General features: G+C 42.6%; 61 protein-coding genes, 4 pseudogenes and 1 riboswitch (1 of these 66 cut by a window edge). Of the genes and pseudogenes, 43 read left to right on the forward strand and 22 right to left on the reverse strand.

What is annotated here, in order from left to right; genetic code table 11:
* Positions 1-430: 430 nt before the first annotated feature.
* The gene (locus C5470_RS16705; RefSeq protein WP_131818739.1) at positions 431-1,108 is read right to left on the reverse strand and encodes a hypothetical protein; all 678 of its coding nucleotides are present in this window, start codon (positions 1,106-1,108) and stop codon (positions 431-433) included.
* 517 nt (positions 1,109-1,625) lie between these two features.
* Here C5470_RS16705 and C5470_RS16710 point away from each other — a divergent pair.
* From C5470_RS16710 to C5470_RS16725, 4 genes and pseudogenes are all read left to right on the forward strand, one after another.
* Complete coding sequence (locus tag C5470_RS16710) at positions 1,626-1,808, forward strand: type II toxin-antitoxin system HicA family toxin (protein WP_166290803.1); 183 nt, start codon at positions 1,626-1,628, stop codon at positions 1,806-1,808.
* Positions 1,809-1,832: 24 nt separating this feature from the next.
* Positions 1,833-2,261 (forward strand): type II toxin-antitoxin system HicB family antitoxin, encoded by a 429-nt coding sequence (locus tag C5470_RS16715; protein ID WP_036848114.1) that lies wholly within the window; start codon positions 1,833-1,835, stop codon positions 2,259-2,261.
* A 105-nt stretch (positions 2,262-2,366) separates the two neighbouring features.
* Positions 2,367-2,528 (forward strand): annotated as a pseudogene (locus tag C5470_RS16720) (type II toxin-antitoxin system RelE/ParE family toxin); the annotation flags it as partial.
* Positions 2,518-2,802 carry a helix-turn-helix domain-containing protein gene (locus C5470_RS16725; protein ID WP_166290804.1) on the forward strand — a complete coding sequence of 95 codons (285 nt, stop codon included), beginning with the start codon at positions 2,518-2,520 and terminating at the stop codon, positions 2,800-2,802. The pseudogene C5470_RS16720 and the gene C5470_RS16725, both read left to right, overlap by 11 nt.
* Before the next feature lie 49 nt (positions 2,803-2,851).
* Here C5470_RS16725 and C5470_RS16730 read toward each other — a convergent pair whose 3' ends face one another.
* A complete protein-coding gene (locus C5470_RS16730) occupies positions 2,852-3,223 on the reverse strand; it encodes a hypothetical protein (RefSeq protein WP_166290806.1) in 372 nt (123 codons plus the stop codon).
* 316 nt (positions 3,224-3,539) lie between these two features.
* Between C5470_RS16730 and C5470_RS16735 the strand changes: the two genes are divergently transcribed.
* From C5470_RS16735 to C5470_RS16750, 4 genes are all read left to right on the forward strand, one after another.
* Positions 3,540-3,779 (forward strand): helix-turn-helix domain-containing protein, encoded by a 240-nt coding sequence (locus tag C5470_RS16735; protein ID WP_166290871.1) that lies wholly within the window; start codon positions 3,540-3,542, stop codon positions 3,777-3,779.
* A 552-nt stretch (positions 3,780-4,331) separates the two neighbouring features.
* Positions 4,332-5,702 carry a phosphoethanolamine transferase gene (locus C5470_RS16740; protein WP_242688051.1) on the forward strand — a complete coding sequence of 457 codons (1,371 nt, stop codon included), beginning with the start codon at positions 4,332-4,334 and terminating at the stop codon, positions 5,700-5,702.
* Positions 5,703-5,974: 272 nt separating this feature from the next.
* Positions 5,975-7,057, forward strand: a complete 1,083-nt coding sequence (locus C5470_RS16745; protein ID WP_166290808.1) for a glycosyltransferase — start codon at positions 5,975-5,977, stop codon at positions 7,055-7,057.
* A 33-nt stretch (positions 7,058-7,090) separates the two neighbouring features.
* Positions 7,091-8,023 (forward strand): glycosyltransferase family 2 protein, encoded by a 933-nt coding sequence (locus tag C5470_RS16750; RefSeq protein ID WP_166290810.1) that lies wholly within the window; start codon positions 7,091-7,093, stop codon positions 8,021-8,023.
* Between the two features lie 639 nt (positions 8,024-8,662).
* Here C5470_RS16750 and C5470_RS16755 read toward each other — a convergent pair.
* On the reverse strand, positions 8,663-8,902 hold the full coding sequence (locus tag C5470_RS16755; protein WP_036848469.1) for a helix-turn-helix domain-containing protein: 240 nt from the start codon (positions 8,900-8,902) through the stop codon (positions 8,663-8,665).
* A 19-nt stretch (positions 8,903-8,921) separates the two neighbouring features.
* A complete protein-coding gene (locus C5470_RS16760) occupies positions 8,922-9,251 on the reverse strand; it encodes a type II toxin-antitoxin system RelE/ParE family toxin (protein ID WP_166290873.1) in 330 nt (109 codons plus the stop codon).
* Positions 9,252-9,887: 636 nt separating this feature from the next.
* Between C5470_RS16760 and C5470_RS16765 the strand changes: the two genes are divergently transcribed.
* The 3 genes from C5470_RS16765 (at position 9,888) to C5470_RS16775 (ending at position 13,373) form a co-directional block, all read left to right on the forward strand.
* Complete coding sequence (locus tag C5470_RS16765; RefSeq protein ID WP_339916835.1) at positions 9,888-10,694, forward strand: tail fiber protein; 807 nt, start codon at positions 9,888-9,890, stop codon at positions 10,692-10,694.
* On the forward strand, positions 10,694-11,320 hold the full coding sequence (locus tag C5470_RS16770) for a tail fiber assembly protein (protein ID WP_166290812.1): 627 nt from the start codon (positions 10,694-10,696) through the stop codon (positions 11,318-11,320). The genes C5470_RS16765 and C5470_RS16770 overlap by 1 nt, the downstream gene beginning before the upstream one ends.
* Positions 11,321-12,239: 919 nt before the next feature.
* The gene (locus C5470_RS16775; protein WP_166290814.1) at positions 12,240-13,373 is read left to right on the forward strand and encodes a glycosyltransferase; all 1,134 of its coding nucleotides are present in this window, start codon (positions 12,240-12,242) and stop codon (positions 13,371-13,373) included.
* 10 nt (positions 13,374-13,383) lie between these two features.
* Here the strand turns inward: C5470_RS16775 and rfaL are convergent, their stop codons facing one another.
* From rfaL to dmsD, 9 genes and pseudogenes are all read right to left on the reverse strand, one after another.
* Positions 13,384-14,601: an O-antigen ligase RfaL gene (gene rfaL, locus C5470_RS16780; RefSeq protein ID WP_166290816.1), complete on the reverse strand. Its 1,218-nt coding sequence runs from the start codon at positions 14,599-14,601 to the stop codon at positions 13,384-13,386.
* Between the two features lie 441 nt (positions 14,602-15,042).
* The gene (locus C5470_RS16785; RefSeq protein WP_166290818.1) at positions 15,043-15,669 is read right to left on the reverse strand and encodes a tail fiber assembly protein; all 627 of its coding nucleotides are present in this window, start codon (positions 15,667-15,669) and stop codon (positions 15,043-15,045) included.
* Positions 15,669-16,973, reverse strand: coding sequence for a tail fiber protein (locus C5470_RS23425; protein WP_166290820.1), 1,305 nt, complete (start codon positions 16,971-16,973; stop codon positions 15,669-15,671). Before C5470_RS23425 ends, C5470_RS16785 begins: the two co-directional genes overlap by 1 nt.
* 450 nt (positions 16,974-17,423) lie before the next feature.
* Positions 17,424-17,623: pseudogene (locus tag C5470_RS23765) on the reverse strand (addiction module antidote protein).
* Position 17,624: 1 nt separating this feature from the next.
* Positions 17,625-17,780, reverse strand: a complete 156-nt coding sequence (locus tag C5470_RS23770; RefSeq protein ID WP_422631084.1) for a type II toxin-antitoxin system RelE/ParE family toxin — start codon at positions 17,778-17,780, stop codon at positions 17,625-17,627.
* Entirely contained in the window at positions 17,781-17,921 is a 141-nt protein-coding gene (locus C5470_RS23775) for a type II toxin-antitoxin system RelE/ParE family toxin (protein WP_157890149.1), read from the reverse strand.
* 128 nt (positions 17,922-18,049) lie between these two features.
* Positions 18,050-18,157 (reverse strand): annotated as a pseudogene (locus C5470_RS16805) (IS5/IS1182 family transposase); the annotation flags it as partial.
* Positions 18,158-18,558: 401 nt separating this feature from the next.
* Entirely contained in the window at positions 18,559-20,073 is a 1,515-nt protein-coding gene (locus tag C5470_RS16810; protein WP_166290822.1) for a trypsin-like serine peptidase, read from the reverse strand.
* 421 nt (positions 20,074-20,494) lie between these two features.
* Positions 20,495-21,091 (reverse strand): Tat proofreading chaperone DmsD, encoded by a 597-nt coding sequence (gene dmsD, locus C5470_RS16815; RefSeq protein WP_166290824.1) that lies wholly within the window; start codon positions 21,089-21,091, stop codon positions 20,495-20,497.
* A gap of 345 nt (positions 21,092-21,436) precedes the next feature.
* Positions 21,437-21,623, forward strand: a riboswitch (cobalamin riboswitch).
* Positions 21,624-21,736: 113 nt separating this feature from the next.
* On the opposite strand from dmsD, the gene C5470_RS16820 reads away from it, so the two are divergent.
* From C5470_RS16820 to cobT, 21 genes are read left to right on the forward strand one after another with little or no spacing between them, the layout of a single operon-like run.
* On the forward strand, positions 21,737-23,119 hold the full coding sequence (locus C5470_RS16820) for a cobyrinic acid a,c-diamide synthase CobB (protein WP_166290826.1): 1,383 nt from the start codon (positions 21,737-21,739) through the stop codon (positions 23,117-23,119).
* Complete coding sequence (cbiB, locus tag C5470_RS16825; protein WP_166290828.1) at positions 23,116-24,075, forward strand: adenosylcobinamide-phosphate synthase CbiB; 960 nt, start codon at positions 23,116-23,118, stop codon at positions 24,073-24,075. The genes C5470_RS16820 and cbiB overlap by 4 nt, the downstream gene beginning before the upstream one ends.
* Positions 24,076-24,090: 15 nt before the next feature.
* Positions 24,091-24,723 (forward strand): cobalt-precorrin-8 methylmutase, encoded by a 633-nt coding sequence (locus C5470_RS16830; RefSeq protein WP_166290830.1) that lies wholly within the window; start codon positions 24,091-24,093, stop codon positions 24,721-24,723.
* A complete protein-coding gene (gene cbiD / locus C5470_RS16835; protein ID WP_023044078.1) occupies positions 24,720-25,856 on the forward strand; it encodes a cobalt-precorrin-5B (C(1))-methyltransferase CbiD in 1,137 nt (378 codons plus the stop codon). Before C5470_RS16830 ends, cbiD begins: the two co-directional genes overlap by 4 nt.
* The gene (locus tag C5470_RS16840; RefSeq protein WP_036848086.1) at positions 25,853-26,446 is read left to right on the forward strand and encodes a cobalt-precorrin-7 (C(5))-methyltransferase; all 594 of its coding nucleotides are present in this window, start codon (positions 25,853-25,855) and stop codon (positions 26,444-26,446) included. Before cbiD ends, C5470_RS16840 begins: the two co-directional genes overlap by 4 nt.
* Positions 26,443-27,012 carry a decarboxylating cobalt-precorrin-6B (C(15))-methyltransferase gene (locus C5470_RS16845; RefSeq protein ID WP_166290832.1) on the forward strand — a complete coding sequence of 190 codons (570 nt, stop codon included), beginning with the start codon at positions 26,443-26,445 and terminating at the stop codon, positions 27,010-27,012. Before C5470_RS16840 ends, C5470_RS16845 begins: the two co-directional genes overlap by 4 nt.
* On the forward strand, positions 27,005-27,778 hold the full coding sequence (locus C5470_RS16850) for a cobalt-precorrin-4 methyltransferase (protein WP_166290834.1): 774 nt from the start codon (positions 27,005-27,007) through the stop codon (positions 27,776-27,778). The genes C5470_RS16845 and C5470_RS16850 overlap by 8 nt, the downstream gene beginning before the upstream one ends.
* The gene (gene cbiG / locus C5470_RS16855; protein WP_152961698.1) at positions 27,759-28,820 is read left to right on the forward strand and encodes a cobalt-precorrin 5A hydrolase; all 1,062 of its coding nucleotides are present in this window, start codon (positions 27,759-27,761) and stop codon (positions 28,818-28,820) included. Before C5470_RS16850 ends, cbiG begins: the two co-directional genes overlap by 20 nt.
* Positions 28,814-29,539 carry a precorrin-3B C(17)-methyltransferase gene (locus C5470_RS16860; protein WP_036848073.1) on the forward strand — a complete coding sequence of 242 codons (726 nt, stop codon included), beginning with the start codon at positions 28,814-28,816 and terminating at the stop codon, positions 29,537-29,539. The genes cbiG and C5470_RS16860 overlap by 7 nt, the downstream gene beginning before the upstream one ends.
* Positions 29,536-30,333, forward strand: coding sequence for a cobalt-precorrin-6A reductase (locus C5470_RS16865; RefSeq protein WP_166290836.1), 798 nt, complete (start codon positions 29,536-29,538; stop codon positions 30,331-30,333). The genes C5470_RS16860 and C5470_RS16865 overlap by 4 nt, the downstream gene beginning before the upstream one ends.
* Before the next feature lie 12 nt (positions 30,334-30,345).
* On the forward strand, positions 30,346-31,140 hold the full coding sequence (gene cbiK, locus C5470_RS16870) for a sirohydrochlorin cobaltochelatase (protein ID WP_036848067.1): 795 nt from the start codon (positions 30,346-30,348) through the stop codon (positions 31,138-31,140).
* A complete protein-coding gene (locus C5470_RS16875; protein ID WP_166290877.1) occupies positions 31,140-31,853 on the forward strand; it encodes a cobalt-factor II C(20)-methyltransferase in 714 nt (237 codons plus the stop codon). Before cbiK ends, C5470_RS16875 begins: the two co-directional genes overlap by 1 nt.
* Before the next feature lie 3 nt (positions 31,854-31,856).
* The gene (gene cbiM / locus C5470_RS16880) at positions 31,857-32,588 is read left to right on the forward strand and encodes a cobalt ECF transporter S component CbiM (protein WP_036848064.1); all 732 of its coding nucleotides are present in this window, start codon (positions 31,857-31,859) and stop codon (positions 32,586-32,588) included.
* A 1-nt stretch (position 32,589) separates the two neighbouring features.
* Entirely contained in the window at positions 32,590-32,871 is a 282-nt protein-coding gene (locus tag C5470_RS16885; protein ID WP_036848061.1) for an energy-coupling factor ABC transporter substrate-binding protein, read from the forward strand.
* Complete coding sequence (locus C5470_RS16890) at positions 32,858-33,535, forward strand: energy-coupling factor ABC transporter transmembrane protein (protein WP_036848058.1); 678 nt, start codon at positions 32,858-32,860, stop codon at positions 33,533-33,535. The genes C5470_RS16885 and C5470_RS16890 overlap by 14 nt, the downstream gene beginning before the upstream one ends.
* 13 nt (positions 33,536-33,548) lie before the next feature.
* Positions 33,549-34,352, forward strand: coding sequence for an ATP-binding cassette domain-containing protein (locus C5470_RS16895; protein WP_166290838.1), 804 nt, complete (start codon positions 33,549-33,551; stop codon positions 34,350-34,352).
* 11 nt (positions 34,353-34,363) lie between these two features.
* Complete coding sequence (locus tag C5470_RS16900; RefSeq protein ID WP_036848053.1) at positions 34,364-35,902, forward strand: cobyric acid synthase; 1,539 nt, start codon at positions 34,364-34,366, stop codon at positions 35,900-35,902.
* A complete protein-coding gene (gene cobU / locus C5470_RS16905) occupies positions 35,899-36,444 on the forward strand; it encodes a bifunctional adenosylcobinamide kinase/adenosylcobinamide-phosphate guanylyltransferase (RefSeq protein WP_036848048.1) in 546 nt (181 codons plus the stop codon). Before C5470_RS16900 ends, cobU begins: the two co-directional genes overlap by 4 nt.
* On the forward strand, positions 36,441-37,187 hold the full coding sequence (gene cobS, locus C5470_RS16910) for an adenosylcobinamide-GDP ribazoletransferase (protein ID WP_036848045.1): 747 nt from the start codon (positions 36,441-36,443) through the stop codon (positions 37,185-37,187). The genes cobU and cobS overlap by 4 nt, the downstream gene beginning before the upstream one ends.
* 9 nt (positions 37,188-37,196) lie before the next feature.
* Positions 37,197-37,808: an adenosylcobalamin/alpha-ribazole phosphatase gene (locus C5470_RS16915; protein ID WP_166290840.1), complete on the forward strand. Its 612-nt coding sequence runs from the start codon at positions 37,197-37,199 to the stop codon at positions 37,806-37,808.
* 10 nt (positions 37,809-37,818) lie between these two features.
* Positions 37,819-38,868, forward strand: a complete 1,050-nt coding sequence (gene cobT / locus C5470_RS16920) for a nicotinate-nucleotide--dimethylbenzimidazole phosphoribosyltransferase (RefSeq protein WP_152961702.1) — start codon at positions 37,819-37,821, stop codon at positions 38,866-38,868.
* 58 nt (positions 38,869-38,926) lie between these two features.
* On the opposite strand, the gene C5470_RS16925 is transcribed toward cobT, so the two are convergent.
* From C5470_RS16925 to C5470_RS16935, 3 genes are all read right to left on the reverse strand, one after another.
* Positions 38,927-39,097 (reverse strand): hypothetical protein, encoded by a 171-nt coding sequence (locus C5470_RS16925; protein ID WP_192903081.1) that lies wholly within the window; start codon positions 39,095-39,097, stop codon positions 38,927-38,929.
* Positions 39,098-39,261: 164 nt separating this feature from the next.
* On the reverse strand, positions 39,262-39,678 hold the full coding sequence (locus C5470_RS16930) for a type II toxin-antitoxin system HicB family antitoxin (protein WP_132352714.1): 417 nt from the start codon (positions 39,676-39,678) through the stop codon (positions 39,262-39,264).
* A 51-nt stretch (positions 39,679-39,729) separates the two neighbouring features.
* Positions 39,730-39,903 (reverse strand): type II toxin-antitoxin system HicA family toxin, encoded by a 174-nt coding sequence (locus C5470_RS16935; protein ID WP_036848460.1) that lies wholly within the window; start codon positions 39,901-39,903, stop codon positions 39,730-39,732.
* Between the two features lie 443 nt (positions 39,904-40,346).
* Between C5470_RS16935 and C5470_RS16940 the strand changes: the two genes are divergently transcribed.
* Both C5470_RS16940 and C5470_RS16945 read left to right on the forward strand, forming a co-directional pair.
* A complete protein-coding gene (locus tag C5470_RS16940) occupies positions 40,347-40,778 on the forward strand; it encodes an Hcp family type VI secretion system effector (RefSeq protein ID WP_331251333.1) in 432 nt (143 codons plus the stop codon).
* Positions 40,779-40,785: 7 nt separating this feature from the next.
* Positions 40,786-41,616, forward strand: a complete 831-nt coding sequence (locus C5470_RS16945) for a DUF4225 domain-containing protein (protein WP_166290842.1) — start codon at positions 40,786-40,788, stop codon at positions 41,614-41,616.
* Between the two features lie 456 nt (positions 41,617-42,072).
* Here C5470_RS16945 and C5470_RS16950 read toward each other — a convergent pair whose 3' ends face one another.
* From C5470_RS16950 to eutA, 6 genes are all read right to left on the reverse strand, one after another.
* Entirely contained in the window at positions 42,073-42,471 is a 399-nt protein-coding gene (locus C5470_RS16950) for a hypothetical protein (protein WP_166290844.1), read from the reverse strand.
* An 848-nt stretch (positions 42,472-43,319) separates the two neighbouring features.
* The gene (locus C5470_RS16955; protein WP_166290846.1) at positions 43,320-43,628 is read right to left on the reverse strand and encodes a helix-turn-helix domain-containing protein; all 309 of its coding nucleotides are present in this window, start codon (positions 43,626-43,628) and stop codon (positions 43,320-43,322) included.
* Positions 43,618-43,950, reverse strand: a complete 333-nt coding sequence (locus tag C5470_RS16960; protein WP_166290848.1) for a type II toxin-antitoxin system RelE/ParE family toxin — start codon at positions 43,948-43,950, stop codon at positions 43,618-43,620. The genes C5470_RS16955 and C5470_RS16960 overlap by 11 nt, the downstream gene beginning before the upstream one ends.
* A gap of 132 nt (positions 43,951-44,082) precedes the next feature.
* Positions 44,083-44,937 carry an ethanolamine ammonia-lyase subunit EutC gene (eutC, locus tag C5470_RS16965; RefSeq protein WP_036848026.1) on the reverse strand — a complete coding sequence of 285 codons (855 nt, stop codon included), beginning with the start codon at positions 44,935-44,937 and terminating at the stop codon, positions 44,083-44,085.
* A 21-nt stretch (positions 44,938-44,958) separates the two neighbouring features.
* Complete coding sequence (locus C5470_RS16970) at positions 44,959-46,320, reverse strand: ethanolamine ammonia-lyase subunit EutB (RefSeq protein ID WP_166290850.1); 1,362 nt, start codon at positions 46,318-46,320, stop codon at positions 44,959-44,961.
* Positions 46,321-46,332: 12 nt separating this feature from the next.
* A complete protein-coding gene (eutA, locus tag C5470_RS16975; protein WP_166290852.1) occupies positions 46,333-47,745 on the reverse strand; it encodes an ethanolamine ammonia-lyase reactivating factor EutA in 1,413 nt (470 codons plus the stop codon).
* A 313-nt stretch (positions 47,746-48,058) separates the two neighbouring features.
* Here eutA and cobA point away from each other — a divergent pair, with 313 nt between their 5' ends.
* The 9 genes and pseudogenes from cobA to C5470_RS17020 all read left to right on the forward strand — a co-directional run.
* Positions 48,059-48,841, forward strand: a complete 783-nt coding sequence (cobA, locus tag C5470_RS16980) for a uroporphyrinogen-III C-methyltransferase (protein ID WP_166290879.1) — start codon at positions 48,059-48,061, stop codon at positions 48,839-48,841.
* 31 nt (positions 48,842-48,872) lie between these two features.
* A complete protein-coding gene (cobD, locus tag C5470_RS16985; RefSeq protein ID WP_166290854.1) occupies positions 48,873-49,946 on the forward strand; it encodes a threonine-phosphate decarboxylase CobD in 1,074 nt (357 codons plus the stop codon).
* Entirely contained in the window at positions 49,939-50,799 is an 861-nt protein-coding gene (locus tag C5470_RS16990; protein ID WP_166290856.1) for a GHMP family kinase ATP-binding protein, read from the forward strand. The genes cobD and C5470_RS16990 overlap by 8 nt, the downstream gene beginning before the upstream one ends.
* Positions 50,800-50,818: 19 nt before the next feature.
* Positions 50,819-51,448 (forward strand): annotated as a pseudogene (locus C5470_RS16995) (NAD(P)-dependent oxidoreductase); the annotation flags it as partial.
* Positions 51,449-51,517: 69 nt separating this feature from the next.
* Positions 51,518-52,081 (forward strand): cob(I)yrinic acid a,c-diamide adenosyltransferase, encoded by a 564-nt coding sequence (gene cobO, locus C5470_RS17000; RefSeq protein ID WP_166290859.1) that lies wholly within the window; start codon positions 51,518-51,520, stop codon positions 52,079-52,081.
* Positions 52,082-52,465: 384 nt separating this feature from the next.
* Positions 52,466-53,104: a hypothetical protein gene (locus tag C5470_RS17005; protein WP_166290861.1), complete on the forward strand. Its 639-nt coding sequence runs from the start codon at positions 52,466-52,468 to the stop codon at positions 53,102-53,104.
* 919 nt (positions 53,105-54,023) lie between these two features.
* Positions 54,024-55,007: a phage tail protein gene (locus C5470_RS17010; protein WP_166290863.1), complete on the forward strand. Its 984-nt coding sequence runs from the start codon at positions 54,024-54,026 to the stop codon at positions 55,005-55,007.
* Positions 55,008-55,269: 262 nt separating this feature from the next.
* On the forward strand, positions 55,270-55,584 hold the full coding sequence (locus C5470_RS22905; protein WP_166290881.1) for a tail fiber assembly protein: 315 nt from the start codon (positions 55,270-55,272) through the stop codon (positions 55,582-55,584).
* A 326-nt stretch (positions 55,585-55,910) separates the two neighbouring features.
* On the forward strand, positions 55,911-57,346 hold the 5' portion of the coding sequence (locus tag C5470_RS17020; protein WP_242688053.1) for a pyocin knob domain-containing protein. The gene runs 268 nt beyond the window's last position; 1,436 of the gene's 1,704 nt are visible here — the first part of the coding sequence; it begins with the start codon at positions 55,911-55,913; its stop codon lies off the right edge, out of view.

The following is a 57,346-nucleotide window of genomic DNA, read 5'->3' on the forward strand; positions in this document are numbered from 1 at the left end:
ATCGACGCAGCAGTAAAGTTCTTCTAAATTAAACCTGCCTGAGGATCTCCACGATTTTGTTTTCTTTGACAAAAACTTTGATCGTGCCTCAGGCACTTAGTTCCCTTCTTAAGCAAACCTCAGGTTAATTAGCTTAACACATAAATCCCACGCATCTTAGAGCCTGCACCATCAAATGTTGGGGCTAAACAGTTGCGTTTTCATGGTCACCGTGGTTAATATATTTTCCCGCTCTTTCTCAGCTGCGATTACATGGTATTTATTAGATGGAAACATGGCACAATCGTCATTTTCGATTTTAAATTCATAATTACAGATCTAATCAAAACTGCCATCGAATTCAATACAATAAAAATCCTCTCTACTTTCTGACTCAGGGAATGTTTGAAAATGGTCTAAATTAATTTTTTGACAAAAATTTCCATTTTTATTACTCCAAAATATAAACTTTGACTGGTTGAACACCGCCCGCCCAGAATTCAATTTTACTACCATTCCCTGATACCCTCATCTCTGTTGAGTTATCCCCTCCAATAGCATAAATACCATCCCTGGACATACAGTAAAAAAAGAAAAAAATGCCATCTTCTCTCTCTAAAATTACCAGTTTACCCCAGATATTTTTTGCCAGATTTACTGGGGTTCTGGACGGTAACACTCCAGAATAAACAACAGTAAAAGATCGATCTTTTGGCTGATATCTTCCATCAGACTCCTGTTTTGTGTAGCTTTCTCCTCGAACGGAATAATTGCCTGTAGGCTGGTAATTCCCTTTTGGCTGATATTTATTATCAGATTCGGATTTATGGTATGCCCCCACATCCCCAGCAGAAGGCTTATTTTTTGTTGTATAGATATTAGTCCAATCTTCCTCGAACCCGTAACTATCGCGGGCAGAGCGATAAGCAATTCCAGAATTTCTGTTACCAACATGCAACTGAAATGCTGGACAACTCCCAATACCATCACTGAAATGAGCAATAAGCGCACTATAAGTAGAATAACTTAAGTTATATATTCCTGAAACAGCATTCCACGGAACACCATCTTTATAAGAATAACCCCCGCTACTACCTAATTTAAACGCCCCCACATCCCCGGCACTCAAACTGACATCCCCACTCAACGCCTTGTCATTAATTTTCCGGCTGCCCGGCACCGCATTCTTAGCTTGATTCACCGTTTCCACTAAACCAAGGTTTTCTGTAACCCGTTAACTGACAGTATTCTTTGTCAAGGCAGCCTGTTAAAGCATGAAACGGGATTTAGTATGGCAAAAACCGGGCATATTCACGTATCAATAAATGACCAACACGGAGATTTTGAGAGAAAGATATTAGCCATGAGGGAATTATGAGCTAATTTTGGGTGACAAATAAGCAAAAAATTAGCATTGTCTTGCTTTACCAACTCAGAAACTGCATCACAGCATATCCCAAGTAATACATTTTCCTCCAGGGGATTAGACTCCCTGAACTCTAGGCGTAGACCTGCCATAATGTCATATTTTTCAACATCATGTACTGGAAAATCTCTTAGCCATTATTTTGACATAGTTCACTTGAGATAAATAAATTCACTTCGTGTGTGTGTGTGTGTATATTAATCTCAGGTTGGGAGGATATATGAAATCAACTGACCTGATAAGAGAGCTGACTGCCGTTGGGTGTGAACTTAAAAGGCATAACGGAGGGAGTCACCAAATTTGGTGGTCACCTATAACCGGAAAGACGTTCCCAGTCCCGCATCCCAAAAAAGATCTGCCTATCGGTACCGTCAAATCGATAAAGAAAATGGCGGGGATTTAATCCCCGCCAACTTTGGAGGTCATCATGTTTTTCTCAGTAGGTGTTGAGTTGCCGAAAGACGAAAATACAGCGTATGGTCTGGTTATTCCTGCGCTGTGTACCGAAGATTATGGCTGTTTCTCTGCTGCTGATAATAAAGAAGATATTGCGATAATGGCGCGTGAGGCTATCTTGTTAACAGTAGAAGACAGGGTCGCAAACAGCAGAGCCGTTGAACACATTCAGGATGCCGGCTATTTGGTTTATGCAAAAAACACAGAATATCAATACGTTGATAGCTGGTTTGTTATCGATGTTGATTTATCTGAGTTTTCTGGAAAACAGCAGCGTATTAATATCTCACTACCTGATACACTCATTCAGCGTATTGATAATCGCGTCAAAGAAAGTCCGGCACAATATCGAGACAGAAGTCACTTTTTGGCAGAAGCGGCAAGACATGAACTCAGTTAACACTCTGGTGCATGGATGCAACAGAGTGTTAAAACGTGTTCAATAGATCCCCTGCAATAATAAAGCTCGAATCATAAATGCCACGCCATCTTCGTGGATCAGTAAATAAGAGTTGGCAATAAAGACATTACCCGGACCATTCTTGCTTATGCCACTGGCCGACGAATTTACATACTCCGTACATTTATCAAGAAAACACTAAAAACCCCAGCGTCAGAAATAAAACTGGCATTGCAAAGATTAGAGGAGATGACAAATGAAAGTTAAAGGCATTCCTTGGTCAGAGGTCAGGGCGCAAGCCCTTTCATCCCCCGGAGCTCAGGCTGCTTATGAAGCAGCCAAGCAGGAAGAGGAACTCTACGAGCTGATACAGAGTATGAAAAACAGGGCGGGTATTAACAGTTCACAGTTAGCCGAAAGATTGGGAATTACCCCACCGGCAGTAGCTAAGGTTGAAAAAAAACCGATGAAAGCCAGTGTTGCAACACTTGAACGCTATGCGGCGGCGTGTGGCGTCAACCTCAAAATTAGTATAGTTTAACTGCTGCCCGTCTCTTGGATATTAACTAAGAGTTCGGGCATTTTACTAATCAATGAACCCCCTCGTATTTCTTATTCACAGTGCGTATTTTTCCGGCTATTGCGTTTAAATTTTCTGAATTAAAGGTGCGCCGATATTGCTGTGTGTGGCTTGCCGTCGCTTTTGCTAATTCGTCAGCCACATTAAGAATATTGCTCAACAGAGTTAACATATTGATGCTGTTGCTACCCAATGGAACCGACGAACCGAATTCATGCACGCTTGCAACACTTCTGCGGATATCGGTAATTTTCTCTATCAGTGCACCTCCCACCGTTTTTTCGTCATTTTGACCAATGGCACCAACGCGCTGTTGTTGCGACCATTCGCCGGGCTTAATGCTCGGTAATGCCTGTTCAATTTGCAATGTTTGTCTGATCATAGGCTTATCAGGTCAGCCATCCGCGAAACTAATTTCAACCAGCTTACCTGCGGCAGGATACTGAAATAATCCACTCGCGACGACGACAAAGGTACCGCTTTATATTCTGGTGTATCCGATGCTAATACTACAGCCGTAGATACCAGAAAGTTGCATTTTCCTTGATGCTCACAACCCTGAGAAATTATATGAATTAAACTTTTCTATGAATGTCTCTTCTGTTGAAAAAGGAAGTAGTACGGCTGTAGTACCAAGAGAAGATTAGAGGAAATCAAACGTGAAATTGAAAACACATAACAAATTACACGCTGAATGGATGAAAGACCCGGAGTATCGGGCAACATACGAAGCAGAAGAGCGAAAAGAAAAATTACAGGCGCTGTTAGCTGAATGGCGTCACAATGCAGGCATCACGCGCGCCCAAGTAGCAGAACGTATGGGGGTTAAGCCGCCGACTGTCTCTCGCATGGAAAGCAATATCAATAAGGCCAGCATAGATACCCTTGCACGCTATGCCCGAGCTTGTGGTGTCGAAAAACTCCAAATAACACTTTAATTTTAGCCATATCCCCCGGTATCTTTATCGTGAAGTTTGATGAAAATACTGGGCGAAAGATGAGAAGGCTTACCCGATTGCTATCAGTTGCAGGGGATCAATATAGGCATTGGTGAGTTCAATTGCAGAATAATCATCCCCTTTTTAACTATATTTTTTATAACTCATTAATTCACAGCGATCATTGTAAAGTCGGCTTTTTAAAATATTAAATGGGACTAAATACGGCAAGAGTTAGCCTATATCCGTGTATTTAATAATTATCTTATTTACTTTACCCCTCTGCTGTGATTTATTAACGCATGGTGTAAATTGAGAATCTATATTGATGTTTATACACTGTGTGGGGTTTTGTATATTATAGGTAAAGTATTCAGGTTTAAAGTATCAAAGATAAAATAATTATATTGCTCTTATTCACATGATGAAAAATACATAGTATAGTATTAGTAGAAAATCTGTCTGAATGAAGAAATTGAATCTCAGTTTTTCTTGTTTTTCGAAAGCTAAACTACTTTTTACCACTACACGATGTTCTATTGATATATTAATATGAAACTTACAAAATCCCACCTAATCAAGCTATTACCAGTTATTGCACTATTCGCTTTTTGCCTTTTAGCTCATATAGCTTTAGGCTATCGCTTAAAAATAGCGTATGTATTCGCTATATTCTTTATTTTTCTATTACTAAACAAGGTTACTATAGTCTATAGAACTCTTCTGATTGTCCTTGGTATAGCAACTCTCGTTTATGCTCCTATTGGGCTTACATATGGATCACCAAACTTCAATTCGATTCTTTCATTATTTTATACAAACGAACAAGAAACCAGTGAGTTTATCTCTTCTATTCCAATTGGATATTATCTTTTTAGTGCGCTTATCTTGATATTTTGTCTTTTATCGCTAAAGGTAAGCATTAATTTATATAAAAAGATTAATGTTTTTCTATTTTCTTTTATATTAATCACAATAATTCACCACCCTTTAAAATCCTTTATAGAGGGCAAAGAATTTAATATCTTTGACTCAGGTCTTCCTGAAATCAGAGTAGTCAAAGATGTCACTATAAACTTTATAAGGGTAAAAAATGAATATAAAAAAATGCAGGAAATATTGAGAGAGAAAGATACATGGGGAGCAGTATCAACACAGTCAAAATATAACACTTACGTCGTTGTTATTGGGGAGAGTGTGCGTAGAGATTTTATGAATGCATATGGGTTCCCGATACACAATACGCCTTTTATGAGCACTGCGAATGGGACGCTTTTTACAAATTATATCTCAGCAGGCCCATCAACCCAGATATCACTGGCAAGCTCACTAGCAATGGTCAAAGATGGTAAAGAGATTTTAAGCAATAATATTGTTACACTGGCGAAAAAAGCTGGCTTTTATACCTATTGGATATCAAATCAAGGTTCGATGGGGTTATTTGATACTCCGGTTGCCAGTATGGGAGCAAGAGCCGATTCTCCATTGTTTATTAAAAAAGGCGAATCCAGTTCTGGTCTTAACAGAAGTATGCCTGATACAAATATAATACCCATTGTGAAAAAAGTCCTAGAAGATAAGAAAGACAAAAAATTAATTGTTATCCATTTAATGGGATCACACTCTCCTGCTTGTACCCGAACAAATTATGAATACAAAGTGTTTTTTAAGTCAGAGCAGATTTCTTGCTATATACAGAGTATTGAAAACATTGATAACTTATTGTCAATAATTACTGATGAAGTGCAGAAAAATGAGAATGATTGGTCTTTGATGTATTTTGCTGATCATGGCGTTTCTTTCTTTGAGAAAAATACTGAGAAGATGAGGCTTGCTCATAATGATAAATATAAGCAAAATTACCAGGTCCCCATGTTTATTACATCTTATGATGATACATCACGGAAAGTTATTAATGCTTAAAGAAATTCAATGAATTTCTTAACACTATTTTCAGAATGGACAGGTATCAAAGAGCCTACAATACTTGAAAATTGTAAAATGTTGTCTAATGAAATATGTGAAAACCAAGATAATGTTTTGAATTTTAGTAATAACATCATGAAATACAGCTCATTGCCATCAGATGAAATTCCTAAATAAACTCCATACTGCGAAAAATACAAACAGAATTTGTGTTGAGCCTGATTTTTAGATAAAATTAACAGGTAATAATGACAAGATTAGACTAACTTATGAAAGCTAAAAAAATTGTTCTTGTAGCCTACGATATGCCGGGCTTCGGAGGAAGGGAAACTGTATGCAAAAAATTAGTGGCTCTATTGTCAAAAGAGAGTCTACAATTAGATATCAGTTTTCTTTTTATTAATGATATCCGCCAGGAATCTGTTGAAATAGATGATGGATGGTTAAATGGAATGTCGTTTCACCGCATCCACTCTGGGATATATAATACAAAGGTTCGCAGAATACACTTTGCCTTTTCATTCTCTAAATTTATGAGAAAAGAAAAGCCGGATATCGTTATTGCAATAGATCCGCTAAGTTGCTATATAACAAGTTTGGCGAAAAAATTAATTTTTTCTAAAACCCCTATATTCTCATGGATTCACTCTTCTCTTGATCAATTGTATAAAAATATTTATGTAATAAAAGCCGATTATCACCTGTCTATTAGTTCAGGTATAACTCAGCAACTTATTGATAGAGGTGTTAATCCAGATAAAATTTTTACTATTTTTAACCCTGTTTCTCAGAAAAGCGAAACTATCCCTCGACCAAGTGGGAATATAACCAAATTTCTATATGTAGGCAGATTAACCGATGATGATAAGAATATTAGTGGTATGTTTAAGGCATTATCGCAAGTTCATGGTGATTGGGAATTAAATATTGTTGGCAGCGGTCGTGATGAAAAAATATTACGTAGCGTAGCGGACCGTCTAAATATAACTAGCAATATAATATGGCATGGGTGGCATAATGAGCCATGGCATTATATTATCGATGAAATTAAAGAAATTACAGTTCTGTTATTAACCTCAAACTTTGAGGGATTCCCTATGGTATTAGGAGAAGCTAATGCTCAAGGTATATACTGTATAAGTTCTGATTGCAAAACTGGCCCTGCTGATATCATAAAAGATGAAATTAATGGTGAGCTATATCCTGTTGATAAACCCCATGAATTAGTAATTAAATTACAGAATATAATTAACGGAAAAAAACTAACTGATAACCGTACAATAAAAATGTCAATTTCCAATTTATATGATTTAAACTTTTTAAAAAGAGTGAAATCAGCACTTAATATTTAATGGCGTCAGTCAGATAATACAAGGGAGAGAATAATGCAAGGTTCACGTTTACATTTTGACAAAAAGCTATCAATCATAGTTGCAGCACATAACTTAGAAGATTTAATAGGAAGATGCTTAGAAAGTATAAAAAATTGCCTATGCAAAGTTTCTTCTGATGATTATGAGGTTTTGCTGATAGATGACAGTTCTTCTGATTCAACTCCATCAATCTTAAAAAAATTCTCAAAGGAAAATGAATCCTTTATTTATATAAGAAAGGAATTTAGGAGCTTAGGAAAAGTAAAAAAATATGCGGTAGAAGTAAGCAATGGAGAATATATAACATTCGTTGATGGTGATGATTTTTTGTCTGATTTCTCTATGAGAGAAATTTTAGATTTCTTGGCATATAAGAAACCAGATATGCTTATTAGTAAGTTAAATGAAGTAAGAAAAGAGTCAGACATAATAGAAAGATCAAAATTACTGTCCTCAGTAGAACTCCATAGAGACACAGCAATAAAAGAATTTTTAATTCATAAGAAGTTTCAGGCACATTCAATAGGGAAGTTTTTCAGGAAGGAATTATTTTTTGGGAATAATTTCCCTGAAGTCTCTTGTTATGAGGATGCATTGTCATTTCCTTTGTTATTGGCCAAGTGTAATAACATTCATTATACTGAGATGAAATACTATAATTATGTAAAAAGGGAAGGAAGTCTTTCTAATTCAATTAATGAAATTAAAGTAAATATAATGGCAGAGGTTATCTTAATAAATGATAAAACTTTCGGGAAGAAGTTTAGGAATCTTACAGCTTGCCATGCTATAGAGCTTATCTATAAGTTCGGAGATAAATTATCAAATGAATATTCTGACTCTGTCTACAAGATAGTAAAAAATCTGTCTACATTAAGTTTCATATTAGATCCTAATGTTCGATTTAGTTTTAAAAGAAAATTTATGAAGATAAGAAAGAAATAGAATTTTAAATGGTGGGAAACTCCACCATTTCTTTCATTAAGGGATGAATTTGATATTATATCTGTAAGCAAATGTTATCATTCGTAATATTGGGCTTCATAACTATGAAGCCATTGATATGTTGATCCACGAAAACAGAGCGGTGCTTATGATTCGAGTTTTATATTCATACGATATTATAGGAGATTAATTGCACACTTCTTAACACTATAATATAGTGCACGATTGAAATAATGAATCCATAAACAAAATTGACCTTTTATTTAAATGTACTTACAAATTAATGCCTTCCAACTTAAAAGGGACATGAATATTTGAACTGATATTTCACAATGAGGGGTAAACGATACTGTCGTTTGAAAAGCTGGAAGCTAAGGGAAGAAGAATTTATATACTCCGAACTGATCCAAAGCATGCAACAGAAAGCAGGTATTAACAGTTCGTAGCTAGCCGAATGACTAGGAATTACCCCATCGGCGGTAGTTAAGGTTGAAAAAAACAATGAAAGCTAATTGCGGCACTTGAGCACTATGTAACAGCCTGTGCCGTAAACCTAAAACGTAATACGTTAATCCTAATGCCCAGTATCTTAATCAAAATTCACGATAAAGATACCGGGGGATAGGGATATGGCTAAAATTAAAGTGTTATTTGGAGTTTTTCGACACCACAAGCTCGGGCATAGCGTGCAAGGGTATCTATGCTGGCCTTATTGATATTGCTTTCCATGCGAGAGACAGTCGGCGGCTTAACCCCCATACGTTCTGCTACTTGGGCGCGTGTGATGCCGGCATTGCGACGCCATTCAGCTAGCAGCGCCTGTAATTTTTCTTTTCGCTCTTCTGCTTCGTATGCTGCCTGGTACTCCGGGTCTTTCATCCATTCAGCATGTAATTCGTCATGCGTTTTCAATTTCACGTTTGATTTCCTCCAGTCTTCGCTTAGCTAGCTCGATTTCGTTTTTTGGTGTCTTTTGGGTTTTCTTAATGAAGATACGGAGCATATAGATCTTGCTACCCACCGCATAAACCCAAATGCCGCGAGCGATGTCGTTACCCATTGTGCGGATCTCGTAAAGCCCGTCACCAAGGGGTTTTGTATCCGGCTCCCGCAGGATACGCGGATTTTCCTCCAGTTTTTTAACCAGCCGGTCATACTTCACTTTTGTGAGTTTCGGTAATCTATCGGCTTCCCTGGCTGCTTCATCATGATAAATAACTTTAAACACTCTTTTTCCTCCTGAGATGAATATTAGCATTTAAGCTAAATTACCTCAAAGGCTAATTTTATAAGAAAATGCATAGAATCCATGATGGAATGAGCAATGACAAAAGCAGTCATTACACCGTACCTGCTTGCCCAGTTTGGCGCTTAAAAATCTTGCATAAATTTTATGCAAAAATCACAGATCCAGACAGTGCCAGTATTGATGAAAGGAGAAACAGAAAAGCCAGATATTGCAAGTAATTGAGGAAGAAAAAAGTTTTTGTAAAACTCTTCACAGGAAGAACACAAAAGTAAAGAGTGGAGTATTAATGTATGGAGTGTAATGTCGCTTATCTTCTTAAGAATTTGGAAGGTAGAAAGTCGTATGATCTACGAAAGTACATCATGCAAATCCGCCGATTTATCACTCAAAATATGTTCATAATTCCATCACGGTTAATATCTTTCTCTCAAAATCGCCATGTTGGTCATTTATTGATACGTGAATATGCCCGATTTTTACCATACTAAATCCCGTTTAATGCTTTAACAGGCTGCCTTGGCAAAGATTGCTGTCAGTTAACGGGTTACAGAAAACCTTGGTTTAGTGGAAACCGTCAATTTGGCTAAGGGGGCGTACCCAAAATCTGGCGGGGTCGTGAACGGGAATGTGGACGCAACCGGATATGTAAAATCCGGAGACACTGCCGATGTTGTATCCGGGCAAGACATATGGGCGAAAAGATATATCTACGAGAGTGGGCTGCGTGTTTATAGTCCGAATAATAAACCTACTGCCGGGGATGTGGGGGCATATCCAAAATCTGGAGGGACTGTTAATGGGAGTGTGGTTGCAGATCGTGTTTCTGCGCGGGATGGAAACGAGATACACATGCTTGGCATGCGACAAGGGAAAGCATGGTTGGATTATTGGGATGGAAATCGTTGGGCTGGAGAGATTTATCATCCCAAAAAGTCAGGTATATTAGCTACTCTTGATGATATTGACGCAGCAAGTAACATCCCAGTCGGTGCCCCCATCCCGTGGCCGCAGCCCAATCCCCCATCAGGTTACCTAATATGCAACGGCCAAGCATTTAATAAATCCACATATCCACAATTAGCGGCAGCATACCCATCAGGAAGATTACCGGATTTACGCGGTGAATTTATCCGCGGTTGGGATGATGGGCGTGGTGTGGATAGTGGTCGTGGGATTTTGAGTTTGCAAAATCAACAGGTTCAGTTTCATTCTCATCTTGCCGGCCATGGCGGACGAGGACAAGGAAGTTTCGGTATAACAAAGGCGTGGGCATACCCAGGCTCATACCATGATGATTCGAAACAAGCATTACCGTTTACAAACAATGGTAGTGATTTTGATGGATTTACAAACAACGGTGCTGTCGGTGCAGAAACCCGCCCCCGCAACATCGCATTTAACTACATAGTGAGAGCAGCATAATGACAGAACAAAAATACTCTTTAGAACCAGAAACGGCAGTATTGGGTAAAGATGGTTTAGCCGAGAAAGCCGGTTGGATAAATGTTTACCATACTAATCAGATGACAAAAGAATTTACAGGTGCTGATATTGAATACTTAATGTTGGGTGTCAGCGTATCAGCGGGTGCTTATCCCGATGCGCCAGAGCTACCGACGTCTGATGATTTGGCCGTTTGTCGCAGTGAAAACGGTGAGTGTTGGGAAACTGTCCCAGACTATCGCGGAAAAATTGCTTACAACAAGCAAACTCGGGCACAGCAAGAAGTGACTGAGCTGGGTAAATTACCAGAAACCCTGACCTTCAAACAACCTGCAACTCATTTCGATAAGTGGACCGGTAAAGAGTGGGTAACTGATAAAGACGCTCTGAAAGTAAGTCAGGTTAAACAGGCAGAGCAGCAACGTGCCACACTTTGCCAACGAGCTAATGAGGCCACTACTTTATTACAATATGCTGTCGAGACTGAACTGGCCTCAGAAGAAGAAAAAGCACAACTCCTGAACTGGAAAAAGTATCTGGTATTACTGAGCCGTGTTGATACTTCACTAGCGCCTGATATTGAATGGCCCAAGATACCAGAATGATAACAATAAGGGCTGCCTATGCAGCCTGATGACAATAATAAAACATCCTATTTAGTCTGTCTCCTCTGAGATTATTCCCACCTATTATGCTGCCATTTCGTAGTCCACCGAGGTAGATCACTTTAATTTTACAGGCTCAGTATTCTGCCGATTGGTTGTAGGTTACACCATCTGATTTTACATTCTTAATCTCAAACCGGAGTTTGAGATGTTTATTCAATTCTACAGTAGGAGCATAGACAACACCTTTTTCTGTTAACTATTCCATTTAATTCTAATACTGACAGGCTGAATATGAAGATCCACGCAATAGATAGTAATTCTCAGGGATCGCAGTTATCAATTTCTTTCTTGTTTGTGTAAAACAAGAAAGAATAGAACTAAAGTACAGATAACCATATGTCAGCCTGATAAGGACATAAGGGCGACTACGGAAGAAAGGACTCCATAAATAAGATAATCACCCCAAAAAAACAGAGGGAACTAAAATCCAATTTTTATCTAGCTAAACTCTTCTCTATAACTTATTATGTATCCTTACGTTATGTAATTTAGAATAAGCTGATATCTCGGTAAAGCAGAGATTGTAAACGGGTAAGTTCTGAGTACTCTTTAGTAACTTAACCATCAATTATGCAAAAATATGATAAGAATACATAGTGTAGTAAATAAGAGGTTTATCAATTCACATGCCTCTGATTTTCAACAGTTAAGCAAACAACGCTATCGGGGAGACAGGCCCCCAATAGTAAGTGCTGACTACGTAATAGGGCAAAATAAAAATGCTGTGAAATATGAAGGTATATTTATATCTCATTAGCCCCAGTCTGGATTCAGCCCCTATGCCACTTATAATAATGAAATAAAAGTATCTAAATATTTATGAATTGACTATGATTATCAAAGAGGAAATATTATTATGAAAAGAATTATATTTGTAGCTCCAGAATTTCACTCTATCCCTCCTACCTACTCGGCTGCTGTTGAATGGTGGATTTATAATGTGGCAAAAAAATCAAACGTTAAAAATATAATAATTTGTAAGGGAGAGCGCAATGAAAGAAAAATAGAAATAATAAATGAGACATCTACCATATATAGAGTTCACATTAGTAGTATTTACAAAAGAGTATTTAAAAAATGGACTGGGTTAGATCCATTTCCTTATAGTAAAAGAATAGCCTCAAAAGCTTATCAGATAAGTAAAAAAAGTGACTCGATATTAATAGTTCATAACTCTATTAGATTGTATAACGAAATAAAAGAGTATTATCCGGAAGAATTAATGATTCTTCACATGCATAATAAACAAAATACAGAACACCTTGATTTCAAAACAAAGTTAATTACACCAAGTGTTTTTTTAGCCGATTTTTTTAAAAAAGAAGTTCCCGGTATTAATGTAAAGGTAGTTCCTAATGGTATTAGTAAAAGCATGTATGATTCTAGTGAATGCTGGAATAGAGGAAAGTTTAACTTACAAGATAAAGATACTATTATTCTTTATGCAGGAAGGTTAGATAAAGGTAAAGGTGTCCTTGAACTAATGGAATCAATAACCATATTGAAAAATACAATAAAAAATATAAAATTACTTATTGTAGGAGATTATGAAAATAAGAAGAAAGGAGATCGTGAATATTATAGAAAAAAAGTCATTGAACAAGCTAAAAAGATGAATTCATTCTGTATACTTGCGGGAAATATTTCTCCTAAAAATATGCATAAAATCTATCCACTAGCCAACTTAACAGTAATTCCATCATTAGCGGATGAAGCTTTCTGCATGGTAGCTTTAGAATCAATGGCCAGTGGAACTCCTGTTCTTGTAAGCCCTAGAGGTGGAATAAAAGAATTTGTTATACATAATAAAACGGGTTTCCATTTGAAAGAACCTTTATCTGTTGAGAGTATTTCCTTAGATATTAATGAGACACTAAATGATCCAAATATGAAAATTATTGCCAATCAAGCTAAATTAATTGCACTTAATAGCTACGATTGGGAAAACATCAGTAATAAACTTTTAGATGTTTTAAATGAATGGTTATAGAATAAAGCCGTCAACTAAGACGGCTATCATTATTAGCTATAACTGACATTAAAAATCCCAGATAAACACCTAATATGTTTAAGTGAACGCTTTCGAAATTACCTCTAACGATAAAATATCCAATAAAAGAAACCACTAGCATGATTGAAGCTTGCTTTGTGTATTTGTTTTTACTTAGAACTAATATCGCCGCCTCTTTTATATATGTAAATACAAGATATAAAAAGGATAAAATTCCAATAATCCCTGATGAAAACCAAACTGTAAGATATATATTATGTGGGCCTAATGAGTTTTCAAATGTCCATTCTTTATGATTAACGACATTACTATTATATACAGAATCGTATATTTTATTTCCCGCACCATACCCCCAAATAGGATTCTCTAATATTAACGTTAAAGCAGAACCTTGAGTGCCATTTTTATATCTATGGCTGCTGTCTAGTTGCTCCATTTTTGTTAAAAGTAAAGATTTATTATTATCTTTTTCTAATTTTATTATCGAGAAAATGGCAGTTCCCAAGATTAATGTGATTATGAATATTTTCCAATCTCTATTTAATAACAAAATAAGTATATACATGGAGAAAACAGCAAGCCAAGCACCTCTAGAAAGAGTTCCTAGTAATGCAAATAATACTAAAATAGAAAATAATATTATACTTAGCAGTCTAAAATAGTTATTTTTTTTAATAAGATACCAAATAGATAGTAAAACAGGAAAGAAAAACACAATGCCATCCGAGACACTTCTATGATTATAATTAGAAAATGGCATTATATTATCTTTGTAATCCATGCAATATAAATAAATTTCTTTTGAAGTTATCAGAAATAACCCTATAAAAAAACCACATAAGATCATTTTATTTATTTTTAGGTTATCCTCTTTATATAACAAAAAAAATATTAAAATAGAAACAAAGAATACATCTCTAAAGAATGGCGTCTTCATTTCATTGAAACTAAGTTCAGGATTTTTCGATATAAAAATAGAATAAATTACTGCAAAAGCAAAAAAACACAGTGCAAAAAATATTTTATTCCTTAATGCGCCAAAGTATATTTTGGGGTTTTTATATAGATAAAAAATTGATGTTATTAGCATCAATATAAGAAAAAGGTTCTTATATCTGGTAACACCAGTTAGATAGATAAGAGAAACGTAGCTTCCAACTAAAAAAGTACTCCATGATATATTTTTCTTTACTAATTCCGTAATCATTGGTAATTCCAAAACGTAGTTTATCAATATTATTATCTTAATACATAACTCAATAAAAAGACAAAATTTTTATGTATTCTCAAACAATACATTAGCATTTATTCTGAATTTCATTGCCAAATATTTGAGGTCATTCTATGGTCAAATTTTTTAGTACTACAGCTAAGAAACTAGGAATTTACGTTTTTTCTGATGTTCGAGGAACTGAAAAACCGCATGACTTAACGCTTTCCTGATAAGTGTGCACTCGGTTAAGAAAAGAAATACAACCATAATCATGACTACCAACTCAGTTCCTATCTTATTTTTTAATGTAACAAATGCCTCTCTCAAACGCTGTGACTGTCAATGTGGTATTACGCATAAGCCGCATAAAATGAAAAATGTGCCATGTAAATTAAAAAAACTTGGCACACCGTGCATTTTATTAAGATACGTGATTTATTTTGGCATCTCCGGCCATGTAATATCAGGAGCCAATGAGGTATCTACGCGGCTTAACAATACTAAATATTTTTTCCACTCAAGCAACAGCACCTTTTCTTCCTCAGAGGCTAATGCAGTATCAACAGAGTATTGTAGTAACATAACGGTTTCATTTGCATGTTGATATAGTATGATACGCTGCTGTTTTGCCTGATCAATCTGGCTGGCTTTCAGAACAGCTTCATCAATTACCCATTCTTTACCGGTCCACTTGTCAAAATGGGTATTGGGTTGCTTAAACGTTAGCGTATCGGGTAACTCACCGATTTCTGTTATCTCACGTTTTTGACAAGTTTGGGTATCGTAAGCTGTCTTTCCTCGATAATCCGGTAAGATTTCCCAATACTTTCCATCTGTGCTACGGCAAATCGCTTCATCATGGGAACCAGGTAGCTCTGGAGCATCAGGATAAGCCCCGGCTGATAGACCGATACCGAGCATCAGATATTCAATATCAGCGCCGGTAAACTCCCTTGTCATTTGATCGGTGTGGTAAACATTTATCCAACCGGCTTTAGATGCCAGTCTGTCTTTGCCTAATTCTGCCATTTCTGGTTCTAAAGAGTATTTTTGTTCTGTCATTATGCTGCTCTCACTATGTAGTTAAATGCGATGTTGCGGGGGCGAGTTTCTGCACCAACAGCACCATTGTTTGTAAATCCATCAAAATCACTACCGTTGTTTGTAAACGGTAATGCTTGTTTCGAATCATCATGGTATGAGCCTGGGTATGCCCATGCCTTTGTTATACCAAAGTTTCCTTGTCCTCGCCCGCCATGGCCGGCAAGATGAGAATGAAACTGAACTTGTTGATTTTGTAAGCTTAAAATGCCACGACCACTATCCACACCGCGCCCATCATCCCAGCCACGGATAAATTCACCACGCAAATCAGGCAGTGTTCCTGATGGGTAGGCCACCGCTAATTGTGGATATAGGGATTTATTAAATGCTTGGCCATTGCATGTTAGGTAACCTGATGGGGGATTGGGTAACGGCCATGGAATTACAGCGCCAGTTGGATAGATATCGTTTTCTTTTCCAGATAATAAATAAGAGTAAACTCTCCCCTTAACCGCTCCTGTAGGAACTTCTGATAACTCTGCTATCTTCAATAATTGATTAACAGTCGCATTATCTGATACAAAAGCATTTAAAATTATGTTTTGAGCAAAAGGGCCAATGAATATATAAATGTCATAGTTATCACCAGATGTATTAACAGTTGCCAAGTCAGTAGGGGCACGATCACTAGTTGTGTACATCACCGCATTGATTCCGGCTGGATATCCATTTCCTGTTCTTAAAACCATATTAGTGATAGCGCATTGGTCAAAACTGCCTACGTTGTACCCGGAACCGCCAGCGATATTAATATTGATAGTGCTCATAACTTTCATTGTGACTTCAGCGATTTTCACCCAAGCTGACGATTGAATTGTCAGATCATGGGTATATTGTTTACCTGACACCGCCCCAACATCCTCAGCAGAAGGCTTATTTTTCGTACTATATTGAATAGTCCAGGGCAAGTATTGCCCCGGCCCACCCCATGTTTGTCGCGTCGCGATATCGCCTTGATGGGAATAATATGTTTGATGAATTTGCTGATCATTATTTTTAAATACAACAAGAAATCCATACGAGTAAATTTTCACGCCGTTATAAGCAGGTAAATCAGTTACAGAATTAGGATTAGCGATATATACAATATAGATACCATTTTCATTTGCGTCCGAGAATCGGCCATTATTGGTTACACCAAAGAGTACTCCCGGAAAAGCCCCCACATCCCCGGCACTCAAACTGATATCCCCAGTCAACGCCTTGCCGTTCACTTTCCGGCTGCCCGGCACCGCATTTTTAGCTAAATTGACGGTTTCCACTAAACCAAGGTTTTCTGTAACCCGTTAACTGACAGTATTCTTTGTCAAGGCAGCCTGTTAAAGCATGAAACGGGATTTAGTATGGTAAAAATCGGGCATATTCACGTATCAATAAATGACCAAAATGACGATTATGAAAAGCAATATTGGATTCGGTTGAATTTCGGTCAGTTTTCGTTTAGAAAACAACCTAAAATAAATCACATATATTGGTAAACTATGGGGTATTCCAATTCACGGGAAGTGTTATAACCAGAATCAATTAGAGAGTTACCTAGGGGCTGTTGACGTTTCGTGTACATCTTATGGAGCCCAGTTATGAGAGCTTAACTGAATGCCATTGTCCGGCTTACAACCCCTGAAGGCAAAGTGAGGGGTGGGCGCAAGCCCAAAATGACCAGCAGCAAGATCGAATCGGCCAAGAAGCTATTGACCAGCATCAGAACACACTTAGTGTGCTTTATAAATACTCTCTCTACTCATTCCGACTTGTTTTGATAGCTGGCTGATATTTTTTGCTCTTGCGATATTGCCTAATGCAATAAATATTTAGTATCATTTTCCTCTATCGCTGCATTTAAATAGGTTTGAATATCTTCATCATCATTTAAAAACTCAGTAACATCAAACTCTTTAAGCTCTTTATTCATGTCAAAATCCCCATTCTTTAGCTATTTCTTTCGCTTTTTTGATATCTTGTTGTTGTGTATTTTTATCGCCACCACAAGGCAACAAAACTATTTCATTATTCCTATTAGCAAAATATATCCTGTATCCCTTCCCTTGATGAATTCTTAATTCTGACATTCAACTCCCAACAGGTTTTGCATCTCCGAAATTACCTTCTTTCATTCTATCAATTCTTATAATGATTTTTGCTTTTGTGGTTTTGTCTTTCAAAGATTTTAACCATCTCTCTACTTCGGGCGTTCGATTTACTTTAATCATTTTACCCCTCATTTATTTCTATAATACAACCTTTTGTGTTGTCAACCGCAGTTAACAGTTTTAACGGCTTTCTGGGTGTTTCATTTAAAAATTCTTCTCAAAACGTCAATAGCCCCTATAAAATATCGTCATGAGATTTGTAGCCAGAGCGCGAGACAACGGATCTGAACAGCGGCGAGGAAAGATTGACTATTTCTCGCATATCGTGTTGCTATACCACGCCAGCGTTTAAGATATTGACGAAGATAAAACCACGATAGCTGCACCAGTTAAAATTTTCGATATTGTCATGTTACAGGCTCCTTTAATGAAATTATTTGAAACCTCATCAAGTGATTTTTGTGAGCTAACTATCATCCATAAGATCGTCTTCATAGGATATTAAGTTAATAATTTCTTCTGCAAATCGTTATTTTGGTTATTACTTGACTCATGGATATGCTGATTTCTATCACATCTAATACGTATAGAGGATATTTTTATAGATATTAACAGGTGTTGCTTGATTACATAAAATATTTATTTTCTCCATTAATTAGTTGTTATCTTGAATCCTTAGTGTCGTAAGTATAATTCGTATTTTATATTTATCAGTAGAGATAAAAAAGGCCAGCAAACGCTGGCCAATTTTAAAGACTTATTTCTTAATACTAAAATCACTATGATTTATTGGGCCTTTATTACCCGCCTGATCCAATCCATATACACAAAAACGTACTGGGGAATTTTTCTTCATAAGAGAGATCGGTATTCTTCTATAGATAGAATATCCGGTGTAATCGTCACACTTCGTAGATTCCAGAGGACCTGATTTTATACGTAAGTCAACAATTTCCCATTGATTAAATATGGGATTAACAACCCATCTGTCATCCGCTTCAAAGATTAATCTTATTGCTGGTTTTATTGACGGAGGAGTGTTATCAATTTCACGTAATTTTACTGACGCGTTAGACGTATCCTGCCAGCGTTTATCTTCAGTATGTCTCCCAATTACACATACTGCATAAACCCCCTCTTTAGAAGGAACGGTGAGTTTATCCAGAGGTTGCGCAGTGACTGAAAAAGGTTTGCTGTATCCTTTAGGATTTGAGCAATCAGTATTACTCGCAAGTCCTTTCTTATAGCGGATTTTATCGAAACCATCTTCACCCAGTCGTAAATTCCATGTAGCAGCGCTGCCGTTAACGGTGCTTTGAGTAATAAGAGGACCACTGGCGCTAATTGTGATCCCTTTTCCATCGTCAAGTTTGTTTAAATCCAGTTTTCCATCACGGGTAAATGCACGTGCAATTTTGTCGACAGGCATATAGTAACTGGCGCCTTCGCGTGAGTAACCTTTATCATCGGCTAATTCACAAGGCCGGCCAAGTCCACAACCACTGTAACCCGGTGTGACGGTGGTATTTAATACGCCAATTATCTTAGATTGGTTTTTCAATATGACCGGCGAACCAGAGGTTCCCCCAGAAACACCAGCACAATCAACAGAAACACCTGGTGTCCAATTCCACACATGTTCATACAAAAGCGGTGTTTCTCCAAGAATGTGGCAATCGGAATATCGCAGGTAACGTTTATCACCCTCTACACCATTGACAGGTATATGAGCCAGTTCAATCGCCTGATCTGATGGCTTAAGTTCTTTTTGTAATGTCACCGGCAGTATTCCACGCTTTGCCAGTTCTCCATAAGTTGCTTTCAGTCTGAAAACTGCCAGGTCTCCGCCTTTCATGGTTGCGTATAAAACTTTATCAATATCAACAGGTTGATGTTTATCGATCAAGTCAATAAAGTAATTTGGTGTAAATGTCCAACCAGGATCCGCAGGCTTATCAATAATTACCTCGTTTGTGTCTAAGGTATCGTCAAGACAATGGCCTGCGGAGAGAATAAGCGCCTGTTGATTGGCATCCGGTTTTTCTGAGCCAGCAATGAGTGTAGCGGTACAGTGACCATTAGTGATTAATTTCCCAACATGTTTGAATCGTTCAGCACCCGGATCTGTCGATTTTAATAGCGGAGCTTCGTTGTTGCTGGTGTTGTATTGCAGATGAGCAATATGCTCATTTTTGCCTTCTGGGAGTGTTTGTGCGAAGCAATTTGTTGATACAATCCCTGTAATAAGAGTGGCTAAAAAGATTTTTTTCATATTTTGACCTCAGGTTGTTTACATTTTTAATATTTCCATGTAACGAAATCAGACGTTCAATAAAGTGATGTTTATGGCTAAACTTTTTTTAGGATTTTAATAAATCCTCTTTTGGAGTATTTAATGCTTACTAATTTATGAATTAATAAACATTTTTTTAACGCATAAAATCATTCTATTAGGTGCCTGTGTTCCTTACTCAATAATAAATAACATAAAAATCAGCTGAACAGTTTTATATACGGCAATAGGGCTATAACGTTCAATGGAACGAAAGCTGACGATAAGGGTTTTTCTGGTATAGGTTCATCGTTATAAATGATGAATTGATTAAATAGAATTTAAGCTCCGGGAGAATGTGAGTTGGTTAGCTGTTACTTAATTTCTCATCCGGAGCATTGATTGAGGAATAATAAAAATGTTAGCGAAATAATTCTGGTTTTGTCGGAATCAATTTCAGTTCAGTTTGTAGTGTTTTCAAATAGTCAATAGCAATAGTGGCTAAAATGGGATAAAAGTCATTTTCCAGTTTGGCCTCCTCAGTTAGTTCCAGATAACGATATGCCCACGGTAGTAAGTGCTGTTCCAGCAGTGTACGCGCAGCAGGTTTATGTCCTTGTTCTAAAATATAAACCAAGGCCAGCATCATCAAGCCAAATTGATCTTCCGGTTCCCGTTGTTGACTGGACATGATCATATTTTGTTTCGCCAGAAATTCCCGGTAAGCCAATGTGCTTTCACCTAATAATAGGTTTTCTCTGTCCAGATAAACGGATCCCCAAGGCGGCGCTGGCATGGCCCCTTGTCCTTCGAACAAGATAGAATAGTCATATTGCAAGGATTCTGCCGGCAAGGCAGCGATTTTTTTCGTCAAGTTTTCTATTTTTTCGCTATCTGACCAGGGAAATAATTTATCAATATCTGTCAGCAATGAAATTAGTGGACGGACTTGTTCTGACAGTGGTGAGTAATAAAAACAGGCGCCAAGAATGCGGGGGACTGTGGTATCTAATAACATCGGCAGTTCTCATTGTGATTCGGTTATACAGAGGGTGTAAGAAGCTATTTTATGACAAGCTTCATCATAAACTTATATGATATGAATAGATAGTTGATTATGATCAACGATTAATCTGTTGTGGTGTTGTTACTATCGCTGTTACCAGATTGGCGGTGGTTTTCGTTATAAGCTGTATAAAATTGTCATCGAGAATAATAAATCCAACCGTCTTCTTGATGTGAAGAATATATATTTAATTCGCATCTTAATTCAATGGGGTTAATAAGGTTATTGTGATGGAGATGGATATATATCATTAGCTGTCTAATAATTTAATAACTTAGTAAATAGTCTACGTTAAAAATAAATAAACCGCTGTCGGGTTAATACTGCACTTCAATGGTGTGGTTGGGAAGGGGGTGAAAATCCTCCGCAGCCCCCGCTGCTGTAATGCTGACGACTCCGCTGATACCACTGGTCGGAATGACTGGGAAGGTGGTGGGGAAGGATGACGCTAAGCCAGAAGACCGACCTGACAGGCATGAGATATTCAACTCCTTCGGAGGGAAGCGGGTTGTCATCCAATGGATGTGCGCAGTGCTGACGCTGTGTCAGGCACGTCTTGTTGACACCTATTCTCGGTCGATATATCGGGAATTTTTTATGCAACAGTCAGGCAAGAAGGCGTTTGTTATTGCAGGTACGGGGAGTGGTTGCGGTAAGACCACGGTTACCCTTGGCATTTTGCGGGCGTTGATGCTGCGTGGGTTGGCTGTCCAGCCGTTTAAAGTGGGGCCGGATTATTTGGACAGCGGCTGGCACAGTTCGGTGTGTGGTGTGGCATCCCGCAATCTTGATGCGTTTATGTTGCCAACAGCAACTTTAAACGGTCTTTATAATCAGCATATGCGCCATGCTGATGTGGCGGTCATTGAAGGTGTGATGGGGTTGTATGATGGTTATGGTACGAACCCGAATTATTGCAGTAGCGCTGCAATGGCTAAGCAGTTGGGATGTCCGGTGATTTTGCTGGTAGATGGTAAGGCAGTATCCACTTCTGTTGCAGCGACTGTTCTGGGTTTTTGTCGTTTTGATCCCTCTCTGACAATTGCGGGCGTCATTGTTAACCGCGTCAATTCTGAAAATCATTTTGAACTCATCCGTCGTGCCATTGAACATTATTGTGGCGTTCCGGTGCTGGGGCGTTTGCCCGTTATGCAAGATGTGTCGTTGCCGTCCCGTCATCTGGGGCTTATTCCTGCTCAGGAGCAGGTTGCCGATGATGCTCGCTGGCAGCGGTTGGCTCAACAGGTTGAAACGTATATCAACCTTGATCGTCTGTTGGCGCTCTGTGATTGTCCTGTTTCACCGGAAGGTGAGGCACCATCATTGCCTGATCCCGCACTGGCTGATGGCCTGACGCTGGCACTGGCGGATGATGAGGCTTTTAACTTTTATTATCCGGATAATCTGGACATGCTGGAACAGGCAGGGGTGCGTATTCACCGTTTTAGCCCACTGCATGATCGCCGTCTGCCTGATTGTCAGATGATTTATCTGGGCGGTGGCTACCCGGAAATCTATGCCGCTCAATTGGCCGCCAATAGTGCTATGCGGGAAGCGTTACAGGATGCGCATTATCGTCAGGTTCCCCTTTATGCTGAGTGCGGTGGCCTGATGTACCTTGGCAGGTCATTGACTGATGGAGAAGGGAAGTGTCACCAGATGGCCGGCATTTTGCCGGGAGAAAGCCGTATGGGGACACGGCTGATGCGCTTTGGTTACTGTCAGGCCAAAGCCCGTTGTAGTACGTTGTTGGCCGCTGTGGGCGAGGTTTTACGGGGCCACGAGTTTCACTATTCCGATTTTATTAGTTCGGTACCTTCGGTCTTTGACTGCACGAAATGGCGTGATGGTATGGCAATCCAGCAATGGGCGGGGGGCTATCAGGTACAGCAAACGCTGGCCAGCTATCTGCATATCCATTTTGCCCAGCGTCCTGGCCTGCTTGATCGCTGGTTGATGCATGCGAGGAGGCTATTGTGACACTTGCCGCCTGGTTTACTGCTTTCTTGCTCGATAGCTGGCTGGGTGATCCGCCACATTGGCCTCATCCGGTACGTTGGATTGGTCATCTGATTTCATGGGTGCAGCGGGCTGTCCGGCGCTGTTGCCATAATGAACGAGCATTGAAAATCGGTGGGGCAGTGTTGTGGATAGTTGTTGTTGGGATGACCTGGCTGGTGAGTTGGGGATGCTTATGGTTGATGAACTGTATTCATCCCTGGCTCGGCTGGTTGGCCGAAGTATGGATGATTTATACCCTGTTGGCTGGCCGTTGTCTGAGTGACGCCGCTTTGGCGGTACATAGTGTATTACAGCAGGGTACTTTGGATGAGAGTCGCCAGCAATTGTCATGGATTGTCGGGCGCGATACTTCTCAACTAGATGCGCCACAAATCACGCGTGCAGTGGTGGAGACGGTGGCGGAAAACAGTGTTGATGGCGTTATTGCACCACTGTTTTTCTTGATGATTGGCGGTGCGCCGTTGGCAATGGCTTACAAAGCGGTCAATACCCTTGATTCAATGGTGGGATACAAAACGCCGGAATTCCGTGCAATTGGGTATGTCTCCGCTCGTATGGATGATTTGGCAAATTGGTTACCTGCGCGGCTGAGTTGGCTGTTGCTAAGTGCAGCGGCTTGGTTTATCCGGGTTGATTTTCGTCAGGCACTGCGTATTGGCTGGCGTGATCGTTATCAGCATGCCAGTCCTAACTGTGGCTGGCCTGAAGCGACGGTTGCCGGAGCCTTGGGTATTCGCCTTGGCGGTCCGAATGACTACTTTGGTGAACGGGTAGATAAACCTTGGATTGGTGATGAACGCCGTGAGATCGCGTTAACGGATATCCCGCTCAGTATCCACTTGATGATGATAGCTTCGCAACTGGCCTTACTGTTGTTTGCGCTGCTGCGCTTACTGTTGGTCGGAATGGCTTAGAAAAGGGCAACGAATATGAACTATCTCCAGAAACCTCAGCAAATTGAACAGAATAGCTTTGCAATCATTGGCGATATTATTGCCAGAGAGCGGCCCGATTATCGTTTTGTTGATGAGATGCAGGAAGCGGTGATTAAACGGGTGATCCACACTACCGCAGATTTTGACTGGTTGGATATTTTGTGGTTCTCACCGGATGTGTTGACTCGTATTACAGAGGCACTGCGCCGGGGATGCATTCTGTATACCGATACCACGATGGCTCAGTCCGGTATCAATAAAGCGTTGTTACAGCAAATGGGTTGTGAATGCCGTTGTTATATCAGTGATCCGCGGGTGGTAACGATGGCGAAAGCACAGGGTATTACCCGTTCTATGGCAGCGGTGGATATCGCATTGGCTGAGGAAGGCGACAAGATATTCGTGTTCGGTAATGCTCCGACAGCGCTGTTCCGCTTGCTGGAAAGGCGGGCTTCACCATTGGCGGTGATCGGGGTACCGGTTGGATTTGTCGGCGCGGCAGAATCGAAAGCGGCGTTGATGCAAAGCGAATTGCCTTATATCGCAGCCGCAGGCCGTAAAGGTGGGAGCAATATCGCTGCGGCGATTATCAATGCCATTCTGTACCGGTTGCAGGAGGCACAATGAGCGATACGATGCAATTAGACAGCATCTGGCACAACGGTAAGCAGTATCGCAAAGGTTATACCACCGGTTCTTGCGCCACTGCCGCCGCCAAGGTTGCCGCGTTGATGGTGTTGCGTCAGCAAGTTATTGACCATGTTTCTATTGTTACCCCTTCTGGTGTGACATTACGCCTTAACGTTGAACAGCCACTGATTGAAGGCCAACAGGCGACCGCCGCTATCCGTAAAGATGGTGGCGACGATGTAGATGCGACTCATGGCATGTTGATTTTTGCCCGTGTCACGCTGTGCGATCACGGTGAAATCCATCTGAGCGGCGGGGAAGGTGTTGGTACGGTTACCCGCAAAGGTGTCGGGTTGCCGGTGGGCAGCGCCGCTATTAATCGTACACCACGCCAGACTATTGAGGCGGCGGTACGGGAGGCTATTGGCCCCATGCGGGGGGCAGAGGTGGAGATCTTTGCACCGGAAGGCGAAGAGCGGGCAAAGAAAACCTACAACGGGAAGTTGGGAATACTTGGCGGTATTTCCATTATTGGGACCACCGGGATTGTCACGCCGATGTCGGAGGAGAGTTGGAAACGTTCACTGGCGATAGAGCTGGAAATGAAACGTGCAGCGGGAGCCGAAAAGGTCATTCTGGTTCCCGGCAATCACGGCGAGCGTTTTGTGCGTGAACAATTGGGGCTTGATGGTCAACTGGTGGTGACGATGAGCAACTTTGTTGGCTACATGTTGCAGGAAGCGGTTCGGCTCGGGTTCCGCCATATCATGCTGGTAGGGCATCCCGGCAAATTAGTGAAGGTGGCCGCGGGGATTTTTCATACTCACAGTCACATTGCTGATGGCCGCATAGAAACATTGATTGCTTATCTGGCCCTGATGGGGGCGCCGCAGGCTCTTCTGTTGGAGGTTAATCGCTGCGATACCACAGAAGCGGCGATGGAACTGATTGCAGAGTATGGCTTGCAAGCGGTTTATGACCGTATCGCCGAACGTATTTGTGAACGAATGAGTGAGATGCTGCGTTTTGCCGTTAATCCACCGCGCTGTGACGCCATTATGTTCTCCTTTGATAATCAGATCCTCGGCACCAGCCGTCCGTTGAATGACATTTTGGAGGAGATGCGATGATCACTGTTGTCGGTATTGGTCCCGGTGATACGGCGTATCTGACGCCACAGGCGCAGCATTATATTACTGCTGCAGAGGTACTGGTCGGTGGCAGGCGTCATCTGGAGATATTTAGTGGCATCACCCATGAAACCCGCATATTGGATGCCGATCTTGCCAGTTTGCTTGTCTGGTTACAGAACAACAGTACACGTCATATTGTGGTGTTGGCGTCCGGCGATCCGTTGTTGTATGGCATCGGCAAATTGTTGTCTGAATATTTTACCGCAGATGATCTGCGCATCATTCCCGGTATCAGTTCAATTCAGTATCTGTGTGCTAAAGCGGCACTGGATATGAACGATATCTATCTGACCAGCAGTCACGGGCGTACCCCGGATTTCGACTGGATTTTACAACACGACAAAGTAGCGATGGTAACTGATGGGCGCGTCGGCCCGCGGGCAATTGCGGAGGCCATTATTGCGCGTGGCCTGAGCCGTACATTGATTATTGGTGAAAACCTCTCTTTGCCTAATGAGCGTATTCACCGTCTGCGGCCAGAAGCGGTGGCGACTGACTATGACATGAACGTGGTGGTGATCTTATGAGAGATGACGAATTTTTACGCGGACAGAAAGTGCCGATGACGAAAGAGCCGGTTCGTGCGCTGGCATTGGAGCGGCTGGAATTGAATCATGCCAGCCAGTTGATTGATGTGGGAGCAGGGACCGGCAGTGTGGCGTTGGAGGCAGCGCTGCGATTCCCGGCGCTGACGGTCACCGCCATTGAGCGTAATTCGGCAGCACTGGCTTTGATTGGGGAGAATTGTCAGCGGTTGGGTTGCCATAATGTGGAGATTATCGCCGGAGAAGCGCCATTGGCATTGGATGTAATGGCAGATGCGGTATTTATTGGCGGCAGTGGGGGCCAATTGACGGCACTGATCGACTGGGCGTTGGATCACATGTACCCCGGTGGCCGTCTGGTGCTGACGTTCATTTTGCTGAATAACCTGAATGATGCGCTGGCGCATTTGCGGACGTGTCAGGTAAGTGATTTAGAGTGCATACAGCTACAGGCGTCTACTTTGGCATCACTTGGCAGCGGTCACTATTTCAAGCCGAATAATCCGACTTATCTGATTTCCTGTTACAAGGAGAAGAGCGATGTCTGAACATTTTGATCCGCAGAAAGTCTGGTTTGTGGGAGCCGGGCCGGGTGATAAGGCGTTGATCACCCTGAAAGGCTATCGTTTATTGCAGCAGGCGCAGGTGGTGATTTACGCCGGTTCATTGATTAACACCGAACTGCTGGATTACTGCCCGCCAGAGGCTGAATGCCATGACAGCGCCAGTCTGACGCTGGAACAAATTGTTGCACTGATGGTGGATGGTGTACATGCGGGTAAGTTGGTGGTTCGATTGCAAACCGGTGATCTCTCATTATATGGCTCTATCCGTGAGCAAGGGGAAGCTCTGACAGATGCCGGTATTGGTTTTATCTCGGTGCCGGGTGTCAGTGCGTTTCTTGGTGCGGCGGCGCAGTTAGGGGTGGAGTACACCGTACCGGAAGTGTCACAAAGCTTGATTATCACCCGGATTGAAGGACGTACACCGGTGCCCCCGCTCGAACAGTTGGAATCCTTTGCTGCTCATCAGACTTCGATGGCGATTTACCTTTCTGTGCAGAAGATGAGGCATGTGGTCGCACGTCTTCAGGCCGGTGGTTACCCGGTCACAACGCCGGTCGTGGTGATATACAAAGCGACTTGGGCTGACAGTCATACCGTGCGCGGTACGCTGGCTGATATCACCGAAAAAGTACAGGCCGCGGGTATCCGTAAAACCGCTTTGATTCTGGTCGGTGCTTTTTTGGGAGAGGAATACCACTATTCCAAGCTCTACGATGCGGGGTTTAGCCATGAATATCGCCGGGCATGAATCGATCGCTGTGTTCTGTTTGACTCCGGGCGGGGTCAGATTGGTACGAAGGTTGAGAACGCATCTACCTCTGACCTGTTTTACCAGCGAAAAGCTGCTGGAGCCGGGGTTTCTTCCTTTTAATGGCAGTTTTGGTGACACCTTGCGCGAGGCGTTTAAGCATTATTCGGCGCTGGTGGTGGTTGCGGCGCTGGGGATCACCGTAAGAATGATTGCGCCACTGATAAACGACAAAATGCATGATCCGGCGGTGGTGGTGATTGATGAGCGTGGTCGACATGTTATCAGTTTGCTATCCGGTCATGTGGGTGGCGCTAATGCATTGACTCATTATCTGGCGGAGCTGTTGGGGGCCGACCCGGTGATTACTACCGCTACGGATATCAACGGGGTGGCGGCGCTGGATACGCTTGCCACTCAGTTAAACGCAGATATGCAGGATTTTCGCCATGTGGTGAAAGTGGTCAACCAAATGCTGGTCAGTGGTCAGAAAGTCGGGCTGTGGTGGGATGAATCACTACTTAACGAACGTGAACATTTTGATACCCGTGGTTTTGTCCCGGTAGTGAGTCTGGAGGCATTGCCGGAGCTGGATGTGCTGGTGTGTGTCACGTTGCACGATTCACTGCCCGAACTGCCTCTGCCGGTTTATAAATTGGTGCCAAAACGTGTTGTGGCCGGGATTGGCTGTCGCCGGGACACCCCGTTACAAACACTGGTTGAGCTATTGCAGCAGCAGATGGCGGAAAATCATTTTGATCTAATGGCCCTGAGTGCCATCGGCAGTGTTGTCATCAAGAAGGATGAGCCAGCGTTGAATCAGCTTGCACAGCGTTGGTGTGTACCGTTTAAGTTGTTCAGTGTTAATGAGTTAAGTCGCCATGAACAACGTTTTCCCGCTTCCGATTTTGTCCGCCAGACGGTGGGGGTTGGCAGTGTTTCACAACCTGTTGCCTGGTTGATGAGTGAAGGAAAACTGGTTGGTCGGACCTTGCGTCAGCAGGGCGTCACTATCACTTTGGGGGTATCACAATTATGTTAACCGTAATCGGCATTGGGCCAGGCAATGAATCTATGATGACGCAGGATGCCATTGCAGCGATCCGCGAAGCTGAAATTATTGTCGGCTATAAAACCTACACCCATTTGGTCAAACATCTGACGATGGATAAAGAAGTGATTAAGACCGGCATGTGCAAGGAGATTGAACGCTGCCAGACAGCGATTGATCTGGCGTTATCCGGTCGTAAAGTAGCGTTGATCAGCAGCGGGGATGCGGGGATCTACGGCATGGCTGGTTTAGTGCTTGAGTTGGTTTGCCAGCAACAGTGCGATCTTGAAGTCAAACTGGTGGCCGGGATCACCGCCAGCATTGCCGCAGCTACGTTACTGGGAGCACCGTTGATGCACGATTTTTGTCATATCAGCTTAAGCGATTTGTTGACACCGTGGCCGGTGATTGAGAAACGTGTGATTGCCGCCGCGCAGGCCGACTTTGTTGTTTGTTTTTACAACCCACGCAGCCGTGGCCGTGAAGGGCACCTTGCCAAAGCGTTTGAACTTATGCGGCCGTGGAAAGATCCGCATACGCCGGTGGGGGTGGTAAAAGCTGCCGGGCGTAAAAAGCAGGATAAATGGATTACCACTTTCGGCGAGATGGACTTTTCACCGGTGGATATGACCAGCCTGGTGATCGTTGGCAATCATACGACCTATTGCCGTGATGGACTGATGATCACGCCACGGGGGTATGAGCTATGAGCCATCCGGCTATCCATGTTTTCGGCGGTACCAGTGACGCCCGGCTGATCTGCCGGGCACTGGACGCGGCAGGAGCGCGTTACCGTCTCTCTGTTGCTACCGATGCCGGGAGGCAACTGGCGGGTGATATTCAGGGAGAGGTAGTGGTGGGGCGAATGGATGCCGAGGCTATGGTGCATTATTTTGATCAGCATCAGGTAGGTTGGGTAATTGATGCGTCACATCCTTACGCAGACGCGTTAACTCACAACGTGATCGCAGCTTGCCGCCAATTGTCACTGCGGTTTACCCGTTATCAACGTCCCAGTGAGATTGACTTACTGAATCACCCATTGTTGCACAAAGTCGATAGTGTGGAGGCGGCTTGCGACGTTGCCCGGACTCTGGGACCGCGGATATTGCTGACCACCGGCAGTAAACAACTGGCGCTGTATCAGCGTTTACTGCCGGGAAAAACCTTACTGGTACGGGTATTGCCGACGGCTGAGGTACTGGTTCAGTGTGAGGCGCTGGGGTTGGGGGTCGATCATATTATTGCGTTGCGTGGACCATTCACGGCTGAATTCAATCATGCGTTGTATGAGTTTTGCCACCCTGATGTTGTGATGACTAAAGAGTCTGGTGCTGAGGGGGGATATCAACAGAAAGTAGCTCCCTGTCTGGCACTCAATATTCCCTGTATTGTTGTGTGCCGTCCTGCACAGACTTTACAGGCAGATGAAGGAGAGCAGATTAGTTCGCTGGATGAGTTTGTCCAACACCTGACCCAATGGCAGGAACAACGAGGGCAATAAGAGGGCAATAAAATGAAAAAAGCACTGTTAATCATCAGCTTTGGTACCAGCTATCCGCAGACCCGGCAAAAGAATATCGATGCCTGTGAGCGGCAATTGGCGGCAGCTTACCCTGATCGTGATCTGTATCGGGCATTTACCTCAGGAATGATCATTCGTAAATTGCAAAAACGTGATGGCCTACAAATGGATAACCCACGTCAGGCATTGGAGCGTTTGGTTAAAGAAGGCTATCAGGATGTGGCTATTCAATCCCTTCATGTTATCAACGGTGACGAATATGAAAAGATCGTCAGTGAAGTGAGTGCCTTTAGTAAACGTTTTCAACGTTTGGTTGTGGGTACACCGTTGCTTAACAGTTTTGCCGATTATCAACAACTGCTTATTGCCTTGGAAAATCAGATGCCGCCATTGGCTGCGGATGAACGCGTGGTGTTTATGGGACACGGCACCAGTCATCATGCATTTTCTGTCTACGCGTGCCTTGATCACCTGATGAGCTCCCTTAATTTTCCGGCGTTGGTGGGGGCGGTGGAAAGTTACCCGGAAATCGGCCATCTCATCATCCGCTTGCGGCGGCAGGCCGTGCGTAAGGTACATTTGATGCCGTTAATGCTGGTGGCGGGTGATCATGCAATCAACGACATGGCATCAGACGAGCCGGACTCATGGCGTTCTCAGTTGGAAGCCGTTGGGATCAGCACCCAATCTTGGTTACAGGGGTTAGGTGAAAATCCACTGATCCGCCAAATGTTCGTTCAACATCTGGCTGTCGCATTACAGCCAGATCAACAGGAGGTGGCATGATGAAGGGAAGACTTTATGCGATGGGCGTTGGTCCCGGTGCCGGTGATTTGATTACCGTACGGGCCGCCCGGATACTTGCCCGCCTTGATGTACTTTATGCACCCGCCGGGCGTAAAGGCGGAGATAGTCTGGCGCTCTCTATCGTGCGTGAATACCTCTTACCACACACTGAAATTCGCACCTGTCATTTCCCGATGAGCAGTAACGGCGAAGAAAAACAGGTGGTATGGGATGAAGTGGCGCAACAACTGCAAAATGAAGTGATGGAAGGGCGGCAAGTCGGGTTTATCACATTGGGTGACGCCATGCTGTTCAGTACCTGGGTCTTTTTGCTGGCGCGCATTGGCCGGCAGGAATGGCTGGAAATTGTGCCGGGTATCACCTCTTTTGCCGCTATTGCTGCACGAACCGTACTGCCGCTTGCCATGGAGCAGCAATCAATGGCGGTCATGTCCTGTACTGCGCCGGAAGCTGAGTTGGAACAGGCATTGAAAGCCCATGATTGTGTGGTGCTGATGAAAGTTTATAACCGTTTTGCCACCGTGCGTGCGTTGTTGGCACGTTTGAATTTGTTTGAACATGCTTTGCTGATGGCAGACGCTTCATTGCCGGGTGAGCAGTGTTGGCGTTGTCTGGATCAGGTAGCAGCTGATCAGCCGCTACCCTATTTCTCCACCATTTTGGTGAATAAACAATGGCATACCAAGGAGTAGATTATGGAACAACAGCTAAAGAAACTCTCGTTGACCGGGTTGGCAATGGCAGTCTTGTTGATGTTGGTGCCGGAGCAAGCTTTTGCCATGCACGTTATGGAAGGTTTTTTGCCGCCGATGTGGGCATTGGCTTGGTGGGTTCTGTTTTTGCCTTGTCTGTTTATGGGGTTGGTACGATTGCGGCAGATTGTCAGTGATGACAGTAACCAGAAAGTGTTGCTGGCGTTGTGTGGGGCATTTATTTTCGTGCTGTCCGCATTGAAAATTCCATCAGTCACCGGTAGTTGCTCTCATCCGACTGGGGTGGGTCTGGCGGTGATTTTATTTGGTCCTTCGGTCGTTGCAGTACTTGGGGTCATTGTACTGTTATTTCAGGCACTGCTATTGGCGCATGGCGGTCTGACAACCCTTGGCGCTAACGGTATGTCAATGGCTGTGTTTGGTCCGATTGTCGGTTATTGGGTCTGGCGTCTGGCCAATAAAATCGGATTCCGGCGTGATGTTGCCGTATTCCTCTGTGCCATGATCGCGGATTTGGTGACCTATTTCGTGACGTCAGTACAGTTGGGAGTGGCTTTCCCTGAGCCTGAATTCGGTATTAGCGGTTCTATCGTCAAATTTATGAGCGTGTTCTGTCTGACTCAGATCCCGATTGCAATTGCTGAGGGTTTGCTCACTGTATTGATTTACGACCAATTAACTAAACGTCATCTTATCCACGTCAGGAGTCATTAACATGAAAAAGACCATTACCTTGCTGTTGGTGTTAATCGCGTTGGTTATTCTGCCGTTCTTTATTAACCACGGAGGCGAATATGGCGGAGCCGATGGAGAAGCAGAAGCGCTGATTCAGGTCACTGCTCCAGATTATGAACCCTGGTTCCAGCCGCTGTATGAGCCGGCCAGCGGAGAGATTGAAAGTTTGCTGTTCACCTTGCAAGGCTCATTAGGAGCAGCGGTGATCTTCTATATTCTGGGTTACTACCGGAGTAAGCGCAGTGAGCATGTTGGGAATTGATCGACTAAGTTATCAAAGCCGCTGGCGGCGGGTTGATCCGATGGCAAAATTGGCGCTCTATGGCTTGTTTCTGCTACTGGCGATGATCAGCCCGCCGCGCTACCAGGCATTGCTATTGCTGGTGATTGCGGCGCTGACCTGCTATCTGTTACGGATCGGGCCACGTCGCTATCTGCTTTGGTTATCTGTACCGTTATCATTCTTACTGGTGGGACTGATAGCCATTGTGCTATCGGTTTCCCGGCAGCCGGACGCCCTGTGGTGGGGCGTTCAGGCAGGCCAGTTTTGGTTCGGTATTGATAAAGCAGGGCTGACCACCGCCAATCAGACAATGTGGCGCAGCCTGGCAGCATTGGCGGCTACCTTCTGGTTTGTGCTTAATACCCCGTTTCCACAATTGATCCAACTGTTGAAACGTTGTCATGTCCCGGATCTATTAACGGAACAGATCCTGCTGACTTGGCGTTTTATCTTTATTTTTATTGATGAAGCGGCGGCGATCCATCGTGCGCAATCCCTGCGGTTTGGTTACACGTCGTTGGGAAGTGGCTACCGTTCACTGGCAATATTAGTTAGTATGCTATTTACACGCGTCATGATCCGCTATCAGCAAATGATTGTTTCGCTGGATATTAAACTTTATCAGGGGAATTTTCACCTGTAAGGACAGGATCCCGATGTTAGCTACCCGACAGTTAAGTTTCAGTTATCAGGATGAACCGGTCTTACAGAATTTAACCATGGATTTTAGCCACCATGCCGTTACTGGCCTGTTAGGCGCTAATGGCTGTGGCAAATCCACATTGTTTATGAATCTGAGCGGCATCTTGCGTCCACAACAGGGTGAGGTTTTATGGCAAGACCAGCCTATCGGTTATGGTAAAGCCCATTTGCGGGCCTTGCGCCAGCGGGTGACGACAGTATTTCAAGATCCGGAACAGCAAATTTTCTATACCGATATCGACAGTGATATCGCTTTCAGTTTACGTAATCTTGGCATTGATGAGGCGCTGATTGCGCAGCGTGTTGAACGGGCGTTGGCGCTGGTGGATGCTCATGAATTTCGTCATAAGCCAATCCAACATCTGAGTCATGGACAGAAAAAGCGTGTCGCGATAGCGGGGGCATTAGTGATGGAGGCGGAATATCTGCTGTTGGATGAACCGACCGCCGGGTTGGACCCTTCTGGCCGACAACATATGATCGCTATCATTGAACGTATTGTGGCAGAAGGAAAACGGGTGATTATTTCCAGCCATGATATCGATTTAATCTACAACGTCTGTGATTATCTGTACGTACTCTCCCACGGTAAATTGGTCTGTGCAGGTGAAACTGCTGAGGTTTTTCTGCAACATGAACAGTTGCAGGCAGCCGGACTGGTGCAGCCTTGGTTGGTTAAGATCCACAGCGAACTGGGGTTGCCATTGTGTAAAACTGAGGAGCAACTTTTTGCTCTGCTACGTCAGCGTAATAATTAAGGAAATGACATATGAGTCTGTCTTTAATGTTGCAAGGTACAGCATCCGATGTTGGGAAAAGCATATTGGTTGCGGGATTGTGCCGTATCTTTGTTCAGGATGGTTATCGCTGCGCGCCGTTTAAGTCACAGAATATGGCACTGAATTCTGGTATCACTGCTAACGGTGAAGAGATGGGGCGGGCGCAGATTTTTCAGGCGGAAGCGGCGGGTATAGAACCTGATGTACGAATGAACCCGATATTGCTAAAACCCACCAGCGATTGTAAGGCTCAGGTTGTGTTGATGGGAAAAGTGGCCTGTAGCATGAATGCGGTGGAGTATCACCAGTACAAGCCCCGTTTGCAGCAGCAAATCTGCGAAGTTTTTCACAGTCTGGCCCGTGAATATGACGTGATAGTGCTGGAAGGCGCTGGCAGCCCGGCGGAGATCAATCTGCGTGATCGGGATATTGTCAACATGGGAATGGCGGAGATGGTTGATGCGCCTGTGCTGCTGGTGGCGGATATCGATCGTGGCGGCGTATTTGCTGCCATTTACGGTACGCTGGCACTGTTACTGCCGGAAGAGAAAGCGCGGATCAAAGGGGTGATCATCAATAAATTCCGCGGTGATATCAGCCTGCTCCAGCCGGGTATTGAACAGATTGAAGCCTTAACCGGGGTGCCTGTGCTGGGAGTGATGCCTTGGCTGAACATTGACCTGGAAGATGAAGACGGCGTAGCGCTGCAAACCGGTAAATATGATGGTGCAGCTGAAAAGGCGCTGGATATTGCCGTGGTTCGTTTGCCTTATATTGCCAATTTTACCGACTTTAACGCACTGGCGATGCAACCGGATGTTCGCTTGCGCTATGTGACTCAGCCATCAGAGTTGCAGTCGTCGGATCTGATTATTTTACCTGGCAGCAAAAACACGCTGGGCGATCTGCGATGGCTGCGACAAAACGGCTTGGCGGATGCTCTGTTGACGGCACATCAGTCTGGTATCCCGGTTATCGGCATCTGTGGCGGTTATCAAATGCTGGGGAAGCGGATTATCGATGGCGTGGAATCGGGTATTGACCAGATGGACGGTCTTGGATTGCTGGATGTGGAAACCCAATTTGCCCATGAAAAAGTGACAACCAAGGTAAATGGTAGCTGCTTGGTGGCGTTGCCGGGCTTGTTATCAGATTGTGTTGAGCAACCGGTCCGTGGTTATGAGATTCATATGGGAAGCTCGTTATTGGGGGCGGATGTAACACCGTTTGCCTGTATTACCTATCGTAACGGTCAATCTGGTAGCTGGTTTGATGGTGCGGTCAATCGGGAGGGCAATGTGATGGGCAGTTATATTCATGGCTTGTTCGATAGTACTCATTTTACCCGTGCTCTGCTTAATGCTTTGCGTCAGCGCAAAGGATTGATGGCTTATCAGGGAGATACATTGGATTATACCGACTACAAACAGACACAGTTTGATCTTTTGGCGGAAGCAATGCGCGAACATCTGGATATAGAACGGATTTATCAGTGTATGAAAAACCATCAACAAGGCTTGGCACCGTGATTTTGATTACTGGCGGCGCTCGCAGTGGTAAAAGTGTGCTGGCGGAGAAACTGGCGGCACAAGCCAGTGAGCAGGTGTTGTATATTGCGACTGCCGTGGTGACAGACAGCGAAATGGCTGAACGTATACGACTGCACCGTGAAAACCGGCCGGCTCATTGGCGCACATGGGAAGGTTACCGTGATCTCGGTGCGGTCATTACCACGCAAACCCGGCCGGGAGACGCGGTCATTCTTGAATGTATTACGACATTGATTACCAATCTATTATTTGATCAAGCCGGAGAGACTTCACCCGAACAGATGGACTTTGCTGTATTGGAGGTGAGGATTCAGCAGCAAATTAGCGATCTATTAGCGGCTTGTACCGGCGTGACTTCACCGATATATCTGGTTACTAACGAACTGGGCATGGGCATCGTGCCGGAAAACAGACTGGCCCGCCATTTCCGTGACATTGCCGGAAGGGTTAACCAGCGGCTGGCGGCGGCGGCCAGTGAGGTATTTCTGATGGTCTCGGGGATTGAGGTAAAAATTAAATGAATCTGCGTCTGTTTCTTGCCACCTTGCAATTTATGACTCGCATCCCGGTACCGTCGCGTTGGACACAGGGAGTGGAAATGGATCAATACGTGCGTGGTATTGCCGGTTTTCCATTTGTCGGATTGATCGTCGGTATATTTGCCGCCGCTATTTTTACCCTGCTTGCGCCTTGGTGTGGTGCGCCGCTGGCGGCATTAAGTTACGTATTAGTGCTGGCATTGCTAACGGGGGCGCTTCACCTTGATGGTTTGGCGGATACCTGTGATGGTGTGTTTTCTGCACGTAACCGGGAAAGAATGCTGGAGATTATGCGTGACAGCCGTTTGGGAACTCACGGCGGTCTGGCGTTGATCTTCCTTATTCTGGCGAAAGTGCTGGTCGTGAGCGAATTGGCTCTGCGTGACGTCCCGATGTTGGTGACCTTAATAGCTGCGTCAGTGGCGGGCAGGAGTGCGATTGTGTTGTTAATGTATCGCCAACGTTGTGCCCGTGAAGGGAGCGGGTTGGGGAATCTTTATATTGGCCGGATTAATGGTCATCAGACCTTGTTGACGTTGTTGAGTGGGATGGTATTGATTGCTCTGCTGATTGGCGTGCCGGGTGTATTGGCATGGGTGATCACGCTGCTGGTTATCGGATTACTGGCGGTTTATCTGCGTCGTCGTTTAGGTGGACAAACAGGCGATACCTTGGGCGCGTCTGTAGAAATTGGGGAATTGGTGTTTTTACTGGTGCTATTGTGAGTCAAGTTGATGCGATTATTTTTGGTTCGGCATGGTCAGACGGAAGCGAATGTGGGCGGCGTTTTTTGTGGTATGACAGATGTGGAACTGACCGAAACGGGAATACATCAAGCCCGGCAAGTTGCCCACTATCTATCGGCAGTGACATTTTCGCAAGCGATAAGCAGCGTGTTACGACGGGCCTGTCATACTGCGGAAATTATTTTGGCAGATCGTCGGTTATCAGCCAGCATTAATGCGCAACTCAATGAAATGCATTTTGGTGCATGGGAAATGCGCCACCATCACGATTTGCAATATGAAGACGCTGAAGCTTGGGCTGCTTGGTTAAAAGATTGGCAACAAGCATCTCCTACCGGTGGTGAAGCCTTTCCTACATTTGCTGCCCGTATAGAAAACGTAGCGCAACAATTGTTGACACAGGAAAGTCAGGGCAATGTGTTGTTGGTTGCTCATCAGGGGGTTTTGGGCCTGTTATTGGCGCGTTTGCTGGCTATGCCGCCTTCTGCCATGTGGCACTTTCATTTTGAACAGGGTGCATACAGCGTAGTAGAAATCCACCATGGATTGACTACGTTGCGTACATTTAATAGCCGGGCTTGCTGGCAACCTGAGACGTAGGAATAACCCCATGCAAACATTTTCATCAATTATTAGTGCGATTGTGCCATTGGATAGCGTGGCTATGGTGCGCACTGCTACCCGACTGGATGGATTGGTTAAACCAACGGGTAGCCTTGGGCGTCTGGAACACTTGGCGATTCAACTTGCCGGTATGCGGGGATTACTGGGCCATCATATTAATCGTAAACAAATCATTGTGATGGTGGCTGATCATGGCGTTTATGACGAAGGTGTGACCATATCGCCCAAATCAGCAACGGCTATTCATGCTCAGAATATGATGAAAGGGATCACCGGTGTTTGCGTGCTGGCGGTAAATGCGGGCGCAGAGGTTAAAGTTGTGGATGTGGGCATTGATAGCGATCCTCTGCCGGGATTAGTAAACATGAAGATGGGGCGAGGCAGTGGCAACATTGCCGAAGGACCGGCAATGAGCCGCCAGCAGGCCGAAGATTTGTTATTGGCAAGCGCACACTTAACGCTGGAACAGGTTGCAACCGGCGTGAAACTGTTTGGTGTAGGTGAATTGGGCATGGCGAATACCACACCGGCTGCGGCTGTGGTCAGCGTTTTTACGGACAGCGATCCACAACAGATCGTAGGCATTGGGGCTAACTTTCCCTGTGATCGTTTGCATCATAAAGTGGCGATTGTGCGGCAAGCGATTGCAATAAATCGGCCTGATGCTAGCGATGGCATTGATGTGTTGGCGAAGGTCGGCGGTTATGATTTGGTGGGGATGGCGGGCGTGATGCTTGCTGCGGCTTCTGCCGGGTTGCCGGTGATACTGGATGGTTTTCCCTCTTACGCGGCGGCGTTGGCCGCTTGCCGTATTGCTCCCGATGTGCGTCATTACCTTATCCCGTCACATTTATCGGCTGAGAAAGGCTCAATCATTGCATTGCAACATCTGCAACTGGAGCCTTATCTGCATCTGGACATGCGTTTGGGAGAGGGCAGCGGTGCTGCGCTGGCTATGCATCTGGTGGATGCGGCTTGCGCTACGTATAACAATATGGGGCTATTGGCCGATAGCAATATTGTGCTGCCGTTGTAAAAGAATGAGAGAAAAAGCGTTATCGGGGTAGGATAACGCGGAGAAAATGGTATTTGATTTATATGTCGTTACGAGCCTTGGCAACATGACTAAGTGCCAATAAAAAGCTCGTTTCGCCACCCTCTTCATCAAGCTCTTTAAAAGCAGTGTGAAGGTATATTTCAGCAAACTCAGGGTCCTTACGGATTATTTCAATTACTGCTTCATCGTGACTACGTGATCTGCTCATGGTTTCCAATACTGAATATAAATTAAGGTTTTTGGCGGAAGGGATCAGAAAATACCCTGCTTTATGCCAGCATTTTACTGAGTGTTGATCTCTGGTCTCTTATTGGCGTGGGTCATACCAATAAGAGACTGAATAAAGCTTTATCTTGTTGCCTCCGTTACCTATCAGTGTGAAGTCACGGATACCTCAAGATTTTTACCCATTGCCCCGATAGCACGCTGAACAGTGTCGATTTTTGTTGAATGCCGTAAATTAAAAATACGTTGTACTTCCTGTTTTTTAACCGTAATACGCTCGGCCAGCTCCACCTGAGTTAAGCCGGAATCAATAAACGTATTCAACATCATAATTTTTGCTGCAACACTTATCGGCACATCGACAAAATCACCGGTTATTGAACTAGGTAAAGGCACTTTCTCACTATCTTCAAAATAAAACTCAAAAGCGGTAATAAGTGCATCAAGCGCCATTTCTAGCGCTTCTTCGCGTGTATCACCTTGTGTAATGGCCTCTGGTATATCGGGAAACGATACAACAAAGCCGCCCTCATCGGCTGACTGTAAGTTTACTGGATATCGCATATTTTTTTATGGTGAAAGTCCGCAAGTACCAGCCACGAAGGGCTGGATTTGTTAAAGACCTAACTGCTTGATAATAGCTCTTCTTAGTGCTTCTTTTATCTCATTGCCGGGGTGCCTCGGCATTACGCTTCGTTTCCCCTTATATCGTAGTTTTAAATGGTTTGTACCGTCCCAAACTTCGACGCCTTGAGATTCGAGCCACTTTCTAAACTCGCGTTGTTTCACCATCCCTCCTTTTTGTTGAACATAGAGTTATGGTAAACATTTTTGATTACCTTGGTCAACATTTATATTTGCTATTTTCATGTTTGAAACAGAAAAGGATAATTTATCTGTTTTAGGGACTTTTTGTTCTACTCTGCTATAACTACCCTTGGGCAAAAACTTTAAGTGTTTTAGGTAAATATATCTTGTACAATTTGATTACCAATATCTTTCATCTATTCTGAATTTGCTTGGATTAGTAAATTAATTAAATTACTAACACAAAAGTATTAACTGAATCTATCTTGTCATGAAATCTATCACATTTTTTGGAATAAAACTTATAACTAATTATCATTCTTATTAATTTGATATATATTCACGTTTTTGAAAAATTGACTAACTGATGGTTCTTTATGGCGAATATAATCTATTTGGAAATTAAGGGTGATAAGCAAGGATGAATATCACAAGGATGTTCAACGGTTGATTCTATTGGCAACACATGTCAGATTGGTCATGAAGACCATATATTTGTTTATGAATTGACATCGAATATAACCCGAGGTCAACATGTCAACCATCAGCCGGTTGAGATAAGAAAGCCAATTGATAAATCTTCTCCTCTTTTGGGTTTAGCTATAACCAATAAAGAATCACTGCAATGTATTTTTTATTTTTACAGAACATCAACGAAAGGTGGCTTGGAACTCTATTATAAGATAAAACTCACCGGCGCATATCTATGTGGATTGAATGGGTTTTATCCAAATTCATCTACGCATAATGAATGCCAGCCACAGGAAAGTTTATCTTTAATGTACCAGTCAATCACGTGGGAACATGTTATGTCTGGCACCAGTGCATATAGCATATGGGAAGACAACGTTTATTGAGGTTTTTATGAAAGGGATATCTCATCTTTCTTATGACTTAAATAATTACGCTTCGTCATTGAAGCGTAAAGCACACTTGGCTGCCAGTTTTTTTATAGAAGATAGTCAATTGAGAATGTCATATTTAAAAGAAGTTGATGACTTTGTTAATATGAAAACATATGAGTTTAAAAATACATTTGATATAAGTGAAAAAAAGAGATTAATTTATGAAGTAAGAGATGAATATGAAACGACTGAAAAAGAATATCAGATATTAAGGCGTAAGGATTATACTAAATATATTATAACCGATATATTTGAAGATCAGGGAGTAGTTAAATACGCAAAAATAGGCGGTGGGGTTGTTGCTGGTATTGTTCAAGCAGTTGCTGGTTTTGCTGTAATTAATTCAGGGAGGCTTGTAAAGTCTAAAACAGTTCAGTCAATAGGTGTTGTATTAGCTGCTCATGGAGGTAATAACTTTTATGAGTCTATTAGTCCGATTCTTTATGAGAATCAAGATATAGGCTGGGTCAGGGCAGGATATCGGCATATCTCTCATGCTTTAGGTTATGATGATGGTGTAGCTGATGTTGCTTATAGTTCAGTTGATTTAGTGGCAAGTTTATATGGAACTTATGGGATGCTTAAGCTTAAACCTATTAAATCCAAGAATAATATATCGGGGGGCTATACTGTTAAGCCGGGGACAGGAAAATTATTTAGGTATATTAATGAGGATCTTGCCAGAAAATGGCGGTTAACACCAAATCCTATGTTAACCATTCAAATATCTGGTAGTATATATAAAGTCAAACTTTTGATGGATGACATATATAAACTTCATGATGATTGAAATTTAGTTTTTATTTTAAGATGAATATAAAATGTTGCTAATTTTAATCCTATTATGAAATTACAATTAACAGAGTAGCTGAAATAAAATAAAGCTGATGTTGTTATTGATAAGTAAACAAAAGTCATCAATGGAATTCCATATGCTTGCCCACTGAAAAACATTCCTGATATTATAAATAAGTTAATTAGTGTTGAATATATTAATGGTATGGCGATTTCTTCACCTATAAGTAACAGATAATGACAAAAACAATCTGTTTTACTTTTATATTTATCATAAATGTAGGGGTCGTCTTTATGAAGAATCAGAAAATTTCTCTTTATCTTAAGCAATTCTTTTAAGGTGAATCCACTATTTAATATTAACTTTCTTAAGTCAGTTAAGTTCATTTATTTAGATCCGATTTTATTTAGTTTTATAATTGGTTATTTCTATCATGTTTTATTAATAAACTCAAGGATTAAATTTTTTTATTTTAAAACGAATATAGAATATTGCTAATTTTAATCCTGTGATTAAATTACAGCTAACGGAAAGAGTATAATAAATAAAAGCAGAAATGGAAAAGAATAAGTAAATAGAGGACATTAATGGGATCCCATATGCTTTCCCACTGAAAAAAATTCCTGTCATCATAAATGAATAAACTGAGGTTAATAGTATTATTGGTAATGCTATCTCGTCAGCTATAAATAGTAGATAATGACAAAAACAATCCGTTTTACTTTGGTATTTATCATAAACATCAGGGTCATCTTTATGCAGGACAAGAAAGCTTCTCTTTATCTTAAGTAATTCTTTTAAGGTGAATCCACTATTTAATATTAACTTTCTTAAGTCAGCTAAATTCATTTTTTTAAACTCGTTTTTATAACTATATAAATGGCTTGTCGTAACATATTTAATTTTTTATAGCTGCTTTAAATGTTCTTTTATTCTGAAACGAATATAGAAAATGACTAATTTTATGCATGTGAAAAGATTATAACGATAGCGATGATAAAAAGATTTATAGCATATGCATATTATTGTTGAAATGATATAAAGAATCGATACTAATGATAAATAGGATATTGAATTCTCGTCATAGAGGAAAATCTCCATTATTATGCAGCCTGCATACATGAGAGCAAAAAATAACACTGAATCGCCGGCATCTTCAGCAAGCACTATTATAACGTTGTAAATATTATCGCTTTTTGTATAATACTTTATTACATATCTTCTTTCATCATCGTCAAGATTTTTAAAGATCCTTTGCATCATAAGAAGCTCTTTAAATGTGAATCCACTACTGAGGGTTAATTTTCTTAATTTTTCCAAATCCATTTATTTAACCTCATATTTATGATTGATATAATGATTTATCATAACATATTTATTCTTTTATTATACCTAATAAATGCGTTCTTTAGATCTGTTTTTCGCAGGTTTGTTGGGCTTGTAAATTTCTTAATTGTATTGACAGTCTTGCCGATAAACTAACACCAATAAAAAAATGAATAAATTTCCAAGCAAAAAAAGTTATTTTATAGGGTAGGTAAAATAATTTATACTTATTGTGTGAATCTACTTCAATATAATTATAGTTCTGGGGCAGTGGGTCTCAGTAACCACAAGTTTGTTTGGCGGGTTGTAGATGAATATAGTAGACAGGGTAATCAAGATTTCAGAGGCATCGGATCTGATGCCTCTGTAAGTTACACCAGTCGTATCTGTAATTTTTTGCCAACAGCAGACGCATATTTTTTCAGTGTAATATATGAAGGTCCTTGTGTGCCGGAGGTTAATCCGTTTTCAAGCCGTGTAATAGCTGTTGCCTTGGTGCCCATGCGTTCAGCTACTTGTGCCTGTGTTAGCCCAGCTTCTTTGCGTGCAGCTAGTAGTTCATCAAGTAATGTATATTCTTCTTCCAGTTTGTCGTATTCAGCTTTGAATTTTGGATCTTTCATCCAGTTAGCAACCATTTCATCGTGTGTTATGGTTGGAGGGATACGTTTACCAGTCATTCTTTTTGATCTCCTTTAATCTGGCTTCTGCAATGGTTCTCTCTTTGGATGGTGTTTTTTGAGTCTTTTTAATGAAGCTGTGCAGTATGACAATACGCTTATCAACAATTGTGCAGAAGAAAACTCGCCCTATGCCTTCTCCACCTTTGACTCGAAGTTCAAAGAGACCGTTACCAAAAGCGCTTGTATGTGGTTCACCGAGACTTCCACCGAACTCTTTCATGCGTTCGGTTAGCTTGGCATATCTAACTCGCAGCGTAATAGGCCAGCGATCTATATCAGCGCGAACGCTATCATTGTAATAATCAATAGTGTATTTCATAGAAATAAACATAACATTCTTGTTATGTTTTCACAAGGTATTGCAAGGCAAAGAAGACTCATCTGGATTCTCTCTATTTCAATTCATTATTTTTTAATTACCTGTTTATGATGCTGGAATAATCAGTTTCCATCAACGGCTAAGAGCAATGCCGGAGGCTTGTTGTGCCAGCATATTTTTAGCTAAATCGACAATAATTGCGGCGGCTTCGATCGGTGGTGTGCCGCCACGATGAATATTAGAGATACAAGTGCGGTCCGCCTCAACAGTTTTTTCTACAGTCGGCTTGTAGACCGCGTAGCAGGAGAGGCTTTCCGATTGCCCCAATCCGGGACGTTCCCCGATAAGTAAGATAACCACTTTCGCTTTCAGCAATTCGCCAATCTGATCTTCAATTTTAACGCGGCCATAGCGCACAAAGAACGGTGTGCCGATGCACAATCCTGCTTGTTCCAGCCCTTTTAGCAGAGGTGGCAGAATATCTTCATAGTTGGAAATAATAGCATCAGTAGAGAGACCATCGGAGACAACAACCTGTACGTCAGGATCAGTTTTACACTGTGTCAGCAGAGTTTCTACAGCATTGGCACTGAGTTTTCTCCCCAGATCAGGGCGAGTCAGATAGCGGTTTTTGTCGCTGATTTGAGATTGCACTTCCAGCAATCCCTGCTTTTCTATCCATTCAACCGGGACTTCTTTCAGCACCGTATCCTTGGAACGGGAGTGGTCAGCCAGAAAACGCAGTAATGCTTGGGTTCGCGGACGTGGACCACTGCGGCCGGTACAGACTCTTGATACGGTGCTGCGACGTAATTCCTGTAGGACTTCCATTCGGTTCGGGTTTTGTACACCAATCCACTGTTTGGCTTCCAGGGAACCTAAGTCCAGCGTACAGCTTTCAGCTTCGTCAGTAATTTCAGGAGAGGCATGTGGTTCCTGACCAGATACCACATTGCTTACATTTTCTTCAATTTGTTTTTGGTTCATGTGATTTATCTCAACAAAGCATCAGAAAAAGAACGACGCATCACCTGCGCGTGATGTTAAGCGCCCGTTTGCCATGATCCCCATGTTTTCCAGCCAGCGTTCAAACTCGGGTGATGGACGCAAATTGAGCAGATGGCGGATAGTGGCGGTATCGTGGAAAGCGGATGTTTGGTAATTGAGCATAATATCATCACCGAGCGGCATGCCCATGATGAAGTTACACCCTGCGGTTGCCAGCAGGATCATCAGGTTTTCATTCTGGTTCTGATCGGAATCTGCATGATTGGTATAGCAGCAGTCACATCCCATTGATACACCGCTGAGTTTTCCCATAAAGTGATCTTCCAGTCCGGCGCGGATAATTTGGCGATCATTGTAGAGGTACTCCGGCCCGATGAAGCCGACGACGGTGTTAACCAGGAATGGATCATAATGGCGCGCCAGACCGTAGTTCCGTGCTTCCATTGTCACTTGATCCGCACCAAAGTGAGCGCCAGCGGAGAGGGCAGAGCCTTGACCGGTTTCAAGATACAGGCAGTTATTGCCGGCAAGACGGCAATATTCCGCGCCGACAGCTTGTGCTTCATCCAACATAGCCAGCTCTACCCCAAACTCTTTCAGCCCTTTTTCACTGCCACAGATACTTTGGAAGATTAAACCACCCGGAGCCCCACGCTTAATGGCTTCTATCTGGGTGGTGACATGGGCTAAGACACAGCCCTGTGTTGGGATGGCGAATTTGTCGATCACCTCATAGATGGTATCCAACACGCGAGTCAGGTTTTCCACATCGTCCGTTACCGGGTTAACGCCGATGACGGCATCACCAATGCCAAACGCCAGTCCTTCGTAAATCTGGGCCAGAATGCTTTGTACTTCGTCGCGGGTATCGTTGGGTTGAAGGCGGGCGCTAAACGTTCCCGGCGTGCCAATGGTGGTATTGGCTTTTTTGATCACCGGCATTTTTTTCGCGCCATAAATCAGATCGGCGTTGGAACTGATTTTTGCCACAGCGGCGACAACCTCAGAACTTATCCCTTTGCGAAGAAAGGCAATATCATCCACGCTAGTGTCATCGCTCAATATATATTCACGTAGTTCACCAATGCGCCAGTTTTTTATGCGAGTGTAGGCAATTTCGTTAATGTCATCCTGAATAATGCGGGTAACACAATCTTCTTCATAGGGAATAACCGGATTCATACGGATATCCGCTATCGTCATTTCCGAGAGGACATGTTTAGCCGCTACACGTTGTTGAGAACTTTCGGCAGCTACCCCGGCTAGTATATCCCCTGAACGCGGTTCGTTAGCCATTGCCAGCACCTGTTTAACATCCTTAAACTGATACGTTTTACCAAAAAGTTGTGTTTTTAATTTCATGTTTACGCTCTCTCAGGAAGGAAAAGCCAGTGATTTGATGGTAACGGGAACGACGGCGCCACCAAATAATGGAACCCCAATATCGATATAATCTCCGGTGTGGGTAATCACTTCGTCAATTACCGCCAGTGGCCGTTCTCCCATCAGAGGATGCAGCAGCATACCCAGCGCTTTACCAAAGTCCTGACCGGCAACGATCAGCAGCGGATGGGAAGAGGGATAACGTTCGGTAAAATCCTGTAAAGCGGTGATGCATGTTTGTACTGCGGCATAATTGACTGGCAGAGCATCGGGCAGAGCCAGGGCATACAGATCTTGCTGTGGGTCAAGGTCCATTTGTGTCAGTGCTTGCAACCAGGTTTCTGTCAGTAATTCAGTGACCTCTGTTCCAGGATGAACCACAGGGATGTTGCACAGAGGCAGCGACAGCGTATCAAGCCAGATAGTGCTGCCGGATAGTGATAATGTATGAGCGCCGGCGCCAATCACGGTGGCGCGGACGGTTTGTTTTGGTACTTGCAGCGGTAGCCTGGTGAAATCATGATCACGATGAATAGCGTTCGCCAGTAGTGGCCCTAGATCGTGAAAACGGAATAGGTCACTGTCTGACGCTTGACGATAACATTCACCTACACCGCCGGAGAGGGTGACAGCATAGAGTTCGTTACAGTTTGGTAGTGGTTCAGTCATCAGCAATTGCCGTGCCAGTGGGGTGAGATGCCCGACGGCGACTTCCCATAGCAACTGTGACATTCGGGCGGCAGTCTGTTGTATTTGTGTGGCTGTCAGATGTTGAACATCTGTGTTTTCACCAAACAGAGAATGAACGATGAGCGTTCCGGGCGGATGTGCCCGCAAGACTTTTCCTTGAGGGTCGGTTTCCAATAAGCGGCCGCCGACATTCAGGCAAGCAGAGGCGACCAGCCGTCCGGCATCGAACAGCGCGTAGTTTGCTGTGCCGCCGCCGATATCAATGTTGAGCACTTTGGTCATCTTCTGTTGTGATAGTGCTTGAGCGCCGGAACCAAAACCTGCGATCACTGATTCCAGATGTGGCCCCGCTGTTGCTACAACAAAATCCCCCAGTTTTTGGGCCAGTGTCATGATCGCTGGACGTGCGTTACAGGTTTTTGCGGTTTCACCGGTAATGATTACTGCACCGGAATCGATACTTTCCGGAGTAATCCCCGCTGCCTGATATTGCGCCTGAATTAAGTTGAGAAGCTCTTCTTCACGTAGTTGTCCAGCGAAATCTACCGGAGTAAATAACACTGGGCTTTGCCAGATAATTTCGCGTCGAACAAACTCATAGCGTGGTACTTGTGATATTGCCGCCCGGTTCACCAGTGACAGGCGCGAAAAGATCACTTGTGTGGTGGTGGTGCCGATGTCAATACCGACACTGAATAATTCCTTGGCCTCCATAGCTATGCCTCTTGTCTGTAATAAGGCGTATGTTGGCATTTTTTTCTATAAATCAGTATTAAATATCGGCAATTTGGCCGAAAATTCAACGGTAATCACAAAAACATCAGCGGTTGTAATAAAAATGGTGTAGGTCAAGGCAAAAGGCTAAGTTACCAGAAGAAACAAACAGATAAAGTCAGAATGTGTCAGGACAGATTGTCATCATCAATACATCAATAAAAGTGAAGAATTATTGATCTTACACCATATCGTGTTGCTGGCTATGGGTAATATATCTTCCAACAGACTTTCGTTACAGGGTGAAAAAATGATGAATAGCGGAAAAGTTTGGTTGGTAGGCGCCGGTCCTGGCGATGCGGCACTGATTACTGTCAGAGGATTACATTGTATTCGTCAGGCTGATGCGCTGGTGTATGATCGGTTAGTCAGCCAGGATCTATTATCTGAAGCACCTGAGCGCTGCAAAATGATTAACGTCGGCAAAACGCCGAATTATCACCCAGTGCCGCAACGGCAAATCAATCAGATCTTGGTAGAGTGCGCGCAACAGGGGTTAAATGTTGTTCGGTTGAAAGGTGGCGATCCTTATGTGTTTGGACGTGGTGGTGAAGAGGCCGAAGCGTTGGCACTGGCGAAGATCCCTTTTGAAGTTGTACCGGGTATCAGCTCATCAATTGGTGGTCTGGCTTGTGCCGGGATCCCTGTGACTCATCGTGATTATGCTTCAGGTTTTCATGTTATTACCGGTCATCTGCGTCAGGGAAATGAACCACAGGATTGGGCGACATTGGCAAAGTTGGAAGGCACACTGGTGATCCTGATGGGAATGACGCAACTGGCAAGCATTTGTAAGCAATTGATCGCAGGCGGTAAAGCACCGACAACCCCGGCGGCGGTGGTGATGTATGCAAGCCACCAGCAACAGCAAGTAGCCAGTGCAACTTTGCTAACGCTGGCACAGCAAGTGGCGGCTCAGGGATTGTCTGCGCCGGCATTGATTGTGATTGGTGATGTGGTGCGTCTGCGGGAAACATTGGCTTTTCACCGGGAGCGTTTGTTGCTGGCTTCCGTTTCATCACTGATGGCACTTTGATTCTCTATTTAACATGTGGATTTGACATTTGATGAGCGAACATGGTGGCAATGTGCTGGAAATGGCGCAGAAAATCGGTGTTACAGCAGAGGAAATAACGGATTTCAGCGCTAATATTAATCCGTTGGGGATGCCGATATCCCTGAAAGCGGCCATTATCGATCAGTTGCAACGTGCTGAATGTTACCCTGATACCGAATATCGCCGATTACATGCAGCGCTGGCGCATGTTCATCATTGCACCGCTGAAAACCTGATAGCGGGTAACGGTGCTACTGAACTGATTTATGCGGTAGTGAATTATCTTAAGCCGCGTCGCGCTATGCTATTAATTCCAGGATTCGCTGAATATCGGTGCGCTTTACTGCGAGTTGGTTGTCAGATTGATGATTATATGATGAGTGAAACAGAGGGCTATCAGCCTGATGAGCGTTTGCTGGCAGCGTTGGATCGTTGTCGCCCTGATTGTCTGTTTCTTGCCACACCGAATAACCCAACCGGCCTAATGCCGGATGCTGAACTGTTACAGGCTGTGCTTGAACGTTGCCACCAACATAATATCGCGCTGATTGTCGATGAAGCGTTTATTGATTTTCTCCCGGATGCTGCCGGATTTATTCCCAAGATAGCCCATTATCCTCACCTCTATATTTTGCGTTCATTAACCAAGTTTTTTGCTATTCCGGGATTACGTCTTGGCTATCTGGTCAGCAGTGATGTAGCAGGTATTCAGGAGATGAAATGCTGGCGGGAGCCGTGGAGCATCAATGTTTTTGCGGCATTGGCCGGTGAAATCATTCTCAATGATAAAGCTTACATTCAGGCAACACACTGTTGGCTGGCACAGCAGCAACGTTGGCTCTATCAGGCATTAGTTGCGTTGCCGGAGTTATGTGTCTGGCCTCCTGCGGCGAATTACATTTTCTTGCGTTGTCTGCGCCCGGAAATCGATCTCCAGCAAGCGTTGTTGAAACACCGAATACTTATCCGCCATTGCGCTAACTATCCAGGTTTGAGTGCTGCTCATTACCGGGTTGCCATAAAGGGCAAGCATGATAATCATCGGTTGGTATTGGCGTTGCGTCAGGTATTGGGTTATGGCTGAAGCCCGCTGTCCCGCATCGTGTGGTGAACTTATTCAAGGGTGGATTCTTGGTGGTGAGAAGTTGATCTCTTGTCCGGTGAACTGGTTTAGCGAGGTTTCTGTTACCGATGGTGTACCGGGGAAACATGAACGTCCCCGTATGCGGCAGATAATGAAAGCTGTACTGGCGCACTTCGGCCTGTCGGTGGATATGGCGCAAGGTTTACATATCTCTTTTGTTTCTACGATCCCAGTAGCTAAAGGGCTGGCAAGCAGTACCGCAGATATTGCCGCTACGGCGCTGGCGACGGCGCGTTATCTGGGAAAAACATTGGATGAAACAACACTTTCCCGGTTTTGTGTACAGGTGGAACCCACGGATAGTACGTTGTTCAGCCGTCTTACCTTGTTCGATCATCAAACGGGTGCTACTCAAATTGCATGTGACTGGCAACCGCCTATCGACATTTTGTTATTGGAAAGCCAGGAAACGTTGATTACGGCTGATTATCATCGCTTGGATCGACATCAGACATTGTTGGAAAGCGCCTCAGTGCTAGCGCAGTCTTGGCGACTATTTTGTCAGGCCGTTGCCACACGGAATTGCCTGCGGTTGGGGGAAGCCACGACGCTCAGCGCGCAGGCGAATCAAAAACTGTTGGTAAAACCGGCACTTGACAACTTGTTGGAACTGGTAGAACACAGTGGGATCTACGGATTAAATGTTGCTCATAGCGGCAGTGTTGTAGGATTGTTGTGTAATCGTCACCATCATGATGTTGAGTACCTATGCTGGTGGCTAAGACACCGGGGCATTACCGGTTTTTATCCGCGTCAGCATTTGCTGACTATGATACCGGGTGGCGTGCGCTAGCTGAGGAGAGGGAATCATGCTGGATTATTTGCCGATGTTTTGTCAGATTCGGGATAAAATCTGTCTGTTGGTTGGGGGAGGTAAGGTGGCTGAACGCAAAGCGCGTCTATTATTGGATGCCGGTGCGCGTTTGCTGGTTAATGCACGGGAATTTACTGCGCAATTCCAGATTTGGGAAGATGCGGGTCAAGTGACACTGATTCGTGGTGAGTTTGAACCTCATTGGCTTGATCTCTGCTGGTTGGTGATTGCTGCGACCAATGATGCAGCAGTTAATGGTTATGTCAGTGATAGTGCGACGGAGCGCCGTATTTTCTGCAATGTGGTGGATGAACCACAACAGGCAAGTTTTATTACACCGTCAGTCATTGATCGCTCGCCGCTGGTGATTGCTATCTCTTCCGGGGGTAATGCACCGGTATTGGTCAGGTTATTGCGTGAAAAACTGGAACGGCTGTTACCGATGCATCTTGGCAGTCTGGCTGCTTACGGCGGGACACTTCGCCAGCGGGTAAAACGGCATTTTCATCATCTGGCGGCTCGCCGTCGCTTTTGGGAACGGTTTTTTACCAGTGAGACGTTGACGCAATCGTTGATCAGTCAAGATCGTCAACAAGTTGATCGTGTGATAGAAACACTGTTCTCTGAGTTATCTCAAGCAGATACGAAAAAGACGGATAGTTGCTCGTTGCCTGATTAACATACTGGAGTGATAAAGATGAGTGAGGAGCGGTATAAACAGAGAAAACAGCGGCAAAAAGAGAGATTCATGGCACAAGTTGCCGCTGCTCAGGAGAACCGGGGGATCGTCATCATCTATACCGGCAATGGTAAAGGGAAAACAACAGCTGCCATGGGAACCGTTACACGGGCGTTGGGGCATGGATTAAAGGCCGGGGTTATCCAGTTTGTTAAAGGAAAATGGTCAGCCGGTGAAGGTGCTTTGCTGGAACAACATGGATTAGAGTGTCAACTCATGCCGATAGCATTTACCGGGGAAATGCAAAATCATGTCAAAGAAATTGCTGCTTACACGGGTGCTTGGCAACATGCGCTGCGAATGATGCGTGATCCTGCGTTATCACTGGTAGTGCTTAGTGAATTGGCTTGTATGATAAATAGTGGATATCTATTGCTTGATGAAATTATTAAGGCATTAAATGAGCGACCAATCGATCAGACAGTTATTATTACCGGACGAGATTGCCATCCTGCGTTGATTGAATTGGCCGATACGGTCAGTGAAATGCGTGCTGTAAAACATGTTCTCAAGGAGTATTAAATTTCCCTTGAAATTTTTTACCCTCTCCTAATGCGTATTTTTTACTTAAATTAATCATATGGCAATATTATTTTTACAGTAATGAAAATATATGTAAATAATATATCAGCAGTTAATTAATTGTGATGAACTTGATAGGGAATATATTTCACAAAGCTTAAGGGTACATTAAATCAATTCAATGAAATATATTCCGCGATCTAATAATTTTAATTTATTTACAAGTTGGAATTTCTATCTAATATTGTCGATGAAAAAATTAACATTAATTTTGGTTTTAATATGTGGAATGAATTCGTGTAATTAATGTCACATTCTGTTGTGCTCTTTATTAAGTTTCGAACAGAGCATAGTTATTTATTTTATAAATTAAGAGATATAAATATGTCTATTGAAAATACCAATGTAGCTGATCAAACAACTGGCAAAGATTCAGTTGTACTTGGACATGCAGAAGCGCCGGCAGTACATTCCATCGCAATTGGTGCTTCTCCTCGTAATTCTAAAACAATCAGTGAAGCGGCTATTGCTATTGGGCAAAATCAACTTGCAGGTAAACAAGGTGATGCGAAGGTGGTTTGGCCAATTGCGATTGGTGCTGATTCTATATCCAGCGGCCTGGCTTCTATCGCTTTAGGGCAAAAGGTAACTGCCAGTGCGGCTCAGGCAGTGGCGATTGGTCAACACTCCTCTGCAACAGAAACAGGCAGCGTTGCATTAGGTGCAGATTCAATTGCTAATAAACCGAACGTTGTCTCTATAGGAAAAACGGGCCATGAACGTAAGATTGTGCACGTTGCTGCTGGCGATATTTCAAATCACAGTACTGAGGCGGTTAATGGTCAGCAATTACATGCTGAATCGGCAAAGCTTGAAATATTATTGGATGCAAAGAATAAGCAACTGGAAGAGAGAATTGAAACTCTGGAAAGTGATGTAGCTAATCTTACTCTGCTGATTCAGAATAGTACGGATGATCTTGCATTATTGAAGAAACGACTGCTTGATGCATTAAGTTATTGATACAATTTAATTATTGTTTTATATATTCTTGGTCGTCAGGCCAAGAATTTTGACCAGCTCCGCAACATAAAAGCCAGTTCGAAACTGGCTTTTCACTCATCGGATAAAAACTTAAAGAAAACGAGGTGTTGACAGATAGATAACAACACAGTGAACACTTGATATAAAAGATGTGACAGATTTCATGATGGGTTCTCTATTATTGGTAAAGTGTGATTTTTTTCACGAAAATCTAAATTGTGGCTGTGATTTTAATCAGAAAAACTTCATAGTCAAGCTGTTTTTAAAAAATTTTTTAAAAATTAAAATAATTTTGCATGGTGTTTTGAGCAACAGAAAGCTCGCATCTTACGGGGATGGAATGCTGATCGGTGGTGCAGACGCGGTAAAAAATTTTTTGTGTTTAAGCAGATAAGACCTTTTGTTATTTTCAGTGAGATAACGAATATATGATGGCTTTTATCTGGGGGATTTAACTTAGCGTTTACCTTGGTAAATTAAATATTGATATTTTTCGGAGGTGTGAAAATAATAAGGTAATCTCGTGGTTATATTAGTATTAAATGATAAACAAACTAAACATTTTTAGGAGTATATAAAATCTCAATATTAATAGTTAGAGTGGTTAATTATGAACTAATACATTGATGTACTTTGGTAAATAGAATAATTATGAATAGTGTTTGAAAGTTTAATTTGAATGCAATAGATATGTTTTATTTTGGTATGTTTTTAATTTCAATGTGTTGGATTATTTATTGCTTCTAATCATATAAAAATAGTTGATCATTTAATTTATAAAGATATTTCATTATTATTTATTTAAACTAGACTATGATTGACATGAATTACTGGAGACTTTTTTTGGTAATTAAATATATTGCTTATAAGATAATATTATTTGATTTAAGGAGTATATATGAGTCCCAAGAATGATTTTAAAGCTTTTTCTATTAGTAATAATGCTAATGTAGTAAGTCAGCAATCATATGAAGTAAGTTCAGAATTGCCGACTGGATTCCCACCATATACTGTTACCACTCATGTGTTAAATAAAGTATTGCGGCAAGCCTCAACAATATCGTCTGTTGTAGCTGATTTTATTGCGACACAATCTGGTGAGAATGTTTTGGATGATGGCAATATAGCTAAACTCACTCTACAATTAAATAAAGCCTTAGAACAAAAATTTATAACAGGAGTTCCCAATGCTTCATTAACACAAAAAGGTATTGTTCAACTTACCAATGTGATTGGTGATAGTGATACATTGGCCGTTACGCAAAAGCTAGTTAAGGAAATAGTCAATTCGTTGCTTGGAAATATTAATGGCAGGGTACCTAATAATCGAAAAGTCAACGGGAAGGAATTATCTGAGGATATCACTATTTCTGCGATTGATGTCGGAGCAAAACGCCCAGGTGATATCTATTTATCTGCACATCCAGCATCAGATTTGGCTAAAGGGGAGTATATTGCGAATGGTGATGTTTATGCGATTGATTCAATTGTTGGTAAGTCATTGAATAATTTATCAGATGCATATAAGACAGCGTGGGGAATTAAGCAGAATGGCGATAAAATAAACCTTCCTAATCTGTTTGTTGATGGGAGAGGGGTATTTATGCGTGCGGGCTTGAATCCTGGTGTGATACAAGGCGATGCGATTAGAAATATTACAGGTGATGTGGGGTTGTGGCATGATGGGTTTATTGCTCGTACCAGCGGAGCATTTTATGGTGTTAATGCGACCTCCCAAGCAAGTATTATGAAAAAGAATGCGCCTGATGAATATGCCAAATTCGCATATGCCATTTTTGATGCTTCAAGATTAGTACCAACGGCAAATGAAAATCGCCCGCTCAATGTCAGTATGATACCTATAATTTATTTGGGAGTATGAAATGAAGCAATGATAAATTATTATTTTGATAATATTAAGTCACACTGACTATTTATTGGGGCTGTTGATGCTAATCCGGGCAGTGAACTCCCGGTGAATGCTTTACGAATACAACCGCCATTTAAAGATGGATTTTGGCCATGTGAAAAATCAGAGCAATCACAGAAAAATAGAGAAGTTATTATTCCTGATGGTTTTACACAACAGTTAAGACTTTCGCAATACCATAAGTGGGATGGAGAATGGTTAAGTTAGTGATGATATTTATCAAAAATATGCTGCTAATAATGCACCAGAAGGAAAATATCGTATAGCCGGTGAAAATGGTTTACCGGAATGGGCGCATATTCTTCCACCAACAAAAGAAGAATTGCAGCAATATGCTGAAAATAAAAAACAACAATTTATTATAAAATCCAGCGAAAAAATAGCTCCACTACAAGATGCTGTTGATTTAGGGATTGCAACAGAAGATGAAAAAGAGGCTTTATTATCATGGAAGAAATATAGAGTGACGCTGAATAGGATTGATATTGAACAGGCTTTTGCTATTGAATGTCCGGAACAGCCAAAGTAATGAAAATGGCCTGAATAAACAGGCCATGCATACAATATTCTTATTGTTGTTGTAATTATAATACTGAAAGATTCAGTCTGATATATGAAAACGATGGAATAGTTTCATGTATTGAATGTCAATTGGTTAGATATATTTCCAGTTGCAATTTGTTTAGTTGTTTATTGCTTCTAATTATATAAAAATAATTATTCTTCTAAGTTATAAGAACATTTTATTATTGTTTTTATGAATTAAACTATGACTGTCGTAAATTATGAAGGATTGTTTTAACAATTATTGAACATATTGGTTGTGAATAATGCTATTTAATTTAAGGAGTATATATGAGTGCCAAGAATGATTTTAAGGCTTTTTCTATTGGTAGTAGTGCTAATGTAGTGAGTCAGGAAAAGTATGAAGTAAACCAGAGCTTGCAGACTGGATTTACACTGAATGATATTCCCGCTGATCTGTTAAACAAGGTATTACGTCAATCATCGACAATAGCATCTATGATAGCTAATTTTATTGCGACACAATCTGGCGATGATGTTTTGGATAATGGTGATATAGTTAAACTCACCGAGCAATTAAATAGGGCTTTAGAAAAAGAAATTGCAACAAAAGTTCCAAATGCCTCATTAATACAAAAAGGCGTTGTTCAGCTTACCGATGTGTTGGGCAATAGTGACACATTAGCGGTTACGCAAAAGCTTGTTCAGGAAATAATAAATTCATTACGCGACAATATTAATGCCAAGGTACACAATACCCGGAAAGTAAACGGGAAAGTGTTAGCTGAGGATATCAATATTACTTCTCAGGATATCTTTGCTGGGCAGGCGATTAATTTAGGTAATAATGCGGATTTGGATAATTACAAAACACCAGGAGTTTATTATCAAGAGTATAATTCTAGTGCCCAAAGTGGCAATAATTACCCTGAACCGTTTGCCGGTTCGCTTGTTGTATTGAAAGCCGCTGGAGTCGTTCAACGTTATTTCGTCTATAACAGCAGCCGGGTATATACACGCAGCCAATTTCATGATAATCCATGGACTCCTTGGGTTAGAGAATATAATGCAGTGAATAAACCTACTGCTGAGGATGTTGGCGCGTATACAAAAGCAGATTCTGATGCCCGATATATTACAGGGATCCGCAAAGTAAATGGAAAAGCTTTAGCTACGGATATCAGCATTACTTCTCAAGATATCCTTGCTGACCAGGCGATTAATTTAGGTGGCAGTGCGAATTTGGATAGCTACAAAACACCGGGGATTTATTATCAAGAGTCTAATGCTCATGCTAAAAATGGCAGTAATTACCCTGAGCCGTTCGCAGGTTCACTTATTGTATTGAAAGCGGCTGGGGTTATTCAACGTTATTTCGTTTATAACAGCAGTCGGGTATATACACGTAGCCAGTTTCATGATAATCCATGGACCCCTTGGGTTAGAGAATATAACGCGGTGAATAAACCTACCGCTGAGGATGTTGGAGCGTATACCAAAGCAGACTCTGATGCTCGATATATTACAGGGATCCGCAAAGTAAATGGAAAAGCTTTAGCTGCGGATATCAATATTACTTCTCAAGATATCTTTGCTGGTCAGGCGATTAATTTAGGTGGCAGTGCGAATTTAGATAGCTACAAAACACCGGGAATTTATTATCAAGAGTCTAATGCTCATGCCAAAAATGGTAGTAATTACCCTGAGCCGTTTGCGGGTTCACTTATTGTATTGAAAGCGGCCGGGGTTATTCAACGTTATTTCGT

Source organism: Photorhabdus stackebrandtii (assembly GCF_011189495.1).
Classification (GTDB): Bacteria; Pseudomonadota; Gammaproteobacteria; order Enterobacterales; family Enterobacteriaceae; genus Photorhabdus; species Photorhabdus khanii.

Bases quoted from the DNA above. Each gene is read 5' to 3' on its own strand.
- C5470_RS16850 (WP_166290834.1), top strand. From the start codon at position 27,005: ATGTCTGAACATTTTGATCCGCAGAAAGTCTGGTTTGTGGGAGCCGGG.
- C5470_RS16845 (WP_166290832.1), top strand. From the start codon at position 26,443: ATGAGAGATGACGAATTTTTACGCGGACAGAAAGTGCCGATGACGAAA.
- C5470_RS17010 (WP_166290863.1), top strand. From the start codon at position 54,024: ATGAGTCCCAAGAATGATTTTAAAGCTTTTTCTATTAGTAATAATGCT.
- C5470_RS16735 (WP_166290871.1), top strand. From the start codon at position 3,540: ATGAAAGACCCGGAGTATCGGGCAACATACGAAGCAGAAGAGCGAAAA.
- C5470_RS16865 (WP_166290836.1), top strand. From the start codon at position 29,536: ATGAGCCATCCGGCTATCCATGTTTTCGGCGGTACCAGTGACGCCCGG.
- C5470_RS16990 (WP_166290856.1), top strand. From the start codon at position 49,939: ATGGCTGAAGCCCGCTGTCCCGCATCGTGTGGTGAACTTATTCAAGGG.
- cbiK (WP_036848067.1), top strand. From the start codon at position 30,346: ATGAAAAAAGCACTGTTAATCATCAGCTTTGGTACCAGCTATCCGCAG.
- C5470_RS16925 (WP_192903081.1), bottom strand. From the start codon at position 39,097: ATGAGCAGATCACGTAGTCACGATGAAGCAGTAATTGAAATAATCCGT.
- C5470_RS16875 (WP_166290877.1), top strand. From the start codon at position 31,140: ATGAAGGGAAGACTTTATGCGATGGGCGTTGGTCCCGGTGCCGGTGAT.
- cobO (WP_166290859.1), top strand. From the start codon at position 51,518: ATGAGTGAGGAGCGGTATAAACAGAGAAAACAGCGGCAAAAAGAGAGA.
- C5470_RS16970 (WP_166290850.1), bottom strand. From the start codon at position 46,320: ATGAAATTAAAAACACAACTTTTTGGTAAAACGTATCAGTTTAAGGAT.
- C5470_RS16915 (WP_166290840.1), top strand. From the start codon at position 37,197: ATGCGATTATTTTTGGTTCGGCATGGTCAGACGGAAGCGAATGTGGGC.
- C5470_RS16955 (WP_166290846.1), bottom strand. From the start codon at position 43,628: ATGACTGGTAAACGTATCCCTCCAACCATAACACACGATGAAATGGTT.
- eutA (WP_166290852.1), bottom strand. From the start codon at position 47,745: ATGGAGGCCAAGGAATTATTCAGTGTCGGTATTGACATCGGCACCACC.
- cbiG (WP_152961698.1), top strand. From the start codon at position 27,759: ATGAATATCGCCGGGCATGAATCGATCGCTGTGTTCTGTTTGACTCCG.
- dmsD (WP_166290824.1), bottom strand. From the start codon at position 21,091: ATGTTATTAGATACCACAGTCCCCCGCATTCTTGGCGCCTGTTTTTAT.
- C5470_RS16745 (WP_166290808.1), top strand. From the start codon at position 5,975: ATGAAAGCTAAAAAAATTGTTCTTGTAGCCTACGATATGCCGGGCTTC.
- C5470_RS16950 (WP_166290844.1), bottom strand. From the start codon at position 42,471: ATGAATTTAGCTGACTTAAGAAAGTTAATATTAAATAGTGGATTCACC.
- C5470_RS16945 (WP_166290842.1), top strand. From the start codon at position 40,786: ATGAAAGGGATATCTCATCTTTCTTATGACTTAAATAATTACGCTTCG.
- C5470_RS16725 (WP_166290804.1), top strand. From the start codon at position 2,518: ATGAAAGTTAAAGGCATTCCTTGGTCAGAGGTCAGGGCGCAAGCCCTT.
- cobS (WP_036848045.1), top strand. From the start codon at position 36,441: ATGAATCTGCGTCTGTTTCTTGCCACCTTGCAATTTATGACTCGCATC.
- eutC (WP_036848026.1), bottom strand. From the start codon at position 44,937: ATGAACCAAAAACAAATTGAAGAAAATGTAAGCAATGTGGTATCTGGT.
- C5470_RS16750 (WP_166290810.1), top strand. From the start codon at position 7,091: ATGCAAGGTTCACGTTTACATTTTGACAAAAAGCTATCAATCATAGTT.
- C5470_RS16960 (WP_166290848.1), bottom strand. From the start codon at position 43,950: ATGAAATACACTATTGATTATTACAATGATAGCGTTCGCGCTGATATA.
- C5470_RS23775 (WP_157890149.1), bottom strand. From the start codon at position 17,921: ATGATTAAAGTAAATCGAACGCCCGAAGTAGAGAGATGGTTAAAATCT.
- C5470_RS16840 (WP_036848086.1), top strand. From the start codon at position 25,853: ATGATCACTGTTGTCGGTATTGGTCCCGGTGATACGGCGTATCTGACG.
- C5470_RS16820 (WP_166290826.1), top strand. From the start codon at position 21,737: ATGCAACAGTCAGGCAAGAAGGCGTTTGTTATTGCAGGTACGGGGAGT.
- C5470_RS16930 (WP_132352714.1), bottom strand. From the start codon at position 39,678: ATGCGATATCCAGTAAACTTACAGTCAGCCGATGAGGGCGGCTTTGTT.
- cobD (WP_166290854.1), top strand. From the start codon at position 48,873: ATGAGCGAACATGGTGGCAATGTGCTGGAAATGGCGCAGAAAATCGGT.
- C5470_RS16895 (WP_166290838.1), top strand. From the start codon at position 33,549: ATGTTAGCTACCCGACAGTTAAGTTTCAGTTATCAGGATGAACCGGTC.
- cobA (WP_166290879.1), top strand. From the start codon at position 48,059: ATGAATAGCGGAAAAGTTTGGTTGGTAGGCGCCGGTCCTGGCGATGCG.
- C5470_RS16730 (WP_166290806.1), bottom strand. From the start codon at position 3,223: ATGATCAGACAAACATTGCAAATTGAACAGGCATTACCGAGCATTAAG.
- C5470_RS23770 (WP_422631084.1), bottom strand. From the start codon at position 17,780: ATGTCAGAATTAAGAATTCATCAAGGGAAGGGATACAGGATATATTTT.
- C5470_RS16810 (WP_166290822.1), bottom strand. From the start codon at position 20,073: ATGAAAAAAATCTTTTTAGCCACTCTTATTACAGGGATTGTATCAACA.
- rfaL (WP_166290816.1), bottom strand. From the start codon at position 14,601: ATGATTACGGAATTAGTAAAGAAAAATATATCATGGAGTACTTTTTTA.
- C5470_RS16830 (WP_166290830.1), top strand. From the start codon at position 24,091: ATGAACTATCTCCAGAAACCTCAGCAAATTGAACAGAATAGCTTTGCA.
- cobT (WP_152961702.1), top strand. From the start codon at position 37,819: ATGCAAACATTTTCATCAATTATTAGTGCGATTGTGCCATTGGATAGC.
- C5470_RS17005 (WP_166290861.1), top strand. From the start codon at position 52,466: ATGTCTATTGAAAATACCAATGTAGCTGATCAAACAACTGGCAAAGAT.
- C5470_RS16860 (WP_036848073.1), top strand. From the start codon at position 28,814: ATGTTAACCGTAATCGGCATTGGGCCAGGCAATGAATCTATGATGACG.
- C5470_RS16755 (WP_036848469.1), bottom strand. From the start codon at position 8,902: ATGAAAGACCCGGAGTACCAGGCAGCATACGAAGCAGAAGAGCGAAAA.
- C5470_RS16885 (WP_036848061.1), top strand. From the start codon at position 32,590: ATGAAAAAGACCATTACCTTGCTGTTGGTGTTAATCGCGTTGGTTATT.
- C5470_RS16890 (WP_036848058.1), top strand. From the start codon at position 32,858: ATGTTGGGAATTGATCGACTAAGTTATCAAAGCCGCTGGCGGCGGGTT.
- C5470_RS16775 (WP_166290814.1), top strand. From the start codon at position 12,240: ATGAAAAGAATTATATTTGTAGCTCCAGAATTTCACTCTATCCCTCCT.
- C5470_RS16740 (WP_242688051.1), top strand. From the start codon at position 4,332: ATGAAACTTACAAAATCCCACCTAATCAAGCTATTACCAGTTATTGCA.
- C5470_RS16715 (WP_036848114.1), top strand. From the start codon at position 1,833: ATGTTTTTCTCAGTAGGTGTTGAGTTGCCGAAAGACGAAAATACAGCG.
- cbiM (WP_036848064.1), top strand. From the start codon at position 31,857: ATGGAACAACAGCTAAAGAAACTCTCGTTGACCGGGTTGGCAATGGCA.
- C5470_RS16900 (WP_036848053.1), top strand. From the start codon at position 34,364: ATGAGTCTGTCTTTAATGTTGCAAGGTACAGCATCCGATGTTGGGAAA.
- cbiD (WP_023044078.1), top strand. From the start codon at position 24,720: ATGAGCGATACGATGCAATTAGACAGCATCTGGCACAACGGTAAGCAG.
- C5470_RS16785 (WP_166290818.1), bottom strand. From the start codon at position 15,669: ATGACAGAACAAAAATACTCTTTAGAACCAGAAATGGCAGAATTAGGC.
- C5470_RS16710 (WP_166290803.1), top strand. From the start codon at position 1,626: ATGAAATCAACTGACCTGATAAGAGAGCTGACTGCCGTTGGGTGTGAA.
- C5470_RS16770 (WP_166290812.1), top strand. From the start codon at position 10,694: ATGACAGAACAAAAATACTCTTTAGAACCAGAAACGGCAGTATTGGGT.